53 protein-coding genes (1 of these 53 cut by a window edge) are annotated in these 55457 nt (G+C 70.4%); 24 read left to right on the top strand and 29 right to left on the bottom strand.

Annotated features, from left to right (window positions below):
• Positions 1–92 precede the first annotated feature (92 nt).
• Both MKK53_RS14825 and MKK53_RS14820 read left to right on the top strand, forming a co-directional pair.
• Complete coding sequence (locus tag MKK53_RS14825; protein WP_243929458.1) at positions 93–632, top strand: phasin family protein; 540 nt, start codon at positions 93–95, stop codon at positions 630–632.
• Between the two features lie 5 nt (positions 633–637).
• Positions 638–1564: an alpha/beta fold hydrolase gene (locus MKK53_RS14820; protein WP_243929457.1), complete on the top strand. Its 927-nt coding sequence runs from the start codon at positions 638–640 to the stop codon at positions 1562–1564.
• A gap of 554 nt (positions 1565–2118) precedes the next feature.
• On the opposite strand, the gene MKK53_RS14815 is transcribed toward MKK53_RS14820, so the two are convergent.
• The 4 genes from MKK53_RS14815 to MKK53_RS14800 form a co-directional block, all read right to left on the bottom strand.
• On the bottom strand, positions 2119–3198 hold the full coding sequence (locus MKK53_RS14815) for an HlyD family secretion protein (protein WP_243929456.1): 1080 nt from the start codon (positions 3196–3198) through the stop codon (positions 2119–2121).
• Complete coding sequence (locus MKK53_RS14810; RefSeq protein WP_243929455.1) at positions 3198–3392, bottom strand: DUF1656 domain-containing protein; 195 nt, start codon at positions 3390–3392, stop codon at positions 3198–3200. The genes MKK53_RS14815 and MKK53_RS14810 overlap by 1 nt, the downstream gene beginning before the upstream one ends.
• A gap of 24 nt (positions 3393–3416) precedes the next feature.
• Complete coding sequence (locus tag MKK53_RS14805; protein WP_243929454.1) at positions 3417–5435, bottom strand: FUSC family protein; 2019 nt, start codon at positions 5433–5435, stop codon at positions 3417–3419.
• Between the two features lie 134 nt (positions 5436–5569).
• Positions 5570–5854 (bottom strand): hypothetical protein, encoded by a 285-nt coding sequence (locus MKK53_RS14800; protein ID WP_243929453.1) that lies wholly within the window; start codon positions 5852–5854, stop codon positions 5570–5572.
• A gap of 222 nt (positions 5855–6076) precedes the next feature.
• Here MKK53_RS14800 and MKK53_RS14795 point away from each other — a divergent pair, with 222 nt between their 5' ends.
• The gene (locus tag MKK53_RS14795) at positions 6077–6712 is read left to right on the top strand and encodes a glutathione S-transferase N-terminal domain-containing protein (RefSeq protein WP_243929452.1); all 636 of its coding nucleotides are present in this window, start codon (positions 6077–6079) and stop codon (positions 6710–6712) included.
• Between the two features lie 81 nt (positions 6713–6793).
• On the opposite strand, the gene MKK53_RS14790 is transcribed toward MKK53_RS14795, so the two are convergent.
• Positions 6794–7255 (bottom strand): DUF2147 domain-containing protein, encoded by a 462-nt coding sequence (locus MKK53_RS14790; RefSeq protein WP_243929533.1) that lies wholly within the window; start codon positions 7253–7255, stop codon positions 6794–6796.
• A gap of 327 nt (positions 7256–7582) precedes the next feature.
• Here MKK53_RS14790 and ndk point away from each other — a divergent pair, with 327 nt between their 5' ends.
• Both ndk and MKK53_RS14780 read left to right on the top strand, forming a co-directional pair.
• Positions 7583–8005, top strand: a complete 423-nt coding sequence (gene ndk, locus MKK53_RS14785) for a nucleoside-diphosphate kinase (protein WP_243929451.1) — start codon at positions 7583–7585, stop codon at positions 8003–8005.
• 163 nt (positions 8006–8168) lie between these two features.
• On the top strand, positions 8169–8531 hold the full coding sequence (locus MKK53_RS14780) for a hypothetical protein (protein ID WP_243929450.1): 363 nt from the start codon (positions 8169–8171) through the stop codon (positions 8529–8531).
• A gap of 172 nt (positions 8532–8703) precedes the next feature.
• Here the strand turns inward: MKK53_RS14780 and purN are convergent, their stop codons facing one another.
• Both purN and purM read right to left on the bottom strand, forming a co-directional pair.
• The gene (gene purN, locus MKK53_RS14775) at positions 8704–9354 is read right to left on the bottom strand and encodes a phosphoribosylglycinamide formyltransferase (RefSeq protein WP_243929449.1); all 651 of its coding nucleotides are present in this window, start codon (positions 9352–9354) and stop codon (positions 8704–8706) included.
• Positions 9354–10418 carry a phosphoribosylformylglycinamidine cyclo-ligase gene (gene purM / locus MKK53_RS14770; RefSeq protein ID WP_243929448.1) on the bottom strand — a complete coding sequence of 355 codons (1065 nt, stop codon included), beginning with the start codon at positions 10416–10418 and terminating at the stop codon, positions 9354–9356. Before purM ends, purN begins: the two co-directional genes overlap by 1 nt.
• A gap of 127 nt (positions 10419–10545) precedes the next feature.
• Between purM and MKK53_RS14765 the strand changes: the two genes are divergently transcribed.
• From MKK53_RS14765 to ppx, 3 genes are all read left to right on the top strand, one after another.
• Positions 10546–11259 (top strand): DnaA ATPase domain-containing protein, encoded by a 714-nt coding sequence (locus tag MKK53_RS14765; protein WP_243929447.1) that lies wholly within the window; start codon positions 10546–10548, stop codon positions 11257–11259.
• Positions 11260–11351: 92 nt separating this feature from the next.
• Positions 11352–13742: an RNA degradosome polyphosphate kinase gene (locus MKK53_RS14760; RefSeq protein ID WP_243929446.1), complete on the top strand. Its 2391-nt coding sequence runs from the start codon at positions 11352–11354 to the stop codon at positions 13740–13742.
• Positions 13743–13753: 11 nt separating this feature from the next.
• On the top strand, positions 13754–15295 hold the full coding sequence (ppx, locus tag MKK53_RS14755; RefSeq protein ID WP_279599042.1) for an exopolyphosphatase: 1542 nt from the start codon (positions 13754–13756) through the stop codon (positions 15293–15295).
• A 148-nt stretch (positions 15296–15443) separates the two neighbouring features.
• Here the strand turns inward: ppx and MKK53_RS14750 are convergent, their stop codons facing one another.
• Both MKK53_RS14750 and MKK53_RS14745 read right to left on the bottom strand, forming a co-directional pair.
• Positions 15444–15692, bottom strand: coding sequence for a DUF3297 family protein (locus tag MKK53_RS14750; RefSeq protein ID WP_243929445.1), 249 nt, complete (start codon positions 15690–15692; stop codon positions 15444–15446).
• Positions 15689–16357: a CatB-related O-acetyltransferase gene (locus MKK53_RS14745; protein ID WP_243929531.1), complete on the bottom strand. Its 669-nt coding sequence runs from the start codon at positions 16355–16357 to the stop codon at positions 15689–15691. Before MKK53_RS14745 ends, MKK53_RS14750 begins: the two co-directional genes overlap by 4 nt.
• Before the next feature lie 72 nt (positions 16358–16429).
• Here MKK53_RS14745 and MKK53_RS14740 point away from each other — a divergent pair, with 72 nt between their 5' ends.
• Positions 16430–18760: an NADP-dependent malic enzyme gene (locus MKK53_RS14740; RefSeq protein WP_279599041.1), complete on the top strand. Its 2331-nt coding sequence runs from the start codon at positions 16430–16432 to the stop codon at positions 18758–18760.
• Between the two features lie 82 nt (positions 18761–18842).
• On the opposite strand, the gene MKK53_RS14735 is transcribed toward MKK53_RS14740, so the two are convergent.
• The 4 genes from MKK53_RS14735 to aspS all read right to left on the bottom strand — a co-directional run bounded on the left by MKK53_RS14735 (position 18843) and on the right by aspS (position 23117).
• Positions 18843–19151 (bottom strand): hypothetical protein, encoded by a 309-nt coding sequence (locus MKK53_RS14735; RefSeq protein ID WP_243929444.1) that lies wholly within the window; start codon positions 19149–19151, stop codon positions 18843–18845.
• The gene (locus MKK53_RS14730) at positions 19148–20227 is read right to left on the bottom strand and encodes an acyltransferase family protein (RefSeq protein WP_243929443.1); all 1080 of its coding nucleotides are present in this window, start codon (positions 20225–20227) and stop codon (positions 19148–19150) included. Before MKK53_RS14730 ends, MKK53_RS14735 begins: the two co-directional genes overlap by 4 nt.
• Positions 20224–21093, bottom strand: coding sequence for a glycosyltransferase (locus MKK53_RS14725; RefSeq protein ID WP_243929442.1), 870 nt, complete (start codon positions 21091–21093; stop codon positions 20224–20226). Before MKK53_RS14725 ends, MKK53_RS14730 begins: the two co-directional genes overlap by 4 nt.
• Positions 21094–21272: 179 nt before the next feature.
• Entirely contained in the window at positions 21273–23117 is a 1845-nt protein-coding gene (gene aspS, locus MKK53_RS14720) for an aspartate--tRNA ligase (RefSeq protein WP_243929441.1), read from the bottom strand.
• Positions 23118–23362: 245 nt separating this feature from the next.
• Here aspS and rnd point away from each other — a divergent pair, with 245 nt between their 5' ends.
• The 5 genes from rnd to xoxJ all read left to right on the top strand — a co-directional run bounded on the left by rnd (position 23363) and on the right by xoxJ (position 28952).
• A complete protein-coding gene (rnd, locus tag MKK53_RS14715; protein ID WP_243929440.1) occupies positions 23363–24526 on the top strand; it encodes a ribonuclease D in 1164 nt (387 codons plus the stop codon).
• Positions 24527–24622: 96 nt separating this feature from the next.
• Positions 24623–24910, top strand: coding sequence for a hypothetical protein (locus tag MKK53_RS14710; RefSeq protein WP_243929439.1), 288 nt, complete (start codon positions 24623–24625; stop codon positions 24908–24910).
• 650 nt (positions 24911–25560) lie between these two features.
• Positions 25561–27366, top strand: coding sequence for a lanthanide-dependent methanol dehydrogenase XoxF1 (gene xoxF1, locus MKK53_RS14705; RefSeq protein ID WP_243929438.1), 1806 nt, complete (start codon positions 25561–25563; stop codon positions 27364–27366).
• A gap of 132 nt (positions 27367–27498) precedes the next feature.
• A complete protein-coding gene (locus MKK53_RS14700) occupies positions 27499–28107 on the top strand; it encodes a c-type cytochrome, methanol metabolism-related (protein WP_243929437.1) in 609 nt (202 codons plus the stop codon).
• A gap of 41 nt (positions 28108–28148) precedes the next feature.
• Positions 28149–28952, top strand: a complete 804-nt coding sequence (gene xoxJ / locus MKK53_RS14695) for a rare earth element methanol dehydrogenase accessory protein XoxJ (protein ID WP_243929529.1) — start codon at positions 28149–28151, stop codon at positions 28950–28952.
• A gap of 156 nt (positions 28953–29108) precedes the next feature.
• Here the strand turns inward: xoxJ and MKK53_RS14690 are convergent, their stop codons facing one another.
• The 4 genes from MKK53_RS14690 to MKK53_RS14675 all read right to left on the bottom strand — a co-directional run bounded on the left by MKK53_RS14690 (position 29109) and on the right by MKK53_RS14675 (position 33981).
• Complete coding sequence (locus tag MKK53_RS14690; protein ID WP_243929436.1) at positions 29109–29921, bottom strand: enoyl-CoA hydratase/isomerase family protein; 813 nt, start codon at positions 29919–29921, stop codon at positions 29109–29111.
• 28 nt (positions 29922–29949) lie between these two features.
• The gene (locus MKK53_RS14685; RefSeq protein ID WP_243929435.1) at positions 29950–31173 is read right to left on the bottom strand and encodes a CaiB/BaiF CoA transferase family protein; all 1224 of its coding nucleotides are present in this window, start codon (positions 31171–31173) and stop codon (positions 29950–29952) included.
• A 3-nt stretch (positions 31174–31176) separates the two neighbouring features.
• The gene (locus MKK53_RS14680; protein WP_243929434.1) at positions 31177–32469 is read right to left on the bottom strand and encodes an MFS transporter; all 1293 of its coding nucleotides are present in this window, start codon (positions 32467–32469) and stop codon (positions 31177–31179) included.
• Between the two features lie 261 nt (positions 32470–32730).
• Entirely contained in the window at positions 32731–33981 is a 1251-nt protein-coding gene (locus MKK53_RS14675; RefSeq protein WP_243929433.1) for an MFS transporter, read from the bottom strand.
• A gap of 459 nt (positions 33982–34440) precedes the next feature.
• Here MKK53_RS14675 and MKK53_RS14670 point away from each other — a divergent pair, with 459 nt between their 5' ends.
• The gene (locus tag MKK53_RS14670) at positions 34441–35406 is read left to right on the top strand and encodes a L,D-transpeptidase (RefSeq protein ID WP_243929432.1); all 966 of its coding nucleotides are present in this window, start codon (positions 34441–34443) and stop codon (positions 35404–35406) included.
• Positions 35407–35534: 128 nt separating this feature from the next.
• Here the strand turns inward: MKK53_RS14670 and hemW are convergent, their stop codons facing one another.
• The 3 genes from hemW to rph all read right to left on the bottom strand — a co-directional run bounded on the left by hemW (position 35535) and on the right by rph (position 38196).
• Positions 35535–36710, bottom strand: coding sequence for a radical SAM family heme chaperone HemW (gene hemW / locus MKK53_RS14665; RefSeq protein ID WP_243929431.1), 1176 nt, complete (start codon positions 36708–36710; stop codon positions 35535–35537).
• Between the two features lie 140 nt (positions 36711–36850).
• Entirely contained in the window at positions 36851–37486 is a 636-nt protein-coding gene (gene rdgB / locus MKK53_RS14660) for an RdgB/HAM1 family non-canonical purine NTP pyrophosphatase (protein ID WP_243929430.1), read from the bottom strand.
• The gene (gene rph, locus MKK53_RS14655; RefSeq protein WP_243929429.1) at positions 37483–38196 is read right to left on the bottom strand and encodes a ribonuclease PH; all 714 of its coding nucleotides are present in this window, start codon (positions 38194–38196) and stop codon (positions 37483–37485) included. The genes rdgB and rph overlap by 4 nt, the downstream gene beginning before the upstream one ends.
• A gap of 161 nt (positions 38197–38357) precedes the next feature.
• Between rph and hrcA the strand changes: the two genes are divergently transcribed.
• Positions 38358–39413, top strand: a complete 1056-nt coding sequence (hrcA, locus tag MKK53_RS14650) for a heat-inducible transcriptional repressor HrcA (RefSeq protein ID WP_243929528.1) — start codon at positions 38358–38360, stop codon at positions 39411–39413.
• A 209-nt stretch (positions 39414–39622) separates the two neighbouring features.
• Here hrcA and MKK53_RS25595 read toward each other — a convergent pair whose 3' ends face one another.
• On the bottom strand, positions 39623–39820 hold the full coding sequence (locus tag MKK53_RS25595; protein WP_313901553.1) for a DUF1236 domain-containing protein: 198 nt from the start codon (positions 39818–39820) through the stop codon (positions 39623–39625).
• Positions 39808–40374, bottom strand: coding sequence for a hypothetical protein (locus tag MKK53_RS14645; protein ID WP_313901552.1), 567 nt, complete (start codon positions 40372–40374; stop codon positions 39808–39810). Before MKK53_RS14645 ends, MKK53_RS25595 begins: the two co-directional genes overlap by 13 nt.
• Positions 40375–40655: 281 nt before the next feature.
• On the opposite strand from MKK53_RS14645, the gene MKK53_RS14640 reads away from it, so the two are divergent.
• Positions 40656–42017, top strand: a complete 1362-nt coding sequence (locus tag MKK53_RS14640; protein ID WP_243929427.1) for an MFS family transporter — start codon at positions 40656–40658, stop codon at positions 42015–42017.
• A gap of 112 nt (positions 42018–42129) precedes the next feature.
• On the opposite strand, the gene MKK53_RS14635 is transcribed toward MKK53_RS14640, so the two are convergent.
• Positions 42130–42894 carry a lytic transglycosylase domain-containing protein gene (locus tag MKK53_RS14635; RefSeq protein ID WP_409564342.1) on the bottom strand — a complete coding sequence of 255 codons (765 nt, stop codon included), beginning with the start codon at positions 42892–42894 and terminating at the stop codon, positions 42130–42132.
• 317 nt (positions 42895–43211) lie between these two features.
• Here MKK53_RS14635 and MKK53_RS14630 point away from each other — a divergent pair, with 317 nt between their 5' ends.
• Positions 43212–43997: an endonuclease/exonuclease/phosphatase family protein gene (locus MKK53_RS14630; RefSeq protein ID WP_243929426.1), complete on the top strand. Its 786-nt coding sequence runs from the start codon at positions 43212–43214 to the stop codon at positions 43995–43997.
• Here MKK53_RS14630 and MKK53_RS14625 read toward each other — a convergent pair.
• From MKK53_RS14625 to MKK53_RS14610, 4 genes are all read right to left on the bottom strand, one after another.
• The gene (locus MKK53_RS14625; protein WP_243929425.1) at positions 43915–45351 is read right to left on the bottom strand and encodes a phospholipase D-like domain-containing protein; all 1437 of its coding nucleotides are present in this window, start codon (positions 45349–45351) and stop codon (positions 43915–43917) included. The two genes, MKK53_RS14630 and MKK53_RS14625, sit on opposite strands and share 83 nt — an antisense overlap.
• An 84-nt stretch (positions 45352–45435) precedes the next feature.
• The gene (locus MKK53_RS14620) at positions 45436–45726 is read right to left on the bottom strand and encodes a hypothetical protein (RefSeq protein WP_243929424.1); all 291 of its coding nucleotides are present in this window, start codon (positions 45724–45726) and stop codon (positions 45436–45438) included.
• 96 nt (positions 45727–45822) lie between these two features.
• Positions 45823–46629: an enoyl-CoA hydratase gene (locus tag MKK53_RS14615; RefSeq protein ID WP_243929423.1), complete on the bottom strand. Its 807-nt coding sequence runs from the start codon at positions 46627–46629 to the stop codon at positions 45823–45825.
• A gap of 58 nt (positions 46630–46687) precedes the next feature.
• Positions 46688–47128 carry an AMP-dependent synthetase gene (locus MKK53_RS14610; protein WP_243929422.1) on the bottom strand — a complete coding sequence of 147 codons (441 nt, stop codon included), beginning with the start codon at positions 47126–47128 and terminating at the stop codon, positions 46688–46690.
• 262 nt (positions 47129–47390) lie between these two features.
• On the opposite strand from MKK53_RS14610, the gene MKK53_RS14605 reads away from it, so the two are divergent.
• Entirely contained in the window at positions 47391–47798 is a 408-nt protein-coding gene (locus tag MKK53_RS14605) for a hypothetical protein (RefSeq protein WP_243929421.1), read from the top strand.
• Between the two features lie 4 nt (positions 47799–47802).
• On the opposite strand, the gene MKK53_RS14600 is transcribed toward MKK53_RS14605, so the two are convergent.
• Positions 47803–48492: a uracil-DNA glycosylase gene (locus MKK53_RS14600; RefSeq protein ID WP_243929420.1), complete on the bottom strand. Its 690-nt coding sequence runs from the start codon at positions 48490–48492 to the stop codon at positions 47803–47805.
• A gap of 224 nt (positions 48493–48716) precedes the next feature.
• On the opposite strand from MKK53_RS14600, the gene hemH reads away from it, so the two are divergent.
• Positions 48717–49799: a ferrochelatase gene (gene hemH, locus MKK53_RS14595; RefSeq protein ID WP_243929419.1), complete on the top strand. Its 1083-nt coding sequence runs from the start codon at positions 48717–48719 to the stop codon at positions 49797–49799.
• Between the two features lie 90 nt (positions 49800–49889).
• A complete protein-coding gene (locus tag MKK53_RS14590; protein WP_243929418.1) occupies positions 49890–50051 on the top strand; it encodes a hypothetical protein in 162 nt (53 codons plus the stop codon).
• Positions 50052–50384: 333 nt separating this feature from the next.
• On the opposite strand, the gene MKK53_RS14585 is transcribed toward MKK53_RS14590, so the two are convergent.
• Complete coding sequence (locus tag MKK53_RS14585) at positions 50385–51305, bottom strand: peptidylprolyl isomerase (RefSeq protein ID WP_243929526.1); 921 nt, start codon at positions 51303–51305, stop codon at positions 50385–50387.
• 263 nt (positions 51306–51568) lie between these two features.
• Between MKK53_RS14585 and secA the strand changes: the two genes are divergently transcribed.
• The 3 genes from secA to MKK53_RS14570 form a co-directional block, all read left to right on the top strand.
• Positions 51569–54457, top strand: a complete 2889-nt coding sequence (gene secA, locus MKK53_RS14580; RefSeq protein WP_243929417.1) for a preprotein translocase subunit SecA — start codon at positions 51569–51571, stop codon at positions 54455–54457.
• Positions 54454–55125 carry a dethiobiotin synthase gene (bioD, locus tag MKK53_RS14575; RefSeq protein WP_243929416.1) on the top strand — a complete coding sequence of 224 codons (672 nt, stop codon included), beginning with the start codon at positions 54454–54456 and terminating at the stop codon, positions 55123–55125. The genes secA and bioD overlap by 4 nt, the downstream gene beginning before the upstream one ends.
• Positions 55126–55355: 230 nt before the next feature.
• Positions 55356–55457 carry the 5' portion of a potassium transporter Kup gene (locus MKK53_RS14570; RefSeq protein WP_409564336.1) on the top strand. It continues 1836 nt past the right edge of the window, so 102 of the gene's 1938 nt are visible here — the first part of the coding sequence; the start codon lies at positions 55356–55358; its stop codon lies beyond the right edge, outside the window.

The raw sequence follows: 55457 nt of genomic DNA, 5'->3' as shown, positions 1-55457 counted from the left end.
CCGTCACTGCGGCCCGGTTGACGCAGTCCCCATCGATGGCAGATGCCTCGGTGCCGGCCCGGAACCGGTTTCGTCTCACACGGGAGCCGACGGTGAACAACGACACTCTGCCCGCCGTCCAGGAGGCCGCCCGGCGCGAGATAGCCGAAGGCGCCGTCGCCAAGGCGCGGGACGCCTATGAACGCTACGCCCATGCCGGCGAGCAGGCGCTCAACGCCATCGAGGTCTCCATGGCGCAGGCCTTCGAGGGCTGGCGGCAGGTGACGGGCGCCACCCGCGAGGCGGCCACGCAGCTCATGGACAGCAACGTCACCGGCGCCCGCAAGGCGCGGGAGCAGTGGGAGGCGGCGGGGGCGCGCCTCTACAACGCCTTCGAGGACAACGCGAGCCAGATGCTCTCGGCCATGCGCGAGATCGGCCACCGGATGCTTGTGGCCTCGGACACGAACGTGCGCGCATCCCTGGACTTCGCCGAGAAGCTCGCCGCCGCCTCCGACCCGCGGGAGATGCTCCAGCTCCAGGTGACCTTCCTGCAGGACCAGTCGCAGCGGATCACCGACCAGGTGGTGGACCTGCACAAGACCACGACGCGCCTCGCGCGGGAGGCCGCCACCCGCGCCGAATCGCAGTGAGCGGGATGGCCGACCCGGCGCCCCGCGGCACGCGGCCCCTGCGGCTCGACGAGCTGAGCGAGGCCGACGTGCCGTTCCGGACCGGGCATTTCCTCGCCTACGCCCCGAAGGACTTCCACCGCATCGCCTACGTCGATTGGGGCGATGTGGATGCGAGCCGCGTGGTCGTCTGCGTCCACGGGCTCAGCCGCCAGGGGCGCGATTTCGACCCGCTCGCCTACGCCCTCGCCAAGATGGGCTACCGGGTGGTCTGCCCGGACCTTCCGGGGCGCGGCCTCTCGGGCTGGCTGCGCGACCCCGAGCTCTACGGCCTGCCGCAATACGCCGCCGACATGGCGGGGCTCATCGCCCATCTCGGCATCGAGACCGAGATCGACTGGATCGGCACCTCCCTCGGGGGGCTGACCGGCATGGTGCTCGCCTCCGCGCAGGACACGCCCATCCGCCGGCTGATCATCAACGACATCGGGCCGTTCCTGCCCTGGGCGCCGGTCCGGCATATCGGGGACCGGCTGCGCGACGCCCCGCGGCTGCACCACAACCTCGCCTCCGGCGAATCGCGCCTGCGGATCGTCCTCGGCTCCTTCGGGCCGCTCACCGACGAGCAGTGGCGCCATATCGCCGTCCACAGCTTCTTCCCCGAACCCGCGGGAGGCTGGCGCCCGCACTACGACCCGGCCATCGGCCAGGCGTTCCGGCCGGGCCGGGTCTACAGCGTGAGCATGTGGCGGGACTGGGACGCCATCACCTGCCCGGTGCTGATGCTGCGCGGCGCGCAGTCCGACCTGCTGCTGCCGGAGACCGCCGACGAGATGATGCGCCGGGGGCCGCGAACCTACCGCGTCGAGATCCCCGATTGCGGCCACGCCCCCGCGCTCCTCGACCCGGGCCAGATCCGCATCGTGACGGACTGGATGGGGCCGGCGACCTGACGGAGCCCAGCCGGACATCCCGCCACGGCAAAGCCGTGCGGGCTGGTCGTCCGTAGTGCTGACCGAAGCCGAGGCGGGGCGGCTGAGATGGGGCGTCTCGCATGTTCGAAGTCGTGCCTGGAAGGCCGCTTCCATGCCCCTGGGGCCGCACCCGTCCGGTTATCCGTCGAGTGGCCGCTAGGTTACGGGCCGAACGGTCCCGCGCCCATCGTGGCGGCGTCCTGCTGAGGTGGAGTCATGCCTGTCTCCTTCAGCCCGTTGCGAGTAATCGGCTGGCCGCCCTCACTATCAGTAGGGTGCCGGGTGGCCCGTGCCCGCATTTGCGAAGCACATTGAGAGACTGCGCCCGTATTTCGGACCCGTCAACTCGAAAAATGAAGCCGCCTTCGCTTTCGAAGCAGGGGGCAACGCGATCGGTCTGTTCCACAGGCCGGGGAATGACTTCGTGCCGGCGATCATTTAGCCCGCGATTGAACCGCGCGTGGCGTGCGCCGGCACGAGCCCGTCCAGGCAGTGGACCCGATAGAAAGGGGCGCCCGCCCGTCGCACGCCCCTCAGCGCCGGTCGGCTTCGACCGTCGTGGTGGGGCCGCCGGTCCAGCGGTCGCGCAGATCCATGAACCAGGCGGGGGGCGGCGCGCGCCCGTCGCCCACCACCACCGTCGCGGTCATCCCCGCCACCAGGGGCACCTCCGGCGGCACCTTGTCGATCTTGATGCGGACGGGCACGCGCTGCGCCAGCCGCACCCAGGTGTAGACGGGGTTGACGCTCGGCAGGCCCTGGGTGCTCGGGGCGGCGTTGTCCGTGGAGATGCCGAGGGTGATGCTGGCGACGGTGCCGCTGAGGTGGGGCGCATACCCCATCAGCGAGATGTCGGCGGTGGCGCCGACGTGGATGTTGGGCATCTTCGTCTCCTCGAAGTAGCCGTCGATCCAGTAGGAATCGGTATCCACGATGCTGACGTTCGAGGTCCCGCTCCGGGCGTAGTCCCCCACCCGCATCAGCAGGTTTGTGACACGGCCGTTGACCGTGGAGCGGACCTTCGTGCGCTCGAGGTTGACCTTGGCCTGCCTCAGCTGGGCCTGCGCGCCCTCCAGCGCCGCCGACGCGATCTTGGCGTTGCCGGCGTAGATCTGCTTCTCCTCGATCGAGGTCGAGACGGTGGAAAGCGCCTCGCGGCGGGCGGCCTGGGCGCTCTTGACCGAGAGGTCCGCCTCCCGGTTCTTCACCTCGGCGTCGGCGGAGGTGACCGACACCTCGAAGTCGACCGGGTCGATCACGTAGAGGATGTCGCCCTTCTTCACGTTCTGGTTGTCTCGGGCCCGCACCTCGACGATCTGCCCGGAGACCTGCGGCGCGAGGTTGGCGACCTGTACGCGCACGCGCCCGTCCCGGGTCCAGGGCGCCTCCACATAGAATTGCCAGACGAAGGCCGCCGCGACGAAGGAGACGAGCAGGATCAGCCCCGTCGCGGCGAGGCGGAACACCTTCGCGGCCCGGCCGCGGCCGGTGGCACGTGTGAACCGGACATGGGTGGCGGGCGGATCGACGGGGGGCGGGTCCGAGCGGCCGCTCTCCGAATCCTGGGGCGCGACCTTCTTGGGGTCGTCCTCGTCGGCGGTGGTCTGCGGCATCAGGTCAGGGCGATCAGGAGGGCGAGGACACAGACGAAGATCCCCGCCTCGGCGAGGGGGGCATTCGCGACGTAGCGGCTGAAGCGGATGCGGGCGAACACGAGACGCAGCACGATCAGCACCGCGAAGGCGATCAGGGCGTACCCCACGAAGGAGGAGACAAATACCCCGCCGAAGTGGAGATCCTGATGCATGGGTCCGTGGTGCCGGCTAGAAACTCAGAATGGCGCGATGTCGAGCCGCTGTAGAAAGCGTCTATGGCCCGCAATGGTTCGGGCTGCACTGACGAGATCGCTCGCGGCACGGGCGCCGAGCAGCCGGACGCTGCGTTCGTGGCTTCCGGCTGCCCGGACGACGGCGCGTGCGGCGTTCTCCAACCCGCGGTCGTCCCCCTGCGCGAGGGCGTTGCGGGCGTCCGGGATCACGCCCCGCAGGGGCGCGACCTGCCACAGGGACCGCAGCTCCGCATGGGCGCGGGCCGCCGCCGCCTCCAGCCGGGCGAGGGCGAAGGCGTGGGACAGGTTCGCCCGGCGCACCGCGCCGCTGCCGGAGCTGTAGCCCGCGAACTGGAACAGGCGGTCGGCATTCAGGCTGGTGCGGGTGGTGGCGTCGCCGCCCTCGCCGAGGAGGGCGTCGGCGAGCGACCGTTTGGCTGAGTCGAGGGCGAACACCCGCTGCTGCGCCGGGCTCACCGGGAGCACGATCCGCACCACCACGCTGAGGATCACCGCCGCCACCATGACGAGGAACGCGTTCAGGAGGAAGGTCAGGGCGTCGTAGGTCTGCGGGTTCGATGGCCCGAGCAGGACGGGGAAGAAGACGATCAGGATGAAGCCGATCCCGAAGGTCTTGGGGTTCAGGGACAGGAAGCAGCCGAAATAGATCACCGGCGCCATGGCGATCGCGAGCATCGGAAAGCCCTGGGCGTCGTTCAGCAGGCCGAACCGCGCGATGCCCGCGAAGGTCGCGGCCATGGCCATGCCGATGAGCACGCCGTTGGCGAACTTCTTGGGGTCCGGGGTCACGGAGGAGAGGGCCGCCGTCGAGGCCACCTGCACCAGGGCGAAGGAGGCCTGGGGGAGGCCGAGGGCGACGAAGGCCGCAGCCGTGACGGCGAACCCGATCATCACCCGCAAGGCCCCGCGCAGGGCGACGGGGAAATCCCGGTGGGTCGGCAGGCGCGCGTCGCGCAGGGGCTCGTGCCCGTCGGCCAGGGCCTTCAGGCCGTCCTGGGCGAAGGTGGCGGCGCAGGCGAAATCGAGGGCCCGCTGCAGCACCACGATCTCGTCCAGGGGGCGGTCCCTGTCGCGGATCGCGGCATCGACCAGCTCGCGCAGCCGCTCGTCCTCCGCGTCGAGGCTCCGCGCGTCCTGGCCGGCGGCGATGCGGCGGCAGATCGCGAGCGCCTCCTGCACGGCCGGGGAGGGCCGGCGCAGATGCGCGGCCGCCGCCGCCACCGTGCGGATCGCCGCGGCCATGGCGTAGAGCGCGGCCATGCAGCTGCGTGCCCCGGCGGCCCGGTAGGGCCCGTCATCGAGTTCCCCGGCGATGGCGCTCGCGTCGGCGCGCATGGGCGCGATCTGTCGGATCAGCGCCGCCGTGCGGGAGACGCCGAGATCCCCCTTCGCCAGCGATTCGCGGGCGTAGGCAAGGGTCGCGCTCCAAGCATCGGTCATGGTGGGCAGCAGGGAGCGCCACGTGCTCGGGGAGGCGAGGGCGTCGTTGATGAAGGTGATCGACACGATGCCGAGGACGATCACCGCCACCCGGGCGGTGGCCGAGTCGAACGTGTCCTGCGGCGTATCGATCTGCGCCAGGGCGACGATGGCGACGGTGTAGCCCGACAGCATCGCCCCGTAGGCCCGGGTGTCCTGAAGGTACTGCGCCACGAACACGCAGAGGCCGAGCCAGACGGATACGGAGACGAGGAGCAGCACCCTGTCCTGCCCGAACAGGGCGATCAGCACGATGGACGCCACGGCGCCGATCAGGGTGCCGACGAGGCGGTACACCGCCTTCGAGAGGGCCTGCCCGCGCTTCGGCTGGGCGAGGATCGCCACGCAGGTGGCGGCCGAGGACGCGCTGTCGAGCTGGAGCCAGAACGCCACGCCGAGGGCGAGCATCATCGCGATCCAGATGCGGGTGGCGAAGGCCCAGGCGGCGGGCTTGGGCACCCACGCATCGGCGAAGTCGATCACCCGTTCGAGGCGGGATCTCTCGGAGGCCGCGTCAGCCATGGGCCGGCGCGGCCACGCCATGAAGGCGGGCGCTCATCGCTTCTCCACCGGATGCGGTACGATCGGAAAAGCCAAACGCGCCTGCGGCACCGCAGTTCACCGATGCGGCGATGCGGGATGACGGCGCCGGGTCGTCAGGCCTTGTCGCCGCCCTTCAGGCGCTTGTTGCACTTGCTCCAGTACTGCGGCCACTTCGGCCCCTGCGCCGTCTTCTGCGCATCGGTGAGCGCGCGCCACTCGCCGCCGCACGTCTTCTGGCGGTCCCTTGCAGCGGTCTGCCCGGCGCTCGGGGCCTTGGCGGCGGGTGCCGGGGTCGCGGCAGGCGCGGCGGGGGCGGGGGCCGCGTCCTTGGCGAGGGCCGCCGGGGCGGCGGCGAGGGTCAGGGCCAGAACGGAGGCCCGGAGCAAACGAACGATCATCGTGGCGTCCTCAGGTTGCCGCCTTGGGCCGGCGGCGGTGAAAACGAGGCACGGGTTCCGGCCAAGGTCGAGCCCGAACCGCCCGCGTCGCGGCACCGTCCCGTCACGAACACGTGAGACTCCCACGCCAAGCGGCTTGAGCGGGCGGCCGAAATCGTCTTCACTCCGCAGGACGCGAAGACCGGGGTGGACCGCCGGTGTCGGTCCGAGGAGAATCGTGTGATGGCAGCGGTCAGCGCCCGGCCGATCGACGTGCACACCTGGAGCACGCCGAACGGTTGGAAGGTCCCGATCATGCTGGAGGAGTGCGGGCTGCCCTACAGGGTCATGCCCGTGAACATCGCCAAGAACGAGCAGTTCGCGGCGGATTTCCTGACGATCTCGCCCAACAACAAGATCCCGGCCATCGTCGATCCCGACGGCCCCGGGGGCCAGCCGATCTCGATCTTCGAGTCGGGGGCCATCCTCCAGTATCTCGGCCGCAAGACGGGCCAGCTCTACCCCACCGACGAGCGGGCGCGGGTGGTGGTGGACGAATGGCTGTTCTGGCAGGTGGCGGGCTTCGGCCCGATGCTCGGGCAGACGCACCACTTCAAGATCTACGCGTCCGAGAAGGTGCCCTACGCCATCGACCGGTTCACCACGGAGGCGCGGCGGCTCTACGGCGTGCTGGAGCGCCGGCTGGAGGGCCGCGAGTACATCGCGGACACCTACTCCATCGCCGACATCGCCACGGTGACCTGGGCCAAGCTCAACTTCAAGCAGGGCGTCGAGATCGCCACCCTGCCGAACGTCGCCCGCTGGCTGGAGCGGGTGCTGGCGAGGCCCGCCGTGCAGCGGGGCCTCGCCGCGATCTGAGGGGCCGGGCCGGTTCGAGGGCCCTAGCCGACCGCCCCGAACCCGTCCCGGCGCGGGGGGCGGCGGGGCGGGGGCCGGGCGTCAGTTCTTGTTCGCCTGCTGGTTCACCCCCGGCACGCGGGTCCAGGTCTGCGAGCCGCAGAGGATCTTCAGCAGGCAACCCGAGACGCTGAGTTCGGACTCGCTCTCGCGCTCCATGCTCACGTCGTAGGTCTTGCCCTCCTCGACATTGTAGATCTGCCCCGAGAACTTGTCCTCCTCCGGCTTCAGGCTGTCGATGAGCTGGAGGCCGATCACCGGGCGGGCGCGCTTCTTGGGATCGGGGTTCTTGATGTCGGTGCGCGGGGCACCGGCGTCGGTGGTCGCCACCTTCAGCCACACCACCTTGCCGCAGACGAAATGCTGGTTGGCGCCGCAACGGTCGATCTGGATCTTGGCGCGGCCGTCGCCGGTCAGCCACGTCCCCGACGGGTCCTTCGGCATCTCGGCCTGGGCGGCGGTGAGGCCGGCGAGGACGAAGGCGGGGCTGAGGGCGATGCGCAGGATCGGCTTCATGGACAGCTCCGGTTGAATGGTCCGGCGGCGATGCCGGACCCGATGCGGCGATGAGGCCCCCGCAATCGGGCGATTTTCCGGCGGTGTTGCGGCACCGCCACGTTTCCCCGGTTTTCCCACGCCGCCCCCGTCCGGTAGCGGCCCGGGTTGAGGCAGGGGGAGCGCAAGGCTATAAGCCCGCCGCCCAAGGGATTTCGCGAGAGACGCGTTTTTGCGGAGACTTTGGGCCGCGGAGCGATGCGGACACGGTTCGTGCGCCCGATCCACGCCCGACTTTCCGCCCAGCCCGATTTCCCGACAGAAAGACGACGGACCATGGCCACCGAGCGCACCTTCTCGATCCTCAAGCCCGATGCGACCCGCCGCAACGTCACCGGGGCGGTCAACGCCCTGATCGAGGGCGCGGGCCTGCGCATCGTCGGCCAGCGCCGCATCCAGATGACCAAGGCCCAGGCCGAGAAGTTCTACGAGGTCCACAAGGAGCGTCCGTTCTACGGCGAGCTCGTGGAGTTCATGACCTCGGGCCCCGTCGTGGTGCAGGTGCTGGAAGGCGAGAACGCCGTCGCCAAGTACCGTGAGGTGATGGGCGCCACCAACCCGGCCCAGGCCGCCGAGGGCACCATCCGCAAGCAGTTCGCCGAGTCCGTCGGCGAGAACACCGTCCACGGCTCCGACAGCCAGGAGAACGCGCAGCTCGAGATCGCGCAGTTCTTCAAGGATTCCGACATCACCGCCTGAGGCGACGGTGGCCGGCGGGGCACACAGCCCCGCCGGCTCGCCCCCGCAACGGGGCCGCCGGCATGAAGACCGCAGGGTGTGTCCGCCCCGTCATTGACGGCGCGGAGCGCCGGGGCGACCAGGGAACCCGGTCAAACACCTTGAGCCCTGGGACCACGATACGATGACGACCCGCCTCCGCCTGCTGATCGCGACCGGCCTCCTCGCCCTCGGCGCCACCGCCGCCCTCGCGAGCGGGTCCTCGGCACCCTTCGAGCAGTACCAGCCCGACCCGGCCCTCAAGACCGCGTCGAAGACCAACCTCGAAGGCCGCGTGCGCCACGCCTGCGCCGTCGTCCAGGCCCGCATCACCAGCGCCCCCGAAGCCTCCCTCGACCGCCCCTGCGGCTGCTACGCCAAGCAGACCCTCCGCAGCCTCGACGAGTCCGAGCTCGACGCCTACCGCGCCACCGGCTACTTCAACGACAGCGCCCGCGCCAAGGCCCTCTCGGCCCTCGACGCCTGCAAGCTGCAGCGCCCGGTCTGATTTCCCGCGCCGTCACGGCGAGCGCCAGCGAAGCAACCTAGGCATCCGCCACGGTCGGAAGCGTCCGTGGATGGCTTCGTTTCGCTCGTCATGACGGAGAGGGACGCCGAGCCCTGCAGAGAGCCCGCCCCGCCTGCCACTCCCGAGGTCGGGAGGGGAAGGGGCCGGCTCCCTACAGGCTGAACAGCACGCCCTCGGACGGGACGGCGTCGATCACCACGCGGCCGGCGTCGAGGCGGGCCTTGCCGCCCGCCACCAGGGCGAGGGCTGCCGGGTAGAGGCGGCGTTCCTGCACGATGACCCGCGCGGCGAGGCTGTCGGGGTCGTCGCCCTGGCGCACCGGCACCGCCGCCTGGGCGACGATGGGGCCGGCATCGAGCTCGGGCACCACGAAATGCACCGTGCAGCCGTGCAGGCGCACGCCCGCCGCCAGGGCCTGGGCGTGGGTGTGCGTGCCCTTGAACAGCGGCAGCAGGGACGGGTGGATGTTCAGCATCCGCCCGGCCCATCCCTCCACGAACCCGTCGGTCAGGATCCGCATGAAGCCGGCGAGGCAGACCAGCTCGGCGCCGGCCTCGCGGAGTGCCGCGTCGATGGCCGCATCGAAGGTCGCGCGGTCGGGATAGGACCGGTGGTCGAGGGCCTTCGTCGGGATGCCCGCGGCCGCCGCCCGGGACAGTCCCTCGGCCCCGGAGTCGTTCGACAGGACGAGGACGATCTCCGCCGGGAAGGCCGGATCGCGGGCGGCCTCGACCAGGGCGACCATGTTCGACCCGCGGCCGGAAATGAGGATCGCGACGCGGACCTTGGCCGGCACCGCCATCAGAGCTTCAGGCTGCCCGTGAAGGTCACCGGCTCGGCGCCCCGGGCGGTGATCCGCCCGAGCCGCACCGGCGCCTCGCCCGCCGCGGTCAACGCCTGCGCGACCGCATCGTCGGAGCCGGCGGCGGCCACCACCACCATGCCGATCCCGCAATTGAAGGTGCGCAGCATCTCGGCCTGCGCGACGCCGCCCTCCCGGGCGAGCCAGCCGAAGACCGGCGGCGGGGTCAGCGCGCCGAGATCGACCTCGATGCCGATGTCGTCGGGAAGGACGCGGGGGAGATTGTCGGGGAAGCCGCCGCCGGTGATGTGGGCCAGCGCCCGGATGCCGTCGGTGGCGCGGAGCGCCGCGAGGAGGGGCTTCACGTAGATCCGCGTGGGCTCCAGCAGGGCGTCGCCGAGGCTGCGGGCGGGATCGAAGGGCGCGGGCGCATCCCAGCCGAGGCCGGTGCGGGCCACGATCCGCCGCACCAGCGAGTAGCCGTTGGAATGGACGCCGGAGGAGCGCAGCCCGAACACCACGTCGCCGGGGGCGATCCCGGGTTTCGGCAGCAGCGTGCCGCGCTCGGCCGCGCCCACCGAGAAGCCGGCGAGGTCGTAATCCGACCCGTCGTAGAGGCCCGGCATCTCGGCGGTCTCCCCGCCGATCAGCGCGCAGCCCGCCTGCCGGCAGCCCTCGGCGATGCCGCGGACGATGTCGGCGCCGACGCCGGGGACGAGCTTGCCGGTGGCATAGTAGTCGAGGAAGAACAGGGGCTCGGCGCCCTGCACCACGAGGTCGTTCACGCACATCGCCACGAGGTCGATGCCGATCGTGTCGTGCCGGCCGGTCTCGATGGCGATCTTCACCTTCGTGCCGACGCCGTCGTTGGCCGCCACGAGGATCGGATCGCGGAAGCCCGCGGCCTTCAGGTCGAACAGGCCGCCGAAGCCGCCGATCTCCGCATCGGCCCCGGGCCGGCGTGTCGAGCGCACCAGGGGCTTGATCGTCTCCACCATGGCGTTGCCGGCGTCGATGTCGACGCCCGCCTGCGCGTAGGTGAGGCCCTTCTCGTCCGCCGTCATGCCAGCGCCATCCCGAACTGATTGCGGCACCGCTCTAGCGGGTCGCGGCCCGTCGCGCGAGTCGCCCCTGATATGCCGGCGCCGGGAGACTTGACCTGCGCGGGCCGAGTCCCGACCCTCGCGCGACATGCCCAACGACTCCCCGCCCCGGCAACTCACCTTCGACCTGCCCTTCGATCCCCGCTACGGGCGCGAGGATTTCCTCGTGGGCGACGCCAACGAGGCGGCCTACGGGCTGATCGAGGCATGGCCCGACTGGCCCGACCGGGTGCTGATGCTCACCGGGCCGGCGGGCAGCGGCAAGAGCCACCTCGCGGCGATCTGGGCGGAGCGCGCCCATGCCTGGACCGTGCCAGCCTCCGCCGTGACGCACGAGCGGGTGCAGCACCTCGCCTCCAACGGAGCCCTCGTGGTGGAGGATGTGGACAGGCCGGAGGGCCGCGACGAGGCGGCCCTGTTCCACCTGCTCAACCTCGCCCGGGAGCGGGGCAGCCCGGTCCTCCTCACCAGCGGGCGGGCCATCGATGCCCTCGGTCTGGCGACGCCGGACCTGCGCTCGCGCCTGCGGCTGGCCCCCGGCGTGGCCATCGAGGCGCCGGACGACGCCCTGCTCAGGGCCGTGCTGGTGAAACTGTTCGTGGATCGGCAGCTCATCGTCGATCTCGGGGTGATCGAGGCCGTCGCCCTGCGCATCGACCGCTCCCTCGGCCGGGCCCGGGACGTGGTCGCCGAACTCGACCGGGACGCCCTCGGCCGCGGCCGGCGGATCAGCCGGCCCCTGGCGGTCGCCGTCCTGCGGCGCATGGGCCTCGACGGGGCGGCGGAGGACGGCGACCCGTAGCGCCACCGACTGTCATGGAACTGTCGTGACGCCGCCGCAGGTCGGGTGGTAAGGGGCGCGCGACCGGCGATACGAAAAGACGGGACATTCCGATGGACTCGACGCCCAAGCCCTTCGACGACAAGGAGAAGGGGGATACGGCGGATGGCACGGCTGCCGCGGCGGCCCAGCCCCCGGCTGCCCGCCGGCAGACGCCCTCCCGCCGCCCGGCGCGCCCGAAGACCGATGAAGCGAGCCCGGCGGCCGATGTCGGCGACGAGTGGCCCACCTCTCCCGCCGTGGCGGAGCCGGCAGCGGCGCCCATCGGCCCGGCGAGGGATCCGGTGGTCGAGGCCGGGCGCAGCCTGCGCCACGCGCCGGAACGCTTCGTCAACCGCGAGTTGTCTTGGCTCCAGTTCAACCGGCGGGTGCTGGAGGAGGCGTCCAACGGCAACCACCCGCTACTGGAGCAGCTGCGCTTCCTCTCGATCTCGGCCAACAACCTGGACGAGTTCTTCATGGTCCGCGTCGCCGGCCTGCACGATCAGGTCCGCGCCGGCATCACGATGCCCTCGCAGGACGGGCTGAGCCCGTCCGAGCAGCTGGCGCGGATCGGGGCCGAGGTGGCGACGCTGGCGGCCGACCAGCAGCAGCGCTGGCGGGAGCTGCGGCAGGAGCTCCACACCTCCGAGATCGACCTCGTGGAACCCTCGGACCTGTCGGCCGACCAGGCCGCGTGGCTGGAGGACTACTTCCTCACCTACGTCTTCCCCGTGCTGACGCCGCTGGCGATCGACCCCGCCCACCCGTTCCCGTTCATCCCGAACCTCGGCACGACGCTGGCGCTGATGCTGGTGCGCCCCCGGGACGGGCGGGTGCTGCGGGCGCTGATCCGCATGCCGGGCCTGCTCGACCGCTTCGTGCGCCTGCCCGCGGCGGAGGGCGATTCCCAGGCCCGGTTCATCGCCATCGAGCAGGTGATCGTGATGTTCACCGGCCGCCTGTTCCCCGGCTACCTCGTGAAGGGGCAGGGGGCGTTCCGGGTGGTGCGCGATTCCGACCTCGAGATCGAGGAGGAGGCCGAGGACCTCGTCCTCCACTTCGAATCCGCCCTCAAGCAGCGCCGCCGCGGGGTGGTGATCCGCATCGAGGTCGAGGCGGGCATGTCGGAGGAACTGCGCAACTTCGTCGTGGACGAGTTGGAGATCTCGTCCGACGCCGTGTTCCTCGTGGAGGGGATGCTCGCCCTCAACGAGCTGTCGCAGATCGTCGGGATCGACCGGCCCGACCTCAAGTTCAAGCCCTACACGCCGCGCTTCCCCGAGCGCATCCGCGAGAGCGGCGGGGACGTCTTCGCCGCGATCCGGCAGAAGGACTTCATCGTCCACCACCCCTACGAGTCGTTCGACTCGGTGGTGCAGTTCCTGGCCCAGGCGGCCCGGGACCCGAACGTCATCGCCATCAAGCAGACCCTCTACCGCACCTCCTCGAACTCGCCCATCGTGGCGGCGCTGGCCGAGGCGGCGGAGCTGGGGAAGTCGGTGACGGCCCTGGTGGAGCTGAAGGCGCGCTTCGATGAGGAAGCGAACATCCGCTGGGCGCGCAACCTGGAGAAGGCCGGCGCGCAGGTGGTGTTCGGCTTCGTGGAGCTGAAGACCCACGCCAAGCTGTCGATGGTGGTCCGCCGGGAGGGCGACCGGCTCGTCACCTACTGCCATGTGGGCACGGGCAACTATCACCCGATCACGGCGCGCATCTACACCGACCTGTCGTTCTTCACGGCCGACCCGGCCATCGCCCGGGACGTCAGCCGGATCTTTAACTTCATCACCGGCTATGCCGAGCCCGCCGAACTGGAGCGCATGGGCGTCTCGCCGCTCACCCTCAAGAACCGGCTTCTGGAGCATATCGAGACGGAGGTCGCCCACGCGAAGGCCGGGCGGCCTGCCGCGATCTGGATCAAGTGCAACTCCCTGGTGGACCAGCAGATTATCGACGCGCTCTACGACGCGTCGGCGGCGGGGGTTCAGATCGATTGCGTGGTGCGCGGCATCTGCTGCCTGCGGCCGGGCATCCCCGGCCTGTCGGAGACGATCCGGGTGAAGTCGATCGTCGGGCGCTTCCTCGAGCACGGGCGCATCTACGCCTTCGGCAACGGGGTCGGACTGCCGCATCCCAAGGCGATCGTCTACATCTCCTCGGCGGACCTGATGAGCCGCAACCTCGACCGGCGCGTGGAGGCCCTGCTGCCGATCACCAACCCCACGGTCCATCAACAGGTTCTGGACCAGATCATGCTGGCGAACCTGCTCGACAACCGGCAGAGCTGGCGCGTGCTGGCCTCGGGCGGATGCGAGCGGATCCAGCCCTCGGACGGCGAGGAGCCCTTCAACGCCCACAAGTACTTCATGACGAACCCGAGCCTGTCGGGCCGCGGCAAGTCCTCGAAGAAGTCGAGCCCGCGGGCGCTCAGCCGGCGTGCCCGCGTCACGCAGAACGACTAGGACCGATCCGCTTGGCAAGCCCCAGCGCCATCCTCACCCCCGCGGCCTTCGCGGAGAAGATCCGCACCGACCGGTCCCGGCCGGTGGCCATCATCGACATCGGCTCCAACTCGGTGCGGCTCGTCGCGTATGACGGGCTCAACCGGGCGCCGACGCCGATGTACAATGAGAAGGTGCTGTGCGGCCTCGGCCGGAACGTCTTCACCACGGGCCGCCTCGCCGACGAGGCGGTGACCAAGGCGCTCGCGGCCCTGGCGCGGTTCCGCGTGCTGTGCCGGACGATGCGGGTCTCCCAGGTCTTCGTGCTCGCCACGGCGGCGGCCCGCGACGCGCAGAACGGGCCCGACTTCCTCCGCGCCGCCGAAGAGGCCTGCGGGCAGCAGATCCAGCTCCTCTCCGGCCGCCGGGAGGCCGAGCTGTCGGCCCTCGGCGTCGTCTCCGGCTTCCACGCCCCGGACGGGGTGGTGGGCGACATGGGCGGCGGCTCCCTCGAACTGGTGGATGTGCGGGGCACCGTCGTCGGACAGGGGGTGACGATGCCCCTCGGGGGCCTCACCCTGCAGGACCTCTCCGGCGGCTCCATCAAGAAGGCCGGCAAGCTCGTCCGCGAGCACATGCGCAAGGCTGCCCCGCAACTGGAGACCCTGAAGGGCCGGACCTTCTACGCGGTCGGCGGCACGTGGCGGGCCATCGCCCGGCTGCATCAGGCCTCGCGGGGCTACCCGGTCCACGTGATGCACGGGTACACGGTCGATCCCACCGACGAGCTGAGCTTCCTCCAGATCGTGGAGCAGACCGACGCGTCGCAGCTCCAGGACGTCGAGGCCGTCTCCGAGGCGCGGCGCCCGCTCCTCGCCTACGGCGCGCTGGTGCTGGAGGAGATCATCCGGGTCGGGCGGCCCCGCGCCGTGGCGATCTCCGCCTCGGGCGTCCGCGAGGGTTTGCTGTTCGAGCAGCTCGACCGGGACACGCGGCTCGTCGACCCGCTCCTCGCCTCGGCGGCGGAGTTCAACGCCCTGCGGGCGCGGGCCCCGGGCCATGGCGAGGAGCTGATCGCCTGGACCGACCGGTTCGTGGCGACCCTCGACGGGCCGGAGACGGCCGACGAGCGCCGCCTGCGCCACGCCGCGTGCCTCCTGGCCGATGTCGGCTGGCGGGCGCATCCGGATTACCGGGGCGAGCAGAGCATCGCGGTGATCCAGAACGCGGCCTTCGTCGGCGTGGACCACCCCGGCCGGGCCTATCTCAGCCTCGCCGTGTCCTCCCGCCATATCGGCGTCGCGCCGGAGAAGGCCAATCCGATCCTGCGCGCCCTCGCCGGGCCGCGCTTCTTCGAGCGGGCCCGGCTGCTCGGCGCGCTGTTGCGGGTGGCCTTTCCGGTCTCGGCGGGGATGGACGGCGCCCTGCCGCGGGCGCCTCTGACCGTCGAGGACGGTCGCGTCACCCTGCGCCTGCCGGTGGAGTGGACCGCCCTCAGCGGCGACCGGCTCCTGAACCGGGTGCGCGGCCTCGGCCGCATCATCGGCCTCGACGGGCGGATCCTGTTCAACTGATCGGGGGGCATGAGCGGGAGGTGGGGTGGTTCAGGAGGCACCGGGGCGCTTCACCCGGCACCACCCCCACCCCAATCCCTCCCCACAGGGGGGAGGGGACTCGCGCGAGGCCGCGGGACCACCCGATCCTGGGTTCGCGGAAAACCTGTCAGCCCTCTGCCGGCTCGCGGAAATAGGGCTCCACCGTGCCCTTGAGCTTCACGGTCATCGGGTTTCCCGCGCGGTCGAGGGTCTTGCCGGCGGAGAGCCTCACCCAGCCCTCGCTGACGCAGTATTCCTCGACATTGGTCTTATCGACGCCGTTGAAGCGCACGCCGACGCCGCGCTCCAGCAGGGCTTCGTCGTAATGCGGGCTGCTGGGATGCGCCGCGAGGCGGTCGGGGGGCGTATCGCTCATCGCCTCGGTCCGGGTTCGATGTCCTGCGCCGCGCGGGGTGCGGGCGCGGCCCCGCCGTTACGGGATTCCTCGGCCCCGCGCAACGCGGCCAGCAGGGTGTCGATCCGCCCGCTCTGCAGCAGCGGGACGAGCCGGCCGACCTCGGCCCGCGGGAGGTCCCACCAGGCCGACGCCACGAGGGCCTGCGCCACCTCCGGCGGGAAGCGGTGGCGGACCACCCGCGCCGGATTGCCGGCCACCACGCCGTAGGGGGGCACGTCCCGCGTCACCACCGCCCGGGCGGCGACGACCGCCCCGTGCCCCACCGTGACGCCGGACAGGATCATGCAGCCCGAGCCGAGCCACACGTCGTGGCCGATCACCACGTCCCCCCGGGACGAATGGTAATCCTCCGGTGCGTCGGCCCCCGGAAAGTGCCCCCGCATCGCGGCGAAGGGGTAGGTGGAAGCCCAGTCCAACCGGTGGTCCCCGCCCAGCAGGATCTCCACCCTGTCGGCGATGGAACAATACCGGCCGATCGTCAGCTTCCGGCCGCTTTCGGGGAAGCGGACCTTGGGTCGGCCGTAGGAATAGGAGCCGATGGAGAATCCGTAGCGCCCCGCCAGACGGGCGAGGTGCAGCCGGGTTTCGTTGAGCGGGTTGCGCCCCCTGCGCAGGCGTTGCAACAGACCCATCAGAGCACGGCTCCGCCGGTCCGTAGGGCCCGGCAGCTAACGGGACGAGCGGGAGAGCGATCGATGGCCGACAACATGTCCGATGACCTCAAGGCCGGGGCGCTCGTCTATCATCGGCTGCCGCAGCCCGGAAAGCTCGAGATCCAGGCGACGAAGCCGCTCGGCAACCAGCGCGACCTCGCGCTCGCCTATTCCCCCGGCGTCGCCGCCGCCTGCATGGCGATCTACGACGACCCGCAGGAAGCCGCGACCCTCACCATCCGGCAGAACCTCGTGGCCGTGCTCTCGAACGGCACCGCCGTGCTCGGCCTCGGCGACATCGGCCCCCTGGCCTCGAAGCCGGTGATGGAGGGCAAGGCCGTCCTGTTCAAGAAGTTCGCCGGCATCGACGTGTTCGACATCGAGGTGAACCAGAAGGACGTCTCCAAGCTGGTGGACGTGGTCTGCGCCCTGGAGCCGACCTTCGGCGGCATCAACCTCGAGGACATCAAGGCCCCCGAGTGCTTCGAGGTGGAGGAGCAGTGCCGGGCGCGGATGAACATCCCGGTCTTCCACGACGACCAGCACGGCACGGCGATCATCGTGGCGGCGGCGGTGCTGAACGGGCTGGAGCTCGCCGGCAAGACCCTGCAGGACGTCCGCATCGTCACCTCGGGCGCGGGCGCGGCGGCGCTCGCCTGCCTCAACCTGCTCGTGTCGCTGGGTGCGCGGGTCGAGAACATCACGGTCACGGACATCAAGGGCGTGGTCTACAAGGGGCGCCCCGAGCTGATGGACCGGTGGAAGGACGTCTACGCCAAGGACACCGACAAGCGGACCCTGGCGGAGGTGATCCCCGGGGCCGACGTGTTCATCGGCCTCTCCGCGGGGGGCGTGCTGAAGCCCGAATTCCTCCGGGAGATGGCGCCGAACCCGCTCATCATGGCGCTGGCGAACCCCTACCCGGAGATCCTGCCCGACCTCGCCGAGAAGGAGCGGCCGGACGCGATGATCTGCACCGGCCGGTCGGACTTCCCGAACCAGGTCAACAACGTCCTGTGCTTCCCCTACATCTTCCGCGGCGCCCTCGATGTCGGTGCCCACAAGATCAACGAGGAGATGAAGAAGGCGGCGGTGAAGGCCATCGCGGCGCTGGCGCACGAGACGACCTCGGATGTCGTCGCCCGCGCCTATGGCGGCGAGGCGCGGCCCTTCGGCCCGAAATCGCTGATCCCGAGCCCGTTCGACCCGCGCCTGATCCTGCGCATCGCCCCCGCCGTCGCCCAGGCGGCCATGGATTCGGGCGTCGCCGGCCGCCCGCTGGAGGACATCGAGGCCTATACGGAGAGCCTGGACCGGTTCGTCCACCGCTCCGGCCTCATCATGAAGCCGCTCTTCACCAAGGCGAAGGAGAACCCGAAGCGGGTGATCTACGCCGAGGGCGAGGACGAGCGCGTGCTGCGGGCCGTGCAGGCCATCGTGGAGGACAGGGTCGCCCTGCCGATCCTCGTCGGCCGCCCGCGGGTGGTGGAGAGTCGGCTCAAGCGCTTCGGCCTGTCGATCAAGCTCGGGCGCGACTTCGAGCTGATCGATCCCGAGGACGATCCCCGTTACCGCGCCTTCGTCCAGACCTACCTGGACGTCGCCGGGCGCCGGGGCATCACCCCCGACGCGGCGCGCACGCTGGTGCGCACCAACAGCACCATCATCGGCGCCATCGCCGTGCGCCGGGGCGAGGCCGACGCGCTGATCTGCGGCCTGGAGGGCCGGTTCGAGACGCGGCTGCGGATCATCCGCGACGTGATCGGCCTGCAGCCGGGCATCAAGCAGCTCGCGGCGATGAGCCTGATCATCACCAACGAGGGGCCGTACTTCCTGGCCGACACCCATGTCCGGGCGAACCCGACGTCCGAGGAGATCGCCGAGATCGCCCAGGCCTGCGCCAACCACGTGACCCGCTTCGGCATCACGCCGAAGATCGCGCTGCTCAGCCATTCGGATTTCGGACAGTCCGACTCCGCCTCGGCCATGAAGATGCGGGAAGCCCTGGCGATCATCGAGGAGCGGGACCCGGGCCTTCAGGTCGATGGCGAGATGCAGGCGGATTCGGCCCTGTCCGAGATGGTGCGCGAGCGGGTGCTGCCGGGCTCCCGTCTGAAGGGCGCCGCCAACGTGCTGATCTTCCCGAATCTCGACGCGGCCAACATCGCGTTCCAGTTCGCCAAGGTGCTGTCCGACGCGCTCCCCATCGGGCCGCTGCTGATCGGCCCGGCCAGGCCCGCCCACATCCTCACCCCCTCGGTGACCGCCCGTGGCATCGTCAACGTGACGGCGGCGGCGGTGGTGGAGGCCCAGTCGGTGCACGGCACGCCGCGGGTCGGCGGCGAGGCCGGCGCGGGCATGACGTCGGAGTGAGGAAGAGGCCCTTCGCGGGCCGCGACGGGGGACGATGGCTCCCGTCGCACTCCCCTGGATCGCTTCCCGGCGGCCACGCGGTCTACGGATCGGGCGCCGACCGCCGGACGAGCCCCGCCTCGAAATCCCGCAAGGCGCCCCTCACCAGCGCGGCGACCTGATCGGCGGAGCGGGGCGCGTCGATGATGAGGCTGGTGAGGATATCCGTGCGCCGTCGGCGCTGCTTGGCCGTGCGGGCGTGGTTCGACAGGCGCAGGTGCCAGGGGCTGCCGGGCCGGTGGAGATAGAGGCTGTCGCCCCGCTCGTTCCGGGCCGCGACCGCAAACCCCTCCGCGCCGAGCAGACGGGCGGCCAGATCGAGCGCGGCGCGCGGCGGCAGGGTGGCGTTCACGGGCCCGCGGGCTCGATGGTACCGAGGCTCCGGCGCCCGAGGGTCCGCGCCTTGAGGGCGAGGGCCGGGCGCTCCACCGCGTACCACGACAGGGCCGCCACCGGCAGCGTCGCCGCCAGCGCGGGCACCAGCAGGGCGAGGCCCGTGGGCGCGGGCCACAGGGCGTGCAGGGTCTGCTGCACCGGCCAGCCGTAGAGGTAGATCCCGTAGGACAAGTCGGCCCGGGGATCGAAGGGCTTCGCCGCCAGGGGTCCGACGGCGAGCCACACGGCGGCGTAGGCGGAGGCCAGGAACAGCAGCGGGGGGTAGGCGGGCGTCCGCGCCAGCACGAACAGGGCGATGCCGAGGCACAGCATCGCCGGAGCGGAGACGCGCAGCCGGTCCCGCCAGAGGTACAGGCCGGCGCCGGCGGCGAAGATCAGGGGCAGGCGCAGGGCCGTCTCGGTACCCTTCGGCAGGGCGTCGCCGTGCAGGGCGATTTCCCAGCCGAGGGCCACGGCGAGACCGAGGCAGAGCAGGGCGACGGGCCACCGCCGCCGGAAAAGGCCGCACAGGGAGGCGGCCACCACGCCGCAATAGCAGAGCACCTCGTATTTCAGGGTCCAGACGGTGCCCAGCGGCGCCCGGTAGGGGTTCGCCTCGAACACGCCGGGCAGCGCGGCGTTGCTCTTGAAGGTGGTGAGGGTGCCGCGGATGAACGTCCACAGGCCCGGATCGCGCCAGTATTCGCCGGCCGGCAGCCGGCTCATGGCCGCCCCGAGGAAGAGCGAGACGACGAGGGTCGCGGCCACCAGCCCTGGCAGGATGCGCAGGGTCCGCGCCACGACATAATCCCGCAATCCCCGGCGGTCGCAGCTCATGGTGACGAGGAACCCCGAGACGGCGAAGAAGCCGTTCACCGCGTGTTCGCCGAGGGTGTAGCCCGTGGCCCGGGCCAGGGGCTCATCGGAGACGGCGCCGGTGGTGACGCTGAAGGCGTGGGACACCACCACCGCCAGCGCCAGCCCGAGGCGCAGGCCGGTGAAGCCGTTGGGGCCGCGGGCCAAAGCCTCGGCGATGGTCGGCGCGCCGCTCACGACAGGCCCTCCCGGCCGAGCGCCCCGCGCCCCCGCCACGCGGCGTAGGCGCCCGCCACCGAGCCGCCGTAGCGTTCGAACCCGGCCCGCCGGAAGGCGAGGACCGCCAGGGCGGCCTTGGGCAGGTTGACGATCATCGTGGACGGGCTCGGATCCGGCAGGCCGTATTTGCGGCTCACATAGGCCCGCGACCACGCCTGATGCCAGCGCGACCGGAACACCCGGCCCCGCGCCGGCGCCGAGGATCGGCCGCGCCCGTGCCGCGCCACCGCCCCGTGGACATGGACCAGCGAGCGCCCGGTATCGGCCACCCGGCGGCAGAGATCGTCGTCCTCGTAGAACAGGAAGATCGCCTCGTCGAAGCCTCCGAGGGCGAGGAACAGGTCGCGTTCGACCATGAAGCACGCCCCCGAGAGGAACGGCGCGCAGGCATCGCCCGTGGGCAGGTCGCGCCGGCCGGGGGGGTTGGTGAGGTAGGGGGCGAGGAGTGAGCGCGGCTGGTAGAAGAACCGCCCGTCCGGCTCGACGATCCGCGGGGCGAGGAGCCCGGCATCGGGCCAGGCCCGCGCGGCGTCCCGCAGGGCGGCGGCGGCGCCGGGCTGCAACTCCACGTCGGGGTTGACGATCAGGACCCAGGCGGCGCCCGCGGCGGCGCGGACGCCGATGTTGTTGGCCCGGCCGTAGCCCTCGTTGCGGGCGTTGCACACCACGCGGGCACCGGCCGCCCCGGCCACCGCGACGGTGGCGTCGCGGCTGGCATTGTCCACGACGAGGGCCGGCACGCCCTCCCGGGCCAGGGCCGCGAGGCAGGCGGGGAGGGCGTCGGCGCTGTCGTGGGCGACGACGATGGCCACGAGGTCGCTCATACCCTCCATCGACTACGAGTGCAGCCCTTGGCCTCGCCACTCTCCATCGTCATTGCGAGCCGAGCGAAGCAATCCAGCCGGCACTGCCGCCTCCGAAGAGGTCGCGCTCCGGATTGCTTCGGCTCCGCCTCGCGATGACGGAGCAAGCCTTGGCCTGGGCTACTCATGAAGGAGCGACGTCAGGCCTTCTTCTCCGGCAGGTTCAGGCGGATGTGCAGCTCGCGGAGTTGCTTCGCCGTCGCCTCGTTGGGGGCGCCCATCATCAGGTCTTCGGCCCGCTGGTTCATCGGGAACAGCACCACCTCGCGGATGTTCGGCTCGTTGCACAGGAGCATGACGATGCGGTCCACACCCGGCGCGATGCCGCCGTGCGGCGGGGCGCCGAGGCGCAGGGCGTTGAGCATGCCGCCGAACTTCGCCTCCAGCACGTCCCTGCCGTAGCCGGCGATGGCGAAGGCCTTCTCCATCACATCGGGGCGGTGGTTCCGGATCGCGCCGGAGGACAGCTCCACGCCGTTGCAGACGATGTCGTACTGGAACGCCTTGAGGTCGAGGATCTGCTTCGTGAGCGCCCCGGTCTCGCCCGAGGCCGCCAGGGCCTCGACGTCGAAGGCCAGGAACGCCTCCCGGTCGATGTTGGGCATCGAGAACGGGTTGTGGGAGAAGTCGACCTTCTTGTCCTCTTCGTTCCACTCGTACATCGGGAAGTCGGTGATCCAGCAGAAGGCGTACTGATCCTTGTCGGACAGGTTCAGTTCGTCGCCGATGCGAACGCGGGCCTTGCCGGCGAGGCCCGCCGCCTTCGCCTCGGATCCGGCCGAGAAGAACACCGCGTCGCCCGCCTTCACCCGCGCCTTCTCGGCGATGATCGCCTGGACCGGGGCCGGGATGAACTTGGCGATCGGCCCCTTGCCGACGAGCTGCCCGCCTTCCTCCTCGAACACCACGTAGCCGAGGCCCGGCGCGCCCTCCGAGCGGGCCCAGTCGTTGAGCTTGTCGAAGAACGAGCGCGGCTGGCCCGCCGCCGCCGGAGCCGGGATGGCGCGCACGACGCCGCCCGCCTTGATCGCGCCCTTGAACGCCTTGAACTCCACGTCGTCGCGGGCGAACTCGTCGGTGACGTCGGCGATGAGGAGGGGGTTGCGCAGGTCCGGCTTGTCCACGCCGTACTTCAGCATCGCGTCGGCGAAGGTGATGCGCGGGAACGCCTTCGTGACCCGCTTGCCCTCGGCGAACTCCTCGAACACGCCGCGCAGGACCGGCTCCACCGCCTGGAACACGTCCTCCTGGGTGACGAAGCTCATCTCGATGTCGAGCTGGTAGAACTCGCCCGGCGAACGGTCGGCGCGGGCATCCTCGTCGCGGAAGCAGGGCGCGATCTGGAAATAGCGGTCGAAGCCCGCGATCATCGTCAGCTGCTTGAACTGCTGCGGCGCCTGCGGCAGCGCGTAGAACTTGCCGGGATGGACCCGGGACGGGACGAGGTAGTCGCGGGCGCCCTCCGGCGAGGAGGCCGTCAGGATCGGCGTCTGGAACTCGAAGAAGCCGCCCTCGCGCATCCGGCGGCGCAGGCTGTCGATGATCGCGCCGCGCTTAATGATGTTGGCGTGCAGCTTCTCCCGGCGCAGGTCGAGGAAGCGGTACTTGAGGCGGGTCTCCTCGGGGTATTCGACATCCCCGAAGACCGGCAGGGGCAGTTCGCCCGCCGGGCCCAGCACCTCGAGCTCGTCGATGTAGACCTCGACCGCGCCGGTCGGCAGGTCGGCGTTCTCGGTGCCGGCGGGGCGGGTGCGGACCCGCCCGTCGATGCGGACCACCCATTCGGAGCGCACGGCCTCGGCCGCGGCGAAGGCCGCCGAATCCGAATCCACCACGCACTGCGTCACGCCGTAATGGTCGCGCAGGTCCACGAACAGGACGCCGCCATGGTCGCGGACGCGGTGGCACCAGCCGGAAAGCCGGACGGTCTGCCCGACGTCGGACGGGCGCAATGCCCCGCAGGTGTGGGTACGGTAACGGTGCATGGCGGTTTCTTCTTGGAGGAAGGCCGGCACCATTCACGCGGGGGTCCCCAAGTCAAGCGCGTCCCGCCCGGTCGATGCCGCGCGCGCACACCCGGGCGGGACGGGCGGGCAGGCGCGGCGGACGGACGCGCCCGCGGCGGGGCGCGGCTGCACGGCGCGGGGAAAATGCGACAAGTCCCCTGGAAATAGGCCGGCTTCCGCCTGCGCGGCTCCCCAACCCGCCAAGGCTTGCGTATAGCCGGATCATGGACCTGATCACCGACACCGCCGAACTTCGCGACGTCTGCACGCGGCTGTCCGCGCAGCCCTTCGTGACCGTCGATACCGAGTTCATGCGGGAGACGACCTACTATCCGAAGTTGTGCCTGATCCAGATGGCCGCCCCGGACGGGAGCGCGGTGCTGGTCGATCCCCTCGCCGCCGGCCTCGATCTGCAGCCCTTCGTGGATCTGATGGCCGACGAAGGCGTGGTGAAGGTGTTCCACTCGGCCCGGCAGGACCTCGAGATCGTCTGGATGCTGGGCAAGATGCTGCCGCATCCCTTCTTCGATACGCAGGTCGCCGCCATGGTCTGCGGCTACGGCGACTCGGTCTCCTACGAGCAGCTCGTCAACGACCTCGCCAAGGCCAAGATCGACAAGTCCTCGCGCTTCACCGACTGGTCGCGCCGCCCCCTGTCGGACGCGCAGCTCGCCTACGCCCTGTCGGACGTGACGCACCTCGTGAAGATCTACGAGGAGCTGGTGGCCGAGCTGCTGCGCACCGACCGGGGCGCGTGGCTCGATGAGGAGATGGGGGTCCTCACCTCGCCGGAGACCTATCAGGCCGATCCGCAGCAGGCGTGGCGCCGCCTCGCCGGGCGGATGCGCAAGCCGCGGGAGATCGCGGTGCTGATGGAAGTCGCGGCATGGCGCGAGCGGGAGGCGCAGTCGCGCAACGTCCCCCGGGGGCGGGTGCTGAAGGACGAGGCGGTGATCGACGTCGCCTCGGCGGCGCCGCGCAGCGTCGAGGCGCTGGGGCGGCTGCGCACGATCCCCGCCGGTTTCGAACGGTCGCGCACCGGGGCGGACATCCTCGCGGCGGTGGAACGCGGCCTCGCCAACGACTCGTCGGCGATCGCCGTGCCGGAACGCGTGCGCCGCTCCGGCGGCAACGGCGCCCTGGTGGAACTGCTCAAGGTGCTGCTGAAGGCCGTGTGCGAGGCGGAGGGCGTGGCGCCCAAGATCATCGCCACGGTGGACGACCTCGAAGCCCTCGCCGAGGACGACGAGGCGGAGGTGCCCGTCCTGCAGGGGTGGCGCCGGGTGCTCTTCGGCGAGAAGGCGCTGGCCCTGAAGCACGGCCGGCTCGCCCTGTCGGCCCGGGGCAACCGCATCGTGGTGCACGACCTCACCGTGACGGTCGTCTGAGCTTTCCCGGGATCCTTATCACAAGACGGTGACACACGGCCCGGACGGGACTAAGCGGCAATGGGCTTGCCGTTTTATCCTGACGTCCGAGTCCTGATGTCCGAGCCTGGGGACGATCCGAACATCCACAGCGGCCGCGGCCTCGTGCAGGCCGAGGGGTGCGAGCCGGTGCGCGTGCGCTATCGCCTCGTGATCGAGAAGCGGCCCGAAGGGGCCTTCGCCCACGGTACGCTGACGGGCCGCCACACGGGCCTGTGGCCGATCTGGCTGGAGCCGGATGCCCAGCTTCGCCTGAAGAGCGGGCGCACCTTCGCGATCTCCCTCACCGACCTCGTCGGGGATGTCGCCGAGTTCGAGGCCACCGGACCCGTCCCGGAACTCTAGATCCACCCGCACAACCTATGCGCGATTCCGCCCGTGCGGCCCGACGGCCGCCGCGGGCGCTTGCCGGATCGTCCCGTCGCATCCGGGGCGATCATGCGGCGAGACGGCGCAACTCCTGGCGAACCGTTGAGCTTGCATCGAGTCCTGAGCCGTGGGCGGCCCCGTGACGCGTCCCGCACCGCGGCAAGCAGGCCGACCCCCGCCGAAGGATCCGCAAGACGCCCGCCCGAGCGGCTATACTCATGACGAAGCATGAGCTTTCCTGAGTCGAGCCGATCCAGTGAGGGCTGTTTTCCCCTGCGTACACGGATCCGTGAAAGCTTTTGACCGCACCGCACAACGGAGTTGTGCAGGGCACCAACTTGGCCGTATTCGGCAAGCGGAAACCATCAAGGCGTTGAAGACGGAATACGTCGTGAAACTGCGTGTTGACGGCGCTCAAAAATCTCTTAAGGTCCGTTTCAGCTTCGGTTTCGAGGGGGCAGCCTAAGGGGATGGGCAGCCTCTGGCCGGAAGTCGGGAAGACTTCCGTCACCCATACGCCCGCTATCGAAGTTCTATCCCTGTCGCGAAAGAGTCAGATTGCAGTTCTTCCAGCATTGCCTCCAGGCGTGTCTTGAGAACTTGATAATGACTTGTCGGAGGAATCCATGAGAGCGGTACATCTCCTTGCCCTCGGGGCAGGCGTTGCGGCCGTTGCCGCACCGGCGCTCGCCAACGAGAGCGTCCTTAAGGGCATCGCCAACCCTGCCGAGCAGGTGCTTCAGACGGTCGATTACGCCAACACCCGTTATTCGAAGCTCGACCAGATCAATTCCAAGAACGTCAAGGACCTCCAGGTCGCCTGGACGTTCTCGACCGGCGTGCTGCGCGGCCACGAGGGCTCGCCGCTCGTCGTCGGCAACATGATGTACGTGCACACCCCGTTCCCGAACATCGTGTACGCTCTCGACCTCGACCACGACGCCAAGATCGTGTGGAAGTACGAGCCGAAGCAGGATCCGTCCGTGATCCCGGTCATGTGCTGTGACACGGTCAACCGTGGTCTCGCCTACGCCGACGGCACCATCATCCTGCACCAGGCCGACACGACCGTCGTCTCGCTCGACGCCAAGTCCGGCAAGGTGAACTGGTCGGTCAAGAACGGCGACCCGTCCAAGGGTGCGACCAACACCGCGACCGTTCTCCCGGTCAAGGACAAGGTCATCGTCGGCATCTCCGGCGGCGAGTTCGGCGTGCAGTGCCACGTCACCGCCTACGACCTGAAGACCGGCAAGCTCGCCTGGCGCGGCTTCTCGGAAGGTCCGGATGACCAGATCCTCGTCGACCCCGAGAAGACCACCGAGCTCGGCAAGCCGATCGGCAAGGACTCCTCGCTGAAGACCTGGGAAGGCGATCAGTGGAAGACCGGCGGCGGCTGCACCTGGGGCTGGTTCTCGTACGACCCCAAGCTGAACCTCGTGTACTACGGCTCGGGCAACCCCTCGACCTGGAACCCGAAGCAGCGTCCGGGCGACAACAAGTGGTCCATGACCATTTGGGCGCGTAACCCCGACACCGGCGTCGCCAAGTGGGTCTACCAGATGACCCCCCACGACGAGTGGGACTACGACGGCATCAACGAGATGATCCTCACGGATCAGAAGGTTGACGGCAAGGACCAGCCGCTCCTGACGCACTTCGACCGCAACGGTTTCGGCTACACCCTGAACCGTGACACGGGCGCCCTGCTCGTGGCCGAGAAGTACGATCCGGCCGTGAACTGGGCCTCCAAGGTCGACATGGACAAGGGGTCCAAGACGTACGGCCGTCCGCTCGTCCTGTCGAAGTACTCGACCGAGCAGAACGGTGAGGACGTGAACTCCAAGGGCATCTGCCCGGCGGCCCTCGGGTCGAAGGATCAGCAGCCGGCGGCGTTCTCGCCCAAGACCAACCTGTTCTACGTGCCCACCAACCACGTCTGCATGGACTACGAGCCGTTCCGGGTGACCTACACCCCGGGCCAGCCCTACGTCGGTGCGACCCTCTCGATGTACCCGGCCCCGAACTCTCACGGCGGCATGGGCAACTTCATCGCTTGGGACGGCGTGAGCGGGAAGATCAAGTGGTCTGATCCGGAGCAGTTCTCGGTGTGGTCGGGCGCGCTCGCCACCGCTGGTGACGTGGTGTTCTACGGCACCCTCGAGGGCTACCTGAAGGCGGTCGACGACAAGACCGGCAAGGAGCTCTGGAAGTTCAAGACCCCGTCGGGCATCATCGGCAACGTGATGACCTACCAGCACAAGGGCAAGCAGTACGTGGGCGTCCTCTCGGGCGTCGGCGGCTGGGCCGGCATCGGCCTCGCGGCCGGCCTGACCGACCCGAACGCCGGCCTCGGCGCCGTGGGTGGCTACGCGGCTCTGTCGCAGTACACCAACCTCGGTGGCCAGCTGACCGTGTTCGCTCTGACGAACTAATCGGCCGCAGCCAGACGCAGAAAAGGGTGCCGGCGCGGGCTTCCGCGCCGGCACCCTTGCGATTAAGTTACGGCGCCAAGAGGTCTCTGCTCGAAGGGAGACGGAAAGACCTCATTTAGGGAGACGCTCACGTTGCTTCACCTCAGCACCATCATCACGCGGCCTGTTCTGGCCGCCCTCGCCCTAGCGACCGTGTCCGTGGTCGCCGTACATGCTGAGGATGCCAAGCCCGATCCTGCCCTCGCCAACTCGCTCAACGCAAACGACAAGACCGCCGAGCAGGACCCCGAGCTTCTCAAGAAGGATGCGGCCGTCAAGATCGAGGACGGAAAGTACATGGATGCGGAAGGCCATCCGACCTTCCACGTCACCGACGACGGCAAGAAGCTCGACTGGTTCACCTATTCCGGCTACCGCCGCTATCACGCCGAGTGCCACGTCTGTCACGGTCCCGACGGCATGGGCTCGACCTATGCGCCGGCCCTCAAGGACTCGCTGAAGCACCTCTCCTACGAGGAGTTCATCGGCATCCTGGTCGGCGGCAAGCAGGACGTGAACGCCGCCGAACAGAAGGTCATGCCGGCCTTCGGCGACAACAAGAACGTCATGTGCTACTCGGACGACCTCTACGTGTACCTGAAGGCACGGGCCGCCGGCGCGATCGGCCGCATCCGCCCCAGCGAGCACGAGGACAAGCCCGACGCCGCCAAGAAGACCGAAAAGGAGTGCATGGGCTTTTGATAGTTCGTGCCTCCAGGCTTGCGATCCTCTGCGCCCTGTCGATGACGGCGGCGCAGGGGGCCCTCGCACAGCACCTGCCCGACACCGTCACGACGGACGTCCTGCGCGTCTGCGGCGATCCGGGCAACATGCCGTTCTCCGAGCGCAAGGAGGACGGCTTCGAGAACAAGATCGCCGCGATCCTCGCCGACGAACTGAAGGTGAAGGTCCGCTATTACTGGCTGACGCAGGGTCCGGGCTTCGTCCGCAACACCCTGGGGACCGGCCTGTGCGACCTGATCCTCGGTCAGGCCTTCGGCAGCGACCTCGTCCAGACCACCAATCCCTATTACCGCTCGGCCTACACCCTGGTGACCCGGGCCGGCGAGTTCGACGGCGCGACCGCCCTTGACGATCCGCGCCTGAAGGGCAAGAAGATCGGCGTCATCGCCGGCACGCCGCCGGTGAACCGCATGGGCGACCTCGGCCTCGTGTCGTCCATGAAGGCCTATGCGCCCTACGCCCTCGATCCCCAGCGCAAGCACCAGACGGTGGCCGCCGAGGTGATCGCCGACCTCGCGTCGAAGGACATCGACGCCGCCGTGCTTTGGGGGCCGGCCGCGGGCTGGCTCGCCAAGCAGAGCGGGACGGCCATGACCGTGACGCCCCTGCTCAAGGAGCCCGAGCGTCCGCCGATGGCCTACCGGATCGCGATGGGCGTCCGCCTCGGCGAGAACGATTGGAAGCGCACCCTCAACACCGCCCTGCGCAAGCGCCGGGCGGATATCGAGAAGGTGCTGCGCGACTACGATGTCCCGCTCCTCGACGAGGACGAGAACAAGCTGGCCGCGCCCGGCGAGCGGTAGGCCTGGGACACTGCGGCAGAGACCGGCCCTTCACGCCGAATCCGTCATCGCGTGCGGAGCGGAGCGATCCCGGGACGCGCGACCCCGAATAGGGGTGCGCCACCGGATCGCTTCACTCCGCCCGCGATCTTGGCGAACGGCTGTCGCGATTCGGGCTCAGCGCCCCTTCCAGTCCGGCACCCGCTTGCCGAGGAAGGCTTCCATCCCCTCCCGGAAATCCTGGCTCATGTAGCACATGAGGATCAGGTCATCGCCGGGGCGCGGGGCGTCCTCGGGGAGGGTGTCCTCCTCGGCGAGGCGGCGGAGCCCTTCCTTGGTGGCCTGCATCGTGAGGGGGGCGTGCCCCGCGAGCAGGGTGGCGAGGGTTTCGGCTCGCTCGTTCAGGGCATCCCGGTCGTCCACCACCTCGCCCACGAGGCCGATAGCCAGGGCCTCGTCTCCGCCGACGAGCCGCGCGGTGAAGATGATGTCCTTCACCCGGGCAGGGCCGATCAGGTTCGAGAGACGCTTCAGGTTGCCCAGGCTGAGGCAGTTGCCGAGGGTGCGGGCGATGGGGAAGCCGAACCGGGCGTCCCGGGTGGCGATGCGCAGGTCGCAGGCCGCCGCGATGGCGGCACCCCCGCCCGTGCAGGCCCCGGCGATGGCGGCGATGGTCGGCACCCGCACACGCTCCAGCCCGCCGAGCACCTGATCCATGAACCGCTCGTAGCCCAGCGCGTCCTCGGCCGTCTGGAAGGTGCGGAACTGGGCGATGTCGGTGCCGGCCGCGAAGGCCTTGTCGCCGGCCCCGGTGATGATCAGCGCCTTCACCGTGGGATCGGCCGCGATGTCCTCGCAAGAGGCGATCAGCCCGCGATACATGGCGAAGGTCAGGGCGTTGCGCGCCTGCGGCCGGTTCAGGACGATCCGGGCGATTCCCGCCTCGTCCTTGGTGAACAGCAACTCTTCGGTCGGGGCGTGGGCGTTCATCGGGGCCTCCGAGCGGCCGGGTGCGAGGTCAGGCCAGGGTTTCGCGGACGATGCCCCGGGCGATCAGGTCGTCGATCGCCGCCTCATCGTATCCGGCTTCTGCGAGGATCGCACGGGAATGCTCGCCCAGGAGCGGCGCCGCCCCGTGCACCTTCCCCGGCGTGGCCGAGAACTTCACGGGCAGGCCGAGCGTCTTCATCGGCCCGACGCGGGAATGATCGACCTCGACGACCATCTCCCGGGCGAGGGTCTGCGGGTCCCGGTGCATGGCGTTCACGTCGAGCACGGGCCCGGCCGGGACGCCCTCGGCCTCCAGGCGGACGAGCCACGCCTCGGAATCCTGCGCCCGGAAGGCCGGCGCCAGGGTCGCGGCGAGGTCCTCCCGGTGGGCCATGCGGTCGCGGTTGTGGGCGAAGCGCGGATCCACCGCCAACTCCTCCATCCCGACGGCCTTCAGCAGCCGCAGCCAGTTGGTCTGGTTGGCCGCGCCGATGGTGATCCAGCCGTCGGCCGTCTCGAAGGCCTCATAGGGGGCGTTCAGGGGATGGGCCGAGCCCATCGGCCCGGGGGCGAGGCCCGTCGCCATGGCGATGGCCGACTGCCAATAGGTGTGCGTGATGCCGGCCTCGAACAGGGAGGTTTCGACGGCCTGCCCCTCGCCGGTCTTCAGGCGCCGGGTGTAGGCGGCCAGCACCCCCATCGCCGCGAGGATGCCCGCGGTGATGTCGGTGACCGGCGGCCCGCACTTCATCGGCGGCCGTCCGGGGCCTTCGCCCGTCACGGACATCAGGCCGCTCATGCCTTGGGCGACGAGGTCGAACCCCGCCCGGTCCGCATAGGGGCCGCTGCGGCCGAAGCCCGAAAGCGAGCAGTAGACGAGGCCGGGGAACTCCTTCCGCAGGGTTTCGTAGCCCAGGCCCAGGCGCTCCATGGTGCCGCCGCGGTAGTTCTCGATCAGCGCGTCGGCACCGGCCAGGAGCCGCCGCAACACCGCGACGCCGTCGGGGGCCTTGAGGTCGAGGCTGAGGCCGCGCTTGCCGCGATTCATCATCATGTAGGCGGCGCTCTCGCCCTCCAGGGCCGGGGGTACCGTGCGCCGCGTATCGTCGCCTTCGAGCTTCTCGACCTTGATGACCTCGGCGCCCATGTCGGCAAGCATCAGCCCGCAGACCGGCCCGGCCATGATGTGCGCGAGCTCGATCACCCGCATCCCCGTGAGGGGGCCCTGCCGTCCGTTCGGCGCGTGATCCATGGGCTACTCTCCCGCGGGGACGCTGGCGATCCGCCCGGCCGGCTCGCCCGGAGGGTCGATGAATTCGCGCTCGGGGTGCATCGTGAAGGCCAGCACGGCGCCGAGAAGGCATAGGCCGATCGACCCGACGAAGGGGAGCGTCCAGCTCCCGGTCTTGTCCACGACGAAGCCGAACACGACCGGCGAGACGATGGCCGCCAGGGCCGAACCGGTGTTCATCAGCCCGCTCGCGGTGCCGGCGTATTTGGGCGCGATGTCCATGGGCACGGACCAGATCGGGCCGATCACCAGTTCGGCGAAGAAGAACCCGGAGGACAGGAGCAGGGCGACGTAGGTCAGGTCGCGGGTGAAGAACACCCCCGTCAGGCTCGCCGCCGCCCCCAGGAAGCCCACCACGATCACCGACAGGCGGGCGAGCTTCACGTTGCCGGTGCGGTGGCCGATCTTGTCGCTGGCGAGGCCCCCCACCGTGTCGCCGACCACCCCGGCGAAGAACACGCCCGAGGCGAACAGCGCCGAGTTCTTGAGGTCGAGCCCGTAGCTCTCCTTGAAGAAGGTCGGCAGCCAGCCGAGGAACAGCCACAGGGTCCAGCCGTAGCAGAAATAGGTGATCGACACCGGCAGCATCCGCCGGGTGAGGGCGCCCCACGGCACGCTCTGGCGGATGCCGACCTTGCGCGGCGGCGGCAGAGTGTCGAGTTCCGCCTGGGTGATGCGGTGATGATCCGACGGGTCGTCGCGGAAGTAATAATACCAGATAAGCACCCAGACGAAGCTGATGACGCCGAGGACGTAGAAGCTCACCCGCCAGCCGAAATGGTAGATCAGGAAGGCGACGATGGGCGGGGCCACCGCGTTGCCGAGCCGGGCGAAGGCGTGGGTGATGCCCTGGGCGAAGCCGCGCTTGCCGGGCGCCGTCCAGTTCTGCATGGCGCGGGTGGCGGTGGGGAAGGTGGCCCCCTCGCCGAAGCCGAGGAGCACCCGGGCGAGGAACAGGCTGAGCAACCCACCGACCAGGCCGGTGAGCACCGTCGCGGCCGCCCAGATGATGCCGCAGATCATCAGCGTGCGCCGGGCCCCGAACCGGTCGCCCACCGAGCCCCCGATCACCTGGAAGATGGCGTAGGGGTAGGCGAAGGCCGAAAGCATCAGCCCGAACTCGGTCTTGGACATGCCGAGGTCGTGCATCATCACCGTGCCGGCCGTCGCCAGGTTCACCCTGTCGAGGTAGGTGATGAAGTACATGATGCAGAGCAGGCCGAGCACGCCGTTCGTGGCGCTCACGCGCTTCATCATCGCCCACTCCTCCCGGCGGCGCTGCTGGCTTCTGCCCCGCATGCCCGCCCGGCGCCCGGTCCCGTGCCGGGGACGCCTTTTCTAATACGTTATTCAAACTGTTCCGGAGGCCGTTGGCAACCGTGGATCGTTTCTCATGATCCCGGGGCATCTGGACAAGTCATGCGGGGGCCGGCGGCCCCGGGCCTCGGGCCGGCGGCGGAGGAAACGCAAACGGGGGCCCCGAGAGGCCCCCGTCCCGTCGTCGTGCTGGTGAACCCGTCAGGCGGTGGCGGGCTGGAGCTTGCCGGCCTCCGCCGGGGCGGGGGCGGTGAGGGCCTTGCCCCGGGGGCCGACCCAGGCGCCGACCCAGTTGCGCTGCCAGAGGTAGAGGCAGCCGAGCACCACGGCCGCGAAGACGGCGTAGAGCACGAAGCCGGTGGCGAAGTGCCCGGTATACTGCTTCGAGAGGCCCATCACGTTCGGCAGGATCGCCCCACCCAGCGCGCCGACCTCGCCGATCATCGAACCGGCCACCGCCGTGTTGTTGGGCCAGCGCAGGGGCACGAGCTGGAACAGGGCACCGTTGCCGGCGCCGAGCGCCGCGAAGCAGAACATGAACAGGATCGTCGTCAGGACGAGCGACGGGTTCACCGTGAGGGCGAGGAACGCCGCCACCGCCGCGAGCAGCACCACCGACAGCACCGCCACGCCACCGAGCTTGTCGGCGAAGTAGCCGCCGACGATGCGGATGCCGGAGCCCATCAGGGCGGCCAGCATGGTGAGGCGCCCGGCCTCGACCTTCGTCACCGAGAACTGCTCGTAAAAGAAGGTGGGCAGGAAGTTCGACAGGCCGATGAAGCCGCCGAAGGTGATGACGTAGATCAGCGAGAACGCCCAGCCGTCCTTGGTGAACAGGCAGGAGATGTGGTCCTTGAAGGACTGGCCGTGCAGGTCCGGCGGCTCCTTGGCGAGGAGGATCATCACCGCGAGCGGGATCAACATCACGACGCCCGCGAAGCCGTAGACCGCCTGCCACCCGTACATCTGCGCCAGGGGCGGGGCGAAGAGCACGGCGAGCACCGTGCCCGAATTGCCCGCGCCGGCGATGCCCATGGCCAAGCCCTTGTGCTCCGGCGGGAACCAGCCCGAGCCCAGCGACAGGGCGACGCCGAACGAGGCGCCGGCGATGCCGAGGAGGACGCCCATGGCGAGCACGTCGTTGTAGGTGGAGACGACGAAGAAGCCGTAGGCCATCGCCAGGACGATGATGCCCATCTCGGTGATCGCCGCGTTCTTGCGCCCGATATACTGGGCCAGCACGCCGAGGGGGAAGCGCATGACCGCGCCCGCCAGGATCGGCAAGGAGATCATGAACCCGGTCTGGGCGGGGGTGAGCTTGTAGGTCTCCGTGATGAACGGGCCCATCGCGCCGTTCAGGACCCAGATCGCGAAACAGAAATCGAAGTAGAGGAACGCCGCAAACAGAGTCGGGGGGTGCCCCGACTTCATCACCGTCTTGAAACTCGCCATGGGTGAGGTGCTCGTCAGAGTTGGCGAGCCGCGACGCGGCCGCACATGCCGGGGGTCCGGACCCACACCGTCCGCTTTGCGGAGCGCCGTTGCTCCGCCTGCCGCACCATCGGCGGCGGGGGACGAAATGCAGGAGGCGTGCCAGCGTCTCCGCCGGGTCGGCCGAGCCCCGACCTTCGCCGTCACCGCGAGCGGGAAGGGGCCCTCACCGGGTGTCGGTGCCGCCGAACGAGGCAGGCCTGCCGCGCAAACGGGCGCAGGACTGGTTTCGGTGGGGCGGCCGGGCACGTCTTGCTGCACGCGTGCAACAGAGCTCGCCGAAAGTCGGCGCGATCCGGCTATGTTCCGGGTCGCGCTTGGCGCCGCCCGGGCGATTTTGTAAGTCTTGCGAAAGCTTGGCCGGATCGACGGCGGAAGGTACCGCCCGCGATCGGCATTCGTCTTCCAGAAAGTCCCGCGATGTCCGCCCCGCTCCGCCTATTCCTCCTCGCCGGCTTGGCTGCCTGCGCGGCATCCTCGCCCGTCCTGGCGCAGGGCCGCGCCGCCGTGGCCGACACCCGGTTCGACGCCGATGCCGACCGGCTCTACCAGGACCAGAACGGCGCCTACTACCTGCGCCGCGGCGACCGCTACGTGCCCTATACCGGCCGCGTCGAGTTCGGCCGCGCCGTGCTGGATCGCCAGGCCGCAACCCCGGCACGGGCCCTCGCCCCCGCGCCCGCCACAGCGCCGGCCCCCGAGGCGCTGGCGCCGCAGCCCCGCCAGGCCGCCCTGGTCCAGCCCGAGGCGTCGGGCGACCCCGCCCTCTCGCCCATCGAGGCCGCCAAGGCGAAGGCCGTGCTCCGCACGCCCGACAACGGCCCGATCGACTACGCGAAGGCCTACGGCCCGATCGATGACGACGTGTACCCCGTGCGCGCCTTCGACTACCGGAAGATGAGCCCGGCCTACCTCCGCCAGGAGATCGCCTATCAGGGCCCCTACGAGCCGGGCACGATCATCGTGGACCCGCGGGCCCACCAGCTCACCCTGGTGCAGGAGGGCGGCCGGGCCCGCCGCTACGGCGTCGGCGTGGGCAAGCAGGGCTTCTCGTGGTCGGGCACCGCGACGGTGAACTCCAAGCAGGCCTGGCCGGACTGGTACCCGCCCAAGGAGATGATCGCCCGCAGCCCGAAGCTCGCCAGCGAGGTCGACAAGCTCCAGAGCGGCCTCGGCGTCTCCGGCGGCCTGCGCAACCCGCTCGGCGCCCGCGCCATGTACCTGTGGCAGGGCAACAAGGACACGCTGTTCCGCATCCACGGCACGCTGGAGCCCTTCTCCATCGGCAAGAGCGTGTCGTCCGGCTGCATCCGCATGATCAACCAGGACGCCATCGACCTGTTCAGCCGGGTGAATGTCGGCTCCAAGGTGGTCGTGCTGAACTGACTATCGGCCTCACCGGCGCCGTCGTCATCGCGATCCGGCGGCGACGCCTCCGGGTGACCCCGCGGCCCGGGATCGCTTCCCCGCGTCTGCGCTGACGCGGGATCCGTAGGGGGACCGCAGGCCGGCGCTCAGTGCGCCAGTTCAGCCACCAGCGCGTTGAGCACAGGAGCCCCGGCGGCGGTCGCGGCAATGCGGCCGTCGGGCTTTGCGGTGAGCAATCCGTCGCCGACCAGCGCGGCGATCCGTGCGGGATCGATGGCCCGGCCTCCGAGGGCGGCGTAGCGGGCGGGATCGATCCCCTCCGACAGGCGCAGGCCCATCACGAGGAATTCGTCGGCTTGGGCTGGGGCCGCAAGGTGCTCGGTTTCCGCGATGCCATGGCCGCTCGCCTCAACGCGGGCGAGCCACGCTTCGGGGCCACGCTCGGTGACGGTGCCGATGCGCCCCTCCGGCGTTACCAGACGGCCGTGGGCGCCGGGGCCGATGCCAGCATATTCGCCGTAGCGCCAGTAGAGCAGGTTGTGCCGTGCCTCGGCCCCCGGCCGGGCGTGGTTCGAGATCTCGTAGGCCGGCAGCCCGGCGGCGGCGCAGACTTCCTGCGTGACGTCGTAGAGGGCGCGGGACACGTCCTCGTCGGGCGTCACCAGCTTGCCCGCGGCGGCGAGGCCGAAGAACGGTGTGCCGGGTTCGATCGTCAGCTGGTACAGCGACAGGTGCTCCGCCGCCCGGTCGATGGCCTCCGTCAGCTCGGCCCGCCACGCCCCCGGGCCCTGGCCGGGGCGGGCGTAGATCAGGTCGAACGAAGTGCGCGCGAAGGTCGCCTGCGCGATGCGGATGGCGGCGAAGGCCTCCTCCGCGTTGTGGAGGCGCCCGAGGGTCTTCAGCGAGGCGTCGTCCAGCGCCTGCACGCCGAGGGAGACGCGGTTCACCCCCGCCGTGCGGTAGCCACGGAACCGTCCCGCCTCCACGCTCGACGGGTTGGCCTCCAGCGTAACCTCCGCGTTCGGGGCCACCGGCCAATGGCCGGCCACGGCGTCGAGCAGCCCCGCCACGGTCTCCGGCCGCATCAGCGAGGGCGTGCCGCCGCCGAGGAAGATGCTCGTGACCTCGCGCCCCGGCACCTCGGCGGCCACGTGGGCCATCTCGGCCCGGAAGGCCGCGAGGAAGCGCGCCTCGTCCACGCCCGCATGCCGGACGTGGCTGTTGAAGTCGCAGTAGGGGCACTTCGCGGCGCAGAACGGCCAGTGCAGGTAGACCCCGAACCCCGCATCGCGGGTGGGGTGGTCGGGAACGGTCGGTGGCATGGCACGCCTGTCAGGGCGGTCGCGCGGCGAATCCGGACGCCGTCATCGCGAGCGCAGCGAAGCGATCCAGGGCTGCACGCGTGGGAAGCCCGTCGCGTATCCCTGGGTCGCTCCGCTGTCGCTCGCAAAGGCTTCGGGTGTCAAATCCGGCCCGCCGGGGCCAGACACTCCCGCGCCAAGTCCACGAAGGCCCGCGCCCGGTGCGACAGGCCCTCGCCCGCCTGCCAATCGACCCCGTGCTTCTCCTGCGCGCTCATCTCGCCGAAGGTGCGCCCGTGCCCCTCCGGCCGGAACAGGGGATCGTAGCCGAAGCCCGCCGTGCCGCGGGGCTCCACGAGGTCGCCGAACACCCGGCCCTCGAACAGCTCCGTGTGCCCGTCCGGCCACGCGAGGACGAGGGCCGAGACGAAATGCGCCCGGCGGCCCACGGCGCCGCGGGCACCGAGCTCGGCGAAGATGCGCGCCATCGCGCCGGCAAAGTCCTTGTCCGGCCCGGCCCAGCGGGCGGAGAAGATGCCCGGCGCCCCGTCGAGGGCATCGACGCAGAGCCCGGAATCGTCGGCGAAGGCGGGCAGGCCCGTGGCGCGGGCGGCGGCGTGCGCCTTGATCGCCGCGTTCTCGGCGAACATCGTGCCGGTCTCGTCCGGCTCGGGCAGGCCGAGTTCCCCCGCCGAGACGGCCTCGATGCCGAACGGCGCCAGGAGCTCGCGCATCTCGGCGAGCTTGCCCGCATTGTGGGTGGCGATGACCACCTTGCCGGTGAGCTGCCGCCTCACGCGATGGCCTCCTTCTGCAGGGCGACGAGGCGCTCTGTGCCGGAGCGGGCGAGCCGAAGGAGTTCCAGGAGCTGCGCCTCGGAGAAGGGCTCCTGCTCGGCGGTGCCCTGCACCTCCACGATGCCCCCCTTGCCGGTCAGCACGAAGTTGGCGTCCGTCTCGGCGGCGGAATCCTCCTCGTATTCGAGGTCGAGGACCGGGACGCCCTTGTAGATGCCGCAGGATACCGCGGCGACGTGGTCGCGCAGGGGATCGACCGAGATGATCGAGCGGGTGCGCATCCAGGCGAAGCAATCGTGCAGGGCCACCCAGGCCCCGGTGATCGCCGCCGTACGGGTGCCGCCATCGGCCTGGATCACGTCGCAATCCACCGTCACCTGCTTCTCGCCGAGTGCCGAGAGGTTGGTGACGGCCCGCAGCGACCGGCCGATGAGACGCTGGATCTCCTGCGTGCGGCCGGACGGCTTGCCCGAATTGACCTCGCGGCGGGTGCGCTCATGGGTGGCGCGGGGCAGCATGGCGTATTCGGCCGTCACCCATCCCTTGCCGGAGCCGCGCAGCCACGGCGGCCCGCGCTCCTCCAGGGTGGCCGTGCACAGCACCTTGGTGTTGCCGAAGCTGACGAGGCAGGAGCCCTCGGCGTAACGCGCCACGGCGCGTTCGAGGGTCACGGGCCGCAGGGCGTCGGCGGCACGGTGGGATGGCCGCATGCGGGGCCCTTTCAAAGGATGGAATGTGGGCCGGGCTCATAGGCCGCACCGCCCCGACGGGCAAGCGGCGGATTGATCCCAGGCCCCGTCGCGGACATGATCGGCCGGCAGGAACGCTGGCCGTGACACATCAGAGCTTCGACATCTCCCAAATCCCATCGATGCAGTCCCTCTCCGCCCTCAACGAGCGCGCCAGGGAGATCTTCCGCCAGATCGTCGAAAGCTACCTGACCACCGGGGAGCCGGTGGGCTCGCGCAATCTCGCGCGGATCCTGCCCATGGCCCTGTCGCCGGCCTCGATCCGCAACGTCATGGCGGATCTGGAGCATTCCGGGCTGATCTTCGCGCCCCACACCTCCGCCGGGCGGTTGCCGACGGAGCAGGGCCTGCGGTTCTTCGTGGATGCCATGCTCGAACTCGGCGATGTCGGGCAGGACGAGAAGGACAGGATCGAGGGCCAGATGCGGTCGGTGGCCTCGCGCCACACCTTCGAATCGGCGCTCACGGAGGCGTCGAGCCTGCTCTCGGGCGTGTCGCGGGGGGCGGGGGTGGTGCTCACCACCAAGGCCAATGCCAGCCTGAAGCACATCGAGTTCGTGCGCCTCGATCCCGCCCGCGCCCTCGTGGTGCTGGTCTCGGACGATGGCACCGTCGAGAACCGGCTGCTCGACCTGCCGCCGGGCCTGCCCGCGGGGGCCCTGCAGGAGGCCACCAACTACCTTAACGCCCGCCTCGCCGGCCGGACGCTCGGCGTCCTGCGGGCGGAGATCGAGGCGGGCCGCCTCGCCAAGAAGCGGGAGCTCGACGAGTTAACCGAACGGCTGGTCGATGCCGGGCTCGCGACGCCGGTCGGCCCCTCGGAGGCCCGCCAGCTGATCGTGCGCGGACAGGCCAACCTGCTGGACGACCTCCGGGCGGTCGAGGACCTGGAGCGCATCCGCCTGCTGTTTAACGACCTCGAAACCCAGAAGGACGTGATCGACCTCCTCGCCCGGGCGGAACAGGGGGAGGGGGTGCGGATCTTCATCGGCTCGGAGAACAAGCTGTTCTCCCTGTCGGGCTCGTCGCTGATCGCCGCGCCGTTCCGGGACGGCTCCCAGAAGATCGTCGGCGTGGTCGGGGTGATCGGGCCGACGCGCCTGAACTATGCCCGCATCGTGCCGATGGTGGACTACACCGCCCGCGTCGTCTCGAAGCTCCTCGACGGCGGGCGGTGACCGGGCTGCAAGCCCTCCACCTCCTCACCGACATTGCGATCGACGTGAAGCGACCCAGGGCAGCGGGACGCCTCAGGACGTCGCGCATTCCTGGATTGCTTCGCCGCGCCCGCAATGACGATAGAGGGCGTGACGGCGGGTGTGGGTGAGGGGACGACGCCCTGGGCGCCGCCCCCTTTTCATCGCGCGCCCTCAGGGGGCAACAGCCCTCAGGCCGGGATCACGTCCACGATCTCGTAAGTGTCGGGATCGATGATGACGATGTCGTCGCGCACGAGGATGAAGTCGTAGCCCTCGTAAGCCGGAACCAGTTCGACGATGTCCGGCGGCAGCCGGTGCAGGGCGACGGAGCGCGGAATTGCCGTGCCGACGCTGAGGGCGAAGGCCACGTCGCTCAGGCGCGACACGCCCAGGCGCGTGAACGACTGCCGGAACTCGCCGCGCCGGGCCGTATCCAGGCGCGAATAGCCGCCCCGGGCAGGGCCGCCCGCGTCGCGTCCGCCACGGGCGCCGGGGCCCCGCTCCCCACCCCGGCGCTCGCCGCCGGCTCCGGGGCCGTTGCGCCCATCCGGACCACCGCGCTCGGCCGCACCGGACCGTTCACCGCCGCGCTCGGCGCCGCCCCGGCCGTTCGGCCCGTCCTCGCGGGCATTGGGACCGCCCGGCGCACCGCCGCGCTCGGCAGGGCCACCCCGTTCAGCCGCACCGCCGCGCTCGGCGGGACCGCCGGCCGCCGGGCCACGACCGCCTTCGCCACCACGCATGCCGCCGGGCGCACCCGCCCCGCCGCCTGCACCGGGGCCGCCCGCGCCCGGACCACCCGCACCCGGACCACCTGGGCCGCCCGCACCTCCCGGCCCGCCCGCACCGGCACCGGCGGGGCCGCCACCCGCGCCCGGGCCGCCCGCACCGGGGCCGCCGCCACCGCCGGGGCCACCCTGCGCGAAGGCGGTCGTCGCACCCGCCATGATGATCGCTGCGGTCACCGTACCGCGAAGAATCCTGTTCATGTGCCGTCCCGCCGTCGCAGAGGGCGCGCCATCCGGACGCTCGACCCGGGCCGGAACGGGGGAGTCTGGGAAACCGTTCCGGGCCGCCTTCGCCGCATCGCCGTGACAACAGCCGGGGGAAACCACACGGGACCGTGAACGGCGCTTGCAGGGGCGGCCTCGGCCTGTAACGTCCCCCGGCGCATGAGAAGCCGGCCAGGGGGCCGGCCCGCCCGCGACATCCGGAGACGCCATGTCCGTTCCCCCCGGCGGCCATATCGCCATCACGTCAGACGTCCACGATGCCGCCGACCGGCGGCGCCGCATCCTGGCGATCGTCGGCTCCTCCTCCGGCAACCTCGTCGAGTGGTACGACTTCTACTGCTACGCCTTCTTCGCCCTCTACTTCGCCCCGGCCTTCTTCCCGAAGGGCGATTCCACCAGCCAGCTGCTCCAGACGGCGGGCATCTTCGCGGTGGGCTTCTTCATGCGCCCGGTCGGCGGCTGGCTGTTCGGCCGCATCGGCGACCGGGTCGGGCGGCGGGCCTCGATGGTCATCTCGGTGCTGATGATGTGCTTCGGCTCGCTGCTCATCGGCATCCTGCCAACCTACGCCACGGTGGGGACCCTGGCGCCGGTGCTCCTGCTGCTCGCCCGCATGCTCCAGGGCCTGTCGGTGGGCGGTGAGTACGGCACCTCGGCGACCTACATGAGCGAGGTCGCGATCAAGGGGAAACGCGGCTTCTTCGCCTCGTTCCAGTACGTCACGCTCATCGGCGGCCAGCTCCTCGCCTCGCTGGTCCTCGTAACCCTGCAATCCGTCATGACCGGCGACGAGCTGACGGCCTATGGCTGGCGCATCCCGTTCTTCATCGGCGCCGGCCTCGCCGTGGTGGCCCTGTACCTGCGGCGCTCCCTCGCCGAAACCAAGCAGGGCGGCGACATGGAGAATGCCGGCACGTTCGGCGCCCTGTTCAAGCACTGGCGGGCGTTCTGCGTCGTCCTCGCCTACACGGCGGGCGGCAGCCTGAGCTTCTATACGTTCACGACCTACATGCAGAAGTATCTCGTCAACACCGCCGGCATGCCCAAGACCTCCGCCTCACAGGTGATGACGTGGGTGCTGCTGGTCTACATGCTGATCCAGCCGATCTTCGGCGCTTTGTCGGACAGGATCGGCCGCAAGGCGAACATGATCCTCTACAGCGGGCTCGGCATGCTGATGGTGGTGCCGCTGATGTCGTTCCTCGGCACCAACAAGGATCCCTACCTCGCCTTCGCGATGATCACCCTGGGGCTCTCGGTCATCTCGTTCTACACGGGCATCAGCGGCATCGTGAAGGCGGAGCTGTTCCCCACCAACGTGCGCGCCCTCGGGGTCGGCCTGTCCTACGCCATCGCCAACGCCCTGTTCGGCGGCACGGCCGAGTTCGTCGCCCTGTGGTTCAAGGACAACGGGATGGAGGGCACGTTCTTCTGGTACGTGACGATCCTGCTCGCCATCGCCTTCGTCGCCTCGCTGATCATGCCGAACCCGAAGGTCCACGGCTATCTCGACGGGGCGGGCACCGTGGAAGAGGCGCTGGGCAAGAAGCCGGATTACGCCCACGCGTAGGGGGCAGCGCGACGCCCTCCCCCTCTGCGGGGGGAGGGCGCATTCAGGCGGCCGGCTCTGAGATCCAGACCGTCTTCGAGAGCGTCGGCGAGGGTTTCCGCCGCAGCCCGTCCTACTCCTGGTCGATCTGCTTGCCGATGATGGCGATGGCGCGCTCGTAGACCTGGGCGGCGTTCCAACCCTGGAGGGCGGCGAAGTTCGGCTCGCCCGGCTGGTAGCCGGCGCCCCGCTGCCAGCCGTGGGCCTTCAGGAAGTTCGCCGTGGAGGACAGGGCCGCCCCGACGTTGTTGAGATCGCCGCCGGTACCGTAGTTCAGCACGTTCTTCGGCAGGAACTGGGTGTGGCCGATCTCGCCATGGGCCGCGCCGCGGGTGGCGCCCGAGATGATGCCCCTGTCGATCAGGGTGAGGGCGGCCCGGAGCTGGTCGGTGAAGTATTCCGAGCGGCGGCAATCGTAGGCGAGCGTCGCCACGGCCGAGAGGGTGTTCACATTGCCCTTCACGGCCCCGAACCCGGTCTCCATGCCCCAGATCGCCAGGAGCGGGCCGGGCGGCACGCCGTAGCGCTGCTCGATGGAGTCGAACAGGGCCGCGTTGGTCCGCTTCAGCGCACGGCCGCGCTTGACGATGGTCGCGGCGCCGCGCTTGGCCATGAACTGGTCGAGGGAGAGCTTGAAGCTGTGCTGGCCGCGGTCGGCGGAGATCGTCGCGGTGGAGTAGCTGGTGCCGGCCAGGGCATCGAGGCTGGCGGCGCTGGCGCTGCCGCGGTTCTCGGCGATGAACTCGCGCTTCCAGGTCTCGAAGCCGGCCGAGGTGTTCCCGCATTGCGCGGCCTGCGCCTGCGTGAGGGCACCGCCGAGGAGGGCGAGCGCGCCCACGGCGAGGCGGATGTGACGCTTGTGTGCGGCCACGGAAGACTCCCACGATTTGGTGCGGCCCGGACGGACCACTTGGCAATATCGTTGCGGTCTAAAGCATATCGCGGCGAATGGCGCACGGGGCGAACGCGGCGCGGGCCCCCGATTCGGCCCGGGCGCGTCAGTTGTGTTTGCAGCGTGGTTTCCGGGACGCTTACGGCCATACGGGGGCCGGGATCGTGGGCCAGAGCGGCGCGGCCGACCCGTCGAACGGACGGGGCCGTGACGCGTTTGCGCACGGCGGCAGGGAGGCCGGCGATGGGACACGGTCGGGGGCGATGACGAAACCCACGCGCACGGATGCGCCCGAAATCGCCGCCGCCGAACGTCTGGCGCCGGATTTCCTCACGCCGGAGGCCCCGGCCTTCAAGATCGTGAGCTGGAACCTCCTCCGCCGGGTCGGCGCGGCGATCGAGGACGTGATCGCGCTGATCGAGCAGGAATCGCCCGATCTGCTGCTGATGCAGGAGGCGACCCGGGCGATCGGCTTCCTGAAGGAGCGGGTCGGCGGACATTATGCGTGGTCGCCCCTGCCGGGGCGGATCCATGGGCTGGCGATGTGGAGCCCGACCCCGTTTCCGACCCCGCCGCGGACGGTGACCCTGCCGTCCGGCGCCATCGTCCACCGGGTCTGCCAAGTGCTCGACCTCGGGACCTTCGGCGTCGCCAACGTCCATCTCTCGCACGGGCAGATGCTGAACCGCCGCCAGCTTCGCCGGATCGTGGCGGGCCTGCCGCCCCGGGCCGCCGTGCTCGGCGACTACAACATCGTCGGCCCGGCCCTGGTGCCGGGGTTCCGGGACGTGGGCCCGCGACGGCCGACCCACGCGATGATCGAGGTGCTGCCCCTGCGCCTCGACCGATGCCTCACCCGGGGCCTCGTCTGCCGGGACAGCGCCGTGCTGCCGCGCGGCCCCTCGGACCACCGGCCGATCGTGGTCCATCTCTGCCCCGAGCCGGAGACGACCGCGCCGCAGACCCTCAGAGGTATGGCAGCAGCAGCCGCACGGCTGCGTCGCGCAGGCGCACGGGCAAGGATCGGGCGGCGAGATCCTGAGTGCTGAGGGGCAGGTCCATCTTGGACCGGATCAGCACATCGATCCCGGCGGCGATCTCCGCATCGATGATCTCGACGTTGAGCTCGAAGTTCAGGCGGAAGCTGCGCATGTCCCAGTTCGCGCTGCCGACGAAGCACCACACGTCGTCCACCACCATCGCCTTGGCGTGATCGAACGCCCCGCGGTCGAGGAAGACGCGCACGCCCGCGCGGATCAGCAGGTCGAGATGCGCCCGCATCGCCCAATCGATGAAGCGGTGGTCGCTGACGGCGGGGATCACGACCTCCACCACGACGCCGCGCGTCGCCGCCTGGGTGAGGGCGCCGGTGACGAGCTCGTCCGGCAGGAAGTAGGGCGTCGCGATCTTGACCGAGCGCCGGGCACAGCCGAGCGCCTGGATGACGACCTGCTCGATCTTCTGGACGTCGGCGTCCGGGCCGGAGGTGACCGCGCGGGCGACCGAGCGCCCGGCGGAGGGCGCCTCCACGAACCAGGGCGGCCCGTCGAGGTTCTCGCCGTCGGCGAAGGCCCAGTCGGCGGCGAAGGTCGTGGCGAGCTGCTCCACCACCGGCCCCTCCAGGCGGAAGTGGATGTCGCGGATCGGATGGTCCGGCCCGGTGCTGAGGCGGTTCGCCTGGGCGATGTTGAGGCCGCCGGTGAAGGCCACCCTCCCGTCGAGGATCAGGAGCTTCTTGTGGTTGCGCAGGTTCAGGAACGGCATGCGCCAGGGCAGGGCGGAGTGCATGAACAGCGCGGCGGGGACGCCGGCCGCCCTCAGGCGCTTGTAGGCCGGCGTGAGGAAGTAGCCGCCGCCGATCCCATCGATGATCACCCGGACCGCGACCCCACGGGCCTGCGCCGCGGCGACCGCATCGCAGATCTGGCGTCCGGTCTCGTCGTCGCGGAAGATGTAGCTCGACAGGCCGATGCTCGCCCTCGCGTCGCGGATCGCCGCCAGCATCTCGGGGTAGGCCTCGTCCCCGTTGCGGTACATCTGCACGCGGTTGCCGGTGAGGGCCGGGGTTCCGGTGATGCGCCGGATCGCCCGGTCGAGGGGCCACAGGGCCTCCGGCACGACCGCGTCGTCGGTATCGGGCGGGGGGAGGGCGTCGGAGAGGCGCCCGCGCATCCGGCGCGCCCGCCGGTACACCCGGTTGATGCCGAGGAGGAGGTACAGGGCCGAGCCGAAGATCGGCGAGAGCCACGCCAGACCGATCCAGCCGACCGCGACGCTCACCCGCCGCTTGCGCAACAGGGCATGGACGGTCACCGCGAGGGCGATGGCGACCCCGATGAGGGCCTCGACGTCCGACCGCAGCAGCGCCGTCGAGTTCAGCCAGCGTGAGAGAACTTGGTCCACGTGCAACCTGGGCGAGAAACAACTGTGGCGCCGATATAGCTCAGCTGGCTCCCAAGTCCGCCCCAATCGTCGCGGCGGGGCGGCCTACCGGCCCGCCGCCTGGCGCTCCGGCGGATCGCAGCGGAAACTGCTGCCGTCGAGGGCGCCGTAGACGATGCGCCCGCCGCCGTGCAGGCAGCGCGCCTTCGCCGCCTCGTGGGGGCGGTGGAAGCTCCAGATGGTGATCATCGGGCCCACGGTCGCGAGGCAGACGCCGCCGATGATGAGGGCCGCCGCCCAGGTCGGGCCGTCGCGCTCCGGCCGCGGCGGGCGAGGGGGCGGCATCGCCCCGTAGAAGGCCAGGGTCAGCCCGATCAAGTCGGTGGTGGCAGTCATCGCCCGTCCCGCACCGGCATGCCCGCCGTTGCGGGACAGACCGGCGACTTTACGGCAGCCGCGGGCCGGCGCCTACCGCGGTGGGGCCGCGGCGGATCACCCCTCCCAGACCGGGGTGCGCTTCTGGAGGAAGGCATCGATGCCCTCCTGCGCGTCGGCCATGGCCATGTTCTTGGTCATCACCCCGGCCGTGTAGGCGTAGGCGTCCTCCAGGGTCATCTCGATCTGGCGGGAGAACGCCTCCTTGCCCACGGCGACGACCCGGCGCGGCTTCGCGGCGATGCGGCGGGCGAACTCCGCCACGGCCGCCTCGAGCCCGGCGGCGGGGACGACGCGGTTCACGAGGCCGAGCCGCAGGGCCTCGGCGGCATCCACCGGCTCCCCGAGGAGCAGCATCTCCATCGCCGCCTTGCGGGGCACCGCCCGCGACAGGGCCACCATGGGTGTGGAGCAGAACAGGCCGATCTGCACGCCCGGTGTGGCGAAGCGGGCCCCTTCCTCGCAGACGGCGAGGTCGCAGGAGGCCACGAGCTGGCATCCCGCCGCCGTGGCGATGCCCTGCACCTGCGCGATCACCGGCTTCGGCAGGTGGACGAGGCCTGTCATCAGCCGGGCGCAGGTGCGGAACAGGTGCTCGGTGGCCTCGGGGGACGGGTTCGCCCGCATCTCCCGCAGGTCGTGGCCGGCGCAGAAGGCGGGCCCGGCGGCCTTCAGCACCACGACCCGCACGGAATCATCGCTGCGGATCGCGCCGAGGGCATCGAGCAGCGCCCCCATCAGCCCGAGGGACAGGGCGTTGCGGGCCCCCGGTCGGTTCAGGGTCAGGGTGGCGACGCCGCCCTCGTCCTGCCGCAGCAGGACGGGTTCGGCATCGGCGGCAGCGAGCGGCTGGGCGGCGGACACGGGCGTCTCCCTGTGGCGGTCCCGGTCTTCGGCCGGGCTCCGGATTCGGGGAGACGGTCTAGCACATCGCCGGATCGGCGTGTTCGGCGAGGGCGTCGTCGATCCGGGCGAAATCGGCGCCGGGGCCGTTCCACCAGACCGGCGGGAGCCGCTCCAGCTGGCCGAGGGCGCGGGCGTAGTCCGGGGCCAGCGCGGTGTCGACGATGGCGACGGCCGCGTTGGACAGGGCCAGGGCCAGCTCGTGCGCGCCGGTGGCCGGATCGACGTCCCTCGTCCGGGCTCCGACCCAGGCGAGGCCCTGCCGCAGGGCGGCCGAGACCAGCGGGTCGGCGACCATCAGGACGGCGAGGTCGCCGAAGCCGATGCCCTCCGTCCGCGCCCAGCGGGCGCAGGCCCCCGGGACGATCGGCGAGGAATGGGCCTCCGGCGGGGCCGGGCGCGGACGCGACGGCTGGTTCGGGGAAGCGGGGAGGGGGACGATGTGTCTTGCGCCGAGCATGCGGTGAGGACCGGCCTTTCAAGCTGAGCCATTCCGGGTTCGCGCGATCGGGTTAAGACTTTCTGATGTCTGCGCAGACGGGCGCAACGGATCGGGCCGAAACACGGCAGATCGACGCCCCGGACGCGGCGTATGGCCAACGCGGCGTGAAGATTACGCACAGAAACCGCCCTGGCGCCCCGCTCCGGCGCATCTACTTGTGGCGGGCGGACGCGGCCCGAGATCCTGAAGACGAAGCCGCGCCGACTTGGAGGAACACCGTATGCGCCATCTCGCCCCGCTCGCCGCGGCCGTCCTGCTCTGTGGTCCGGCACAGGCGGAGATCCGCAACGCGCCTTCGCCGAAGGCCCTGGAATTCGCCGCCTACATCTTCGCGGCCTCGAACGTCTGCGGCTACCGGATCGGTGCCCCGGAATTCGAGGCGCTGCTGTCCAAGCAGAACACCCGCGTCTCCGATGTCCAGCCCGGCGGACCCTTCGGTAACCGCGTCCAGACGATGTTCACGCTGATGTCGAACCAGATGCAGCTCAACCGCGAAGGCGCCTGCCTCGCCGTGGCCGGGGAGTACGGGCCTGAGGGGAACATCGCCCGCAACGTGCTCCAGCCGGGCGGGGCCCCGCCCCAGTCCGAGGCCCCGAAGGCGCCCGAGGCCACCAAGCCGGCGCAGTAGCGCCTCACCCGAGGCGCCACACGATCGGGTCGCGCCCCCGCTCGGTGAGCCACGCGTTGGCGCGGCCGAAGGGATCGGAGCCCGGGAAGTCCCTTGCCCGGTTCAGGGGCGAGGGATGGCCGCTCTCGAAGACCGCGTGGCGCGAGGGATCGATCAGCCCGGCCCGCGCCCGCGCCTGCGCGCCCCAGAGGAGGAAGACCGCCGGCTCCTCCCGCGCCGCCACGGCGGCGACGGCCTCGTCGGTGAGGGCCGACCAGCCCGAACGCAGGTGCGCCCCGGCCTTGCCGGCCTCCACCGTCAGCGCCGCATTGAGGAGCAGGACCCCCTGTCGCGCCCACGGGGTGAGGTCGCCCCCCGCCTCCCGCGGGGAGCCGGCCTCGGCCAGGATGACCTTCAGCGAGGCGGGCAGGCGGCCGGCGCCGACGTAGGAGAAGGCCAACCCGTTGGCGTCCCCGGGGGTCGGGTAAGGGTCCTGGCCGAGGATCACCGCCTTCACCGCGTCCGGGGGTGTCTCGCGCAGGGCCCGGAAGATGTCGCCGGGCGCCGGCAGCACCCGCGCCCCTGCGGCGATGCGCCCATCGATCGTCGCGGCGACCGCCTCGGCGGCGCCGTCGTGGAAGAAGGGCAGCGTGAGCCAGGGGGATCCGGTCTCGCGGAAGGCGGCGAGGGCGGCGGCGACGGGCCGGTCGGACATCGTTTCGGGCTATCCTCGTCATGCGGTGGCGGTTGCCGCGGCGCGCCGTGTCCGTATACCGGGTGGGGCGCAGGGCCACAGTCCGGCGCCGCCTTCGCCGGAGCCGTCAGGCGACCTACATAGGGACGAACCCGGGCGCGGTCCCGGGGGGGCGATCCCGCATCGTCGCGGGTCCGACCGCACAGCCAGGAAGGAATACGGCGCCGGGGCGCCGGAACGCTCTGATGAACGAACGCATCGAACCAGCCGCGCTCGCCGACAACCGGCCCGTCGCCACGCAGGGACCCAGCACGTTCAGCCTTCCGGGGGACCATCCGCAGGTCCGCTGGGGCCGTGTCGGCGTCCTGCTGATGAACCTCGGCACGCCGGAGGGCACGAGCTACTGGCCGATGCGGCGCTACCTCAAGGAATTCCTGTCGGACCGCCGGGTCATCGAGGTGCCGCGGCTGATCTGGTGGCCGCTCCTGAACCTCATCATCCTGTCGAAGCGGCCGGGGCCGAAGGGGAAAGACTACGCCAGCGTCTGGAACAAGGAGCGGGACGAGGGCCCCCTCAAGACCATCACCCGCGGCCAGAGCGAGAAGCTCCAGGCGGCGATGGGCGACGGCGTCGTGATCGACTGGGCGATGCGTTACGGCAAGCCGGAGGTGGCGGGCCGCCTTCAGGCTCTCCTCGACCAGGGCTGCGACCGGATCCTGCTGGTGCCGCTCTACCCGCAATATGCGGCGGCGACCTCCGCGACGGCCTGCGACCAGGCGTTCCGCGCCCTCATGGACATGCGCTGGCAGCCGACGGTGCGGGTCTCGCCGCCCTACCACGACGACCCGGTCTACATTGAGGCGATGGCGCAATCGATCCGCGAGGGCCTCGCCAAGCTCGATTTCGAGCCGGAGGTGATCCTCACCTCTTTCCACGGTGTGCCGCGGAGCTACCTGCTCAAGGGCGACCCCTACCATTGCCAGTGCCACAAGACCGGCCGGCTCATCCGCGAGGCCCTGGGCCTCTCGCCCGAGCTGATGCGGGTGACGTTCCAGTCGCGCTTCGGCAACGAGGAATGGCTGAAACCCTACACGGACGAGACGGTGATGGCCCTGGCGAAGTCGGGTGTGAAGCGGATGGCCATCGTGGCCCCCGGCTTCACGGCGGATTGCCTGGAGACCCTGGAAGAGCTCGACGGCGAGAACCGCCACTACTTCGAGGGCAACGGCGGCGAGCAGTTCGCCTACATCCCCTGCCTGAACGACAGCGACCTCGGGATGAAGGTGATCGAGAACGTGGTGCGCCGGGAGTTGCAGGGCTGGGTCTGACGGCGCAAGCGTCGCCGCTTGCTGCGGGCCCTTCGCGGCCTATGATCTCTCCAACGGCCCCCTATCCGGCCGAAGCGGGAGGATCATCACGTGGCGTTCTTCATCGGTATCGCCTGCCCCTGGATTCTGGTCATCCTCCTCGACCGGATCTCGGAGCAGCGCCGGGCCGCCGAGCTGTCGTCGCTCGGCATTTCCCCTGTGGCCGTCTCCCGCCCCTCAGCCTACCTGACGAAGCCCGACCGGCCCTACTGAACGGGACGCACCCTCCGCCGCATTCCCTCTTCCCTCTCGCGGGGGAGGGGATGCGGCCCGCGCCGGCCCTCGATCCGGTCCAGGCCCGCATCTGAGAGCCGGGCCGTACGAGTCGGGCGCCATGAACGCTCGTCGTCATTCCCCCGTCTTTGCGAGCGTCGCGAAGCAATCCAGGGACGCGCGCGGTCTCGAAGCGTCCCGCTACCCTGGACTGCTTCGTTGCGCTCGCAAAGACGGAAGAGGCGCTGACGGCCTCGCCAGACATTCAGGACGAGGGGGAGGGGGGAATGGCCCCTTCGCGCCGAAACCGCGCTCCCCCTCGTCGGGCGTGCTTTACTTCACCGCGGGCGGCGGCGGTGCCGCGGGGGTGGGCGCACCGGGCGCGGGCGCGTCCTTGCGGTCGATCTTGGCGTCCGCGCGCAGCTTCAGGATAAGATCCTGCTGCGACTTGCGGATGAGGTGCTGGTCGATCTGATCCTTCAGCTCGTCGAAGGTCGGCTGCGGCTTGGTGCGCACCTCTTCGACCTTGATAACGTGCCAGCCGAACTGGGTCTTCACCGGTTCGGAGACTTGGCCGGGCTTCATGGCGAAGGCCGCGGCGGCGAAGTCCGGCACCATCCGTTCCTTGGTGAACCATCCGAGGTCGCCGCCCTCGGCCTTCGAGCCCGGATCCTTCGAGGTCTCGGCGGCCACCTTGGCGAAATCCTCGCCCCCCTTGATGCGGGCGGCGATCTTCTTCGCCTCGGCCTCATTGTCCACGAGGATGTGGCGGGCGTGGACCTCCTCCTCGGGCTTCAACAGCTTCACCGACTGGTCGTAGATCGCGTGCTCGGCCTCGGGCGTCACCGCCTTCTTGGCCTCCTGCTCGAGGTAGTCGTCCAGCAGCAGCTTGTCGCGGAAATAGGCGAGCTTGCGCTTGAAGTCGGCGGTATCGCCGACCTTGGCCGCCTCGGCGGCCTGCGCGCCGACCTTCAGGTCGACCATGTAATCCACCAGCAGGTTCTTCTTCTGCGCGTCGTCCACGCCGGGCAGGGACAGGGCAGGGTCGTCGGCGGCCACGGCGAGGTCGGCCTGGGTGATCGGCTGGCCGTTCACCGTCGCGACCACGGCGGCGGGATCGACGCTCACCGCGGCGTCGGCGGATTTGGCGGCGGGCGCCTTGTCGGCCGGGGGCGTCTGGGCCGCCGCCGCGCCGGTGAGGGCGAGCGACAGCGCGAGCGCGCTGGCGCGCCGGAGCAGGGCATGGGTCGGCATGGGGGATACCTCGGTCGGCATGTCGTTCCGCCGGGTCGGCGACGGGGGCGGGCGATGCCCCGCCTGCACCGTGTGTCCGGCGGCGGGAGAGGTGGCCCGGCTGGCCGGAGAAGGCAAGCGCGGCGGTTCCGCGGCAACCAATCCGGGCCCGGGCTCTTTCAGGTGCACGGGGCGATGTTTACCTCTATAAGCCAGCCCCATTCCGCCCAGGCCGGCCCGCGACGTCACGTCCGTCGGCGGGCCCGCCCGTCCGCAGGTTTACGATGCTCGGCTCGCTCGCCAAGAAGATTTTCGGTTCCTCCAACGACCGCCGGGTCAAGGGCTACCGCCCCAGGGTTGCACAGATCAACGCCCTGGAGCCGGAGATCCAGTCCCTGAGCGACGACGCCCTGCGCGCCCGCACGGGGATGCTCAAGGCGGAGCTGGCGGCCGGCAAGAGCCTCGACGACATCCTCGTCCCCGCCTTCGCCACGGTGCGCGAGGCGGCCAAGCGCGTGCTCGGCCAGCGCCACTTCGACGTGCAGTTGATCGGCGGCATGGTGCTGCACGAGGGCGGCATCGCCGAGATGAAGACCGGCGAGGGCAAGACCCTCGTCGCCACCGCGGCGGTCTACCTGAACGCCCTGGAGGGCAAGGGCGTCCACGTCATCACCGTGAACGACTACCTCGCCAGCCGCGACGCCGAGTGGATGGGCCGGGTCTACCGCTTCCTCGGCCTCAGCGTGGGCACCATCGTCCACGGCCTGGACGACGAGCAGCGCAAGGACGCCTACGCCTGCGACATCACCTACGGCACGAACAACGAGTTCGGGTTCGACTACCTGCGCGACAACATGAAGTACGAGATGGCGCAGCTGGCCCAGCGCGGGCACAACTACGCGATCGTGGACGAGGTCGACTCGATCCTGATCGACGAGGCCCGCACCCCGCTCATCATCTCCGGCCCGGTGGACGACCGCTCGGAACTCTACGTCGCCGTCGATGGGGTGATGCCGCTGCTCGATCCGTCCCACTATGACCTGGACGAGAAGCAGCGCACCGTCTCGCTGACCGAGGAGGGTAACGAGTTCGTGGAGCTGGCCCTGCGCGAGGCCGGCATCCTCAAGGAGGGCGACCTCTACGACGCCCACAACGTCACCCTGGTCCACCACGTGACCCAGGCCCTGCGCGCCCACACCCTGTTCACGCGGGACAAGGACTACATCGTCAAGAACGACGAGGTGGTGATCATCGACGAGTTCACCGGCCGCATGATGCAGGGCCGCCGCTACTCGGAGGGGCTCCATCAGGCGCTGGAGGCCAAGGAGCGGGTGACGATCCAGCCCGAGAACCAGACGCTGGCCTCGATCACCTTCCAGAACTACTTCCGCCTCTACAAGAAGCTCGCCGGCATGACCGGCACCGCCTCGACCGAGGCGGACGAGTTCGCCGAGATCTACAAGCTCGACGTGGTCGATATCCCCACCAACAAGGAGATCGAGCGCGTCGACGAGGACGACGAGGTCTACCGCACCGTCGAGGAGAAGTATCAGGCGATCATCCAGGAAATCGGCAAGGCGCATGAGCGTCACCAGCCGATCCTGGTCGGCACCGGCTCGATCGAGAAGTCGGAGCACCTCGCCGAGATGCTGGTGAAGGCCGGCTACGAGCCGCTCGACTATTCCGACCCGAACGCCCTGACCGACGTCTACAAGGCCGCCCGCGAGAACCGGGTGACGAAGCGCTTCGCCGTGCTGAACGCCCGTTTCCACGAGCAGGAGGCCTACATCGTCGCCGAGGCCGGCGTGCCGGGCGCCATCACCATCGCCACCAACATGGCCGGGCGCGGCACCGACATCAAACTCGGCGGCAACGTCGAGATGCGCGTCGAGAAGGAACTCGCCGGGGTGGCCGAGGGGCCGGAGCGCGAGGCGGCCATCGCCGCGATCAAGGCGGAGATCGCCGAGAACCGCGCCAAGGTGCTGGCCTCCGGCGAGCCGGCGGACGCGGCGGCGGGGCGCAAGAAGGACCTGCCGGGCGGGCTCTACATCATCGGCACCGAGCGCCACGAATCCCGGCGCATCGACAACCAGCTCCGCGGCCGGTCCGGGCGCCAGGGCGATCCCGGCCGCTCGAAGTTCTACCTGTCCCTCAAGGACGACCTGATGCGGATCTTCGGGTCCGACCGGATGGACGGGATGCTGCAGAAGCTCGGCCTGGAGCAGGGCGAGGCGATCATCCACCCCTGGATCAACCGGGCCATCGAGAAGGCGCAGCAGAAGGTCGAAGCCCGCAACTTCGACATGCGCAAGAACGTGCTGAAGTACGACAACGTGATGAACGACCAGCGCAAGGTCGTCTTCGAGCAGCGCCGGGACTTCATGGGGCAGGACAGCGTCCGCGAGACCGTGGACGAGATGCGCGAGGGCGTGGTGGACGACATCGTCGCCCGGCACATCCCCGCCGACACCTACGCCGAGCAGTGGGACGCCGAAGGCCTGCGTGAGTCGGCCAAGCAGATCCTCAACCTCGACATCCCGGCCGAGGAGTGGGTGAAGGAAGAGGGCATCGCCGACGAGGAGATCCGCGAGCGGCTGATGCGGCTCGCCGAGAACGCGTACCAGGACCGCGTCGAGAAGAATGGCGCCGAGGTCTCCGCCTATATCGAGAAGCAGGTGCTGCTGCAGTCCCTCGACCACCTGTGGCGCGAGCATCTGGTGACGCTCGATCACCTCCGGCAGGTGGTGGGCTGGCGCGGCATCGCCCAGCGCGATCCGCTCAACGAGTACAAGTCCGAGGCGTTCGAGCTGTTCAACGCCCTGGTCGCGTCCCTGCGCGAGCAGGTCACCGGGCAGCTCTCCCGCATCGAGGTGATGTTCCAGGACCAGGACGAGGCCCCGCCCATGGCGAGCCCCGCCCTGCCGCAGATGTTCGCCCAGCACCTCGACCCGGTGACCGGCGAGAACGAGATGGACTATGCCGGCGGCACCGGCAGTGACGGCGGCGGTGGCCCGGCCTACGGCTATGCCGCCCAGGCCCTCTCGGCCGACACCGCCGTGCTGGAGCGCGACCCGACCGACGAATCGACCTGGGGCCGCGTCGGCCGCAACGAGCCGTGCCCCTGCGGCTCGGGCAAGAAGTACAAGCACTGCCACGGCAGCTTCCAGGCGTGAGCCCTCCGGCGCTCTTCGTCGCCGGGGCGGGGACGGAGATCGGCAAGACCTACGTGACGGCGGCGCTGACGCGCCGCCTGCGCGCCAGCGGGCCGGTTCTGGCCCTGAAGCCCCTGGCGAGCGGCGTGCCGCCGGTGGGCGACCCCGCCTTCGCACAGAGCGACACGGCCCGCCTGCTGGCGGCACAGGGCCTCCCGGTCGATGCGGGGACGGTCGAAGCCTGTTCGCCCTGGCGGTTCGCAGCCCCCCTCGCGCCCGATCAGGCCGCGGCGCGGGAAGGGCGGCGCGTGTCCCTGGACGAGATCGTCGCGTGGTGCCGCGGGCGGATCGCGACCGCGGGTTGCCCCGTGGTGATCGAGGGGGTCGGGGGGCTGATGAGCCCGATCACCGACGCCGCGACGGGGCTCGACTGGATCGAGGCCCTGGCCCTGCCGGTCGTCCTCGTCTCCGGCAGCTATCTCGGCGCCATCAGCCACGCCCTCACGGCGGCGGAGGTGTTGCGGCTCCGCGGCCTGACGACGGGCGCCGTCGTGGTCAGCGAGAGCGAGGGCGCGCCGACACCGCCGGAAACGGTGGCCGGGGCCATCGCACGGCACACCTCCTGCCCCGTATTCTGCATGAACAGGGGCGCGGCCGCGCCGGAGGGCCTCGCGGCGCTGGTGGGATAGGACGCCGTCCCACCCGCCAGGTCCTTGCGCGCGGCTGTCCCCGCGGGGACGGCGGGGGGCCGTGACCGCCGGCCGTATCCGCCGCCGCGGACCCTTCGCGGCAATGTGATCGGGATCGTCCGGCAATAATGTCAGTGAGACGCCTGGAGCGTCGCTGGACGGTCACGCGGCGGCGATTAGCTGTCGTGTGGTGAGGCACGCGGCCTCCGTGATCGTATGCCGGAGGTCCGTTGAACCAGTCCCTCGCCACGGCCGACGCGGCCGCCTCCCCGGGGGTCGGGACCGCCAGCCAGCCCCACGGGCGCATGAGACCGGCCCTGCTGCTCGGCGCC

Origin of the sequence: Methylobacterium sp. J-076 (assembly GCF_022829405.1) — a bacterium.
Classification (GTDB): domain Bacteria; phylum Pseudomonadota; class Alphaproteobacteria; order Rhizobiales; family Beijerinckiaceae; genus Methylobacterium.
This window is presented reverse-complemented; position numbering and strand designations above follow the sequence as displayed.

What these genes read in the sequence shown, in the direction of transcription:
- MKK53_RS14675 (WP_243929433.1), bottom strand. Translation starts at nt 33,981, where the DNA reads ATGGCGAGTTTCAAGACGGTGATGAAGTCGGGGCACCCCCCGACTCTG.
- MKK53_RS14630 (WP_243929426.1), top strand. Translation starts at nt 43,212, where the DNA reads ATGACGAAACCCACGCGCACGGATGCGCCCGAAATCGCCGCCGCCGAA.
- MKK53_RS14680 (WP_243929434.1), bottom strand. Translation starts at nt 32,469, where the DNA reads ATGATGAAGCGCGTGAGCGCCACGAACGGCGTGCTCGGCCTGCTCTGC.
- xoxF1 (WP_243929438.1), top strand. Translation starts at nt 25,561, where the DNA reads ATGAGAGCGGTACATCTCCTTGCCCTCGGGGCAGGCGTTGCGGCCGTT.
- MKK53_RS14765 (WP_243929447.1), top strand. Translation starts at nt 10,546, where the DNA reads ATGCCCAACGACTCCCCGCCCCGGCAACTCACCTTCGACCTGCCCTTC.
- purN (WP_243929449.1), bottom strand. Translation starts at nt 9,354, where the DNA reads ATGGCGGTGCCGGCCAAGGTCCGCGTCGCGATCCTCATTTCCGGCCGC.
- MKK53_RS14710 (WP_243929439.1), top strand. Translation starts at nt 24,623, where the DNA reads ATGTCCGAGCCTGGGGACGATCCGAACATCCACAGCGGCCGCGGCCTC.
- secA (WP_243929417.1), top strand. Translation starts at nt 51,569, where the DNA reads ATGCTCGGCTCGCTCGCCAAGAAGATTTTCGGTTCCTCCAACGACCGC.
- MKK53_RS14810 (WP_243929455.1), bottom strand. Translation starts at nt 3,392, where the DNA reads ATGCATCAGGATCTCCACTTCGGCGGGGTATTTGTCTCCTCCTTCGTG.
- MKK53_RS14690 (WP_243929436.1), bottom strand. Translation starts at nt 29,921, where the DNA reads ATGAACGCCCACGCCCCGACCGAAGAGTTGCTGTTCACCAAGGACGAG.
- rph (WP_243929429.1), bottom strand. Translation starts at nt 38,196, where the DNA reads ATGCGGCCATCCCACCGTGCCGCCGACGCCCTGCGGCCCGTGACCCTC.
- MKK53_RS14725 (WP_243929442.1), bottom strand. Translation starts at nt 21,093, where the DNA reads ATGAGCGACCTCGTGGCCATCGTCGTCGCCCACGACAGCGCCGACGCC.
- MKK53_RS14600 (WP_243929420.1), bottom strand. Translation starts at nt 48,492, where the DNA reads ATGTCCGACCGGCCCGTCGCCGCCGCCCTCGCCGCCTTCCGCGAGACC.
- MKK53_RS14585 (WP_243929526.1), bottom strand. Translation starts at nt 51,305, where the DNA reads ATGCCGACCCATGCCCTGCTCCGGCGCGCCAGCGCGCTCGCGCTGTCG.
- aspS (WP_243929441.1), bottom strand. Translation starts at nt 23,117, where the DNA reads ATGCACCGTTACCGTACCCACACCTGCGGGGCATTGCGCCCGTCCGAC.
- MKK53_RS14750 (WP_243929445.1), bottom strand. Translation starts at nt 15,692, where the DNA reads ATGAGCGATACGCCCCCCGACCGCCTCGCGGCGCATCCCAGCAGCCCG.
- MKK53_RS14620 (WP_243929424.1), bottom strand. Translation starts at nt 45,726, where the DNA reads ATGACTGCCACCACCGACTTGATCGGGCTGACCCTGGCCTTCTACGGG.
- MKK53_RS14795 (WP_243929452.1), top strand. Translation starts at nt 6,077, where the DNA reads ATGGCAGCGGTCAGCGCCCGGCCGATCGACGTGCACACCTGGAGCACG.
- MKK53_RS14640 (WP_243929427.1), top strand. Translation starts at nt 40,656, where the DNA reads ATGTCCGTTCCCCCCGGCGGCCATATCGCCATCACGTCAGACGTCCAC.
- rnd (WP_243929440.1), top strand. Translation starts at nt 23,363, where the DNA reads ATGGACCTGATCACCGACACCGCCGAACTTCGCGACGTCTGCACGCGG.
- MKK53_RS14820 (WP_243929457.1), top strand. Translation starts at nt 638, where the DNA reads ATGGCCGACCCGGCGCCCCGCGGCACGCGGCCCCTGCGGCTCGACGAG.
- MKK53_RS14610 (WP_243929422.1), bottom strand. Translation starts at nt 47,128, where the DNA reads ATGCTCGGCGCAAGACACATCGTCCCCCTCCCCGCTTCCCCGAACCAG.
- MKK53_RS14605 (WP_243929421.1), top strand. Translation starts at nt 47,391, where the DNA reads ATGCGCCATCTCGCCCCGCTCGCCGCGGCCGTCCTGCTCTGTGGTCCG.
- ndk (WP_243929451.1), top strand. Translation starts at nt 7,583, where the DNA reads ATGGCCACCGAGCGCACCTTCTCGATCCTCAAGCCCGATGCGACCCGC.
- MKK53_RS14670 (WP_243929432.1), top strand. Translation starts at nt 34,441, where the DNA reads ATGTCCGCCCCGCTCCGCCTATTCCTCCTCGCCGGCTTGGCTGCCTGC.
- xoxJ (WP_243929529.1), top strand. Translation starts at nt 28,149, where the DNA reads ATGACGGCGGCGCAGGGGGCCCTCGCACAGCACCTGCCCGACACCGTC.
- purM (WP_243929448.1), bottom strand. Translation starts at nt 10,418, where the DNA reads ATGACGGCGGACGAGAAGGGCCTCACCTACGCGCAGGCGGGCGTCGAC.
- MKK53_RS14815 (WP_243929456.1), bottom strand. Translation starts at nt 3,198, where the DNA reads ATGCCGCAGACCACCGCCGACGAGGACGACCCCAAGAAGGTCGCGCCC.
- MKK53_RS14780 (WP_243929450.1), top strand. Translation starts at nt 8,169, where the DNA reads ATGACGACCCGCCTCCGCCTGCTGATCGCGACCGGCCTCCTCGCCCTC.
- MKK53_RS14800 (WP_243929453.1), bottom strand. Translation starts at nt 5,854, where the DNA reads ATGATCGTTCGTTTGCTCCGGGCCTCCGTTCTGGCCCTGACCCTCGCC.
- MKK53_RS14685 (WP_243929435.1), bottom strand. Translation starts at nt 31,173, where the DNA reads ATGGATCACGCGCCGAACGGACGGCAGGGCCCCCTCACGGGGATGCGG.
- MKK53_RS14760 (WP_243929446.1), top strand. Translation starts at nt 11,352, where the DNA reads ATGGACTCGACGCCCAAGCCCTTCGACGACAAGGAGAAGGGGGATACG.
- MKK53_RS14805 (WP_243929454.1), bottom strand. Translation starts at nt 5,435, where the DNA reads ATGGCTGACGCGGCCTCCGAGAGATCCCGCCTCGAACGGGTGATCGAC.
- MKK53_RS14740 (WP_279599041.1), top strand. Translation starts at nt 16,430, where the DNA reads ATGGCCGACAACATGTCCGATGACCTCAAGGCCGGGGCGCTCGTCTAT.
- hrcA (WP_243929528.1), top strand. Translation starts at nt 38,358, where the DNA reads ATGCAGTCCCTCTCCGCCCTCAACGAGCGCGCCAGGGAGATCTTCCGC.
- hemW (WP_243929431.1), bottom strand. Translation starts at nt 36,710, where the DNA reads ATGCCACCGACCGTTCCCGACCACCCCACCCGCGATGCGGGGTTCGGG.
- hemH (WP_243929419.1), top strand. Translation starts at nt 48,717, where the DNA reads ATGAACGAACGCATCGAACCAGCCGCGCTCGCCGACAACCGGCCCGTC.